The sequence below is a fragment of the Neisseria sp. HMSC065C04 genome, assembly GCF_001815375.1.
In the GTDB taxonomy this organism is placed as follows: Bacteria; Pseudomonadota; Gammaproteobacteria; order Burkholderiales; family Neisseriaceae; genus Neisseria; species Neisseria flavescens_D.
On sequence record NZ_KV820422.1, the window covers coordinates 63,184 to 118,171 of the forward strand.

Below are 54,988 nucleotides of genomic sequence, written 5' to 3' on the forward strand. Positions count from 1 at the left end.
CGCAGCTTCATTTGATGGAAGAAATCAAAAAAGTGAAGCGCGTGTTGCAAAAAGCCATGCCTGATGCGCCACATGAAATCATCGTCGTGCTTGATGCCAATATCGGCCAAAACGCCGTCAACCAAGTGAAAGCCTTTGACGAAGCGCTGGGTCTGACCGGCCTGATCGTCACCAAGCTCGACGGTACGGCCAAAGGCGGTATCCTTGCTGCCCTTGCCTCTGACCGTCCAGTTCCCGTCCGCTATATCGGCGTGGGCGAAGGCATCGATGATTTGCGTCCGTTTAATGCCAAAGCGTTCGTGGATGCCCTATTGGATTAAACAGACAGGCTAAGGCTTGTAAACGTAGTTTGCGGGGGATTTCTGAACCGTATTTTGAAAGGCTTCGCATTCGGTTGGTACAAAAGCCAAACAGGCTGTTAAAAAGGCCGTCTGAAACCTAAAATCAGGTTTCAGACGGCCTTTATTTATTTGCAGATTTAGTTTTTCCGTGCGGTAACAAACTCTGCCAGTTGGCGCAGGCGCAGGGCTTTGCTGCCGAATGGCTCGATCAGGGAAACGGCTTCTGCAATCAGCGTTTCTGCGTAAGTACGCGCGGCCTGCAGGCCCATCAGTTTGACGTAGGTCGGTTTGTCGTTGTCCGAGTCTTTGCCGGCGGTTTTGCCCAATGTGGCGGTATCGGCTTCGCAGTCCAATACATCGTCGATCACTTGGAAAGCCAGGCCCAATTTGGCGGCGTAGTGGTCTAAGGTTTGGATTTGCGCCGGTGTTAAGTCCGGGCAGGAAAGTGCGCCTAAGGCGACTGCCGCGCGGATGAGTGCGCCGGTTTTGAGGCTGTGCATCTGTTCCAATTCGGCCTGATTCATGGTTTTGCCGACATTGGCAAGGTCGATGGCTTGTCCGCCCGCCATGCCGAGGCTGCCCGATGCTTGGGCCAGCGTGGACAACATGGCAAGCTGGCGTTCGGCAGACAGGCCTGTCGGACGGCTCAATACATCAAAGGCTTGGGTTTGCAGCGCATCGCCGACCAAAAGGGCGGTTGCTTCATCGTATTGCACATGGCAGGTCGGTTTGCCGCGACGCAGACTGTCGTTGTCCATCGCCGGCATATCGTCGTGAACCAGCGAATAGACGTGCACCATTTCAATGGCCGCCATCGCCTGCTCGACGGCATTTTGGTTTGCTTCGCCCAATTCGGACGCGGCAAGTACCAAGAGCGGGCGCAGCCGTTTGCCGCCGCCGAGGGTAACGTAACGCATGGCTTCGTGCAGCGTATGTGGCACTTGGCTTTCAGACGGCAAGAAATGCGCCAGCAGCAATTCGGTTTGCGCTTGGGCTTTTTGCTGCCATGTTTTGAGTTCATTCGCCGGGTTCAAGGTTCAACTCCTTCAGTTCGCCGGCATCCAAGACTTGCAGTTTCTGCTCGACTTCCGCCAATTTGGTTTGGCAGTATCTGACCAATTCGTTGCCTTCCTGATAGGCGGCCAGGGCATCTTCCAGCGGCATTTCGCTGCTTTGCATGGCCTGGGTCAGGGTTTCGAGGCGGGATAAGGCTTCTTCAAAGGATTGGGGGGCGTTTTTTTTCATGGTTTGAAATGATGAGCAGAAAAGGGGAATTGTAGCATTTTTAGATGATGAAGGCCGTCTGAACAGGGGTGAAAACGAAATCAAAGATTTCTGTTTCTTTGTTCAGACGGCCTTTTTTCAAACGGAATAACGTTATCAGCCCGGTAAAACGGCTTTTTGATAGTTGAGCGCGATAAACTGCTTCTCGGCATCCAATTCAGTGATTTTGAACAATGCCTGCGATTTAGGCAGCGCGTCAAACGGAATACCGGTCGCGCGCGTTACCAGCGGCAGGCCTTCAATGCGGACGAGGTCTTCTTTGAGGATGGTAGCCGTCAGCTCGCTCATTCCTTGCTGTTGCAGGTAGACGAGGCTCCAGTAGGCTTCCATTTGGCGTTGGAAGTCGGCGTAGGCTGTATAGGCGGCATCGAAGTCGCGCAGCGCGGCGAAAAGCTCGGCATCGCTGTTTTGGTACAGCGGCTCGGCAGTGTCGTCGATCAGGCTGATCAGCTGCTTTTGGTTGATGTAGTCGGCGGCGCGGCGCAGCGGCGAGGTGAACCAGCCGTAATGCTGCACGCCCATGCCGATGTGCGGTTCGGATTTGGTGCTCATGCGCACTTTGCCTGCCGGTTGGACGCGGAAAAGACCGGGCAGCTCGTTTTCGTCCAGCATTTGTGCCCAAGTGCTGTTGGCGAGTATCATCATCTCGCTGACCAGCGTATCGATGGGCGAACCGCGTTCGCGGCAGACGACGGATACGTTGCCTTCCTCATCCAATTCGATGCTGTAATCGTATTGCGGCGCACGGTCGGGTTCGTATTTGCCGCGCGCTTTTTGCAGGGCGATGGCGAATTGATAGAACCAAATCAGGTCTTGATGGTGGGCAAACATCATTTCGCCGGCTTCGTCCAAGCCGGTTTCGGCGTTGAAATGCGGCTCGATGGTTTGAATGCGCAGGTTTTCGGCGATGTTGACCGCTTCGATTTTGCAGGTTGGCGCGTCGACGTTGAACTCGCTGTCCACATCAAAATAAATGCTGACGGCAGGGCGGTACGCGCCCGCATCAAGGCTGAACGCGGCAATCCAGTTTTCGGGCAGCATGGTGATTTTGCCGCCGGGGAAATAAACCGTGCTCAAGCGTTCCATGATGTTTTTTTCCATTTTGTCGCCTTGTTTAATGGCAAGCGACGGCGCAGCGATGTGGATACCGACGCGTTTCATGCCATTGCCCAAGTCGGTCAGGCTCAAGGCGTCATCGACTTCGGTGGTCGATTCGTCGTCAATGGAAAAGGCGGTAACATCGGCCTTGGTCAGGTCGGGCATTTCGGGAAGCGGAAGGTCGGGGAAACCTGTTCCTTTGGGGAAATATTTGATTTCAAACCCGTCTTGCAGGTATTGGGGAATGGACGTAATGCCGCCCGTTTTTTTCGCCAGTTCGTAGGCCGAGGTTTTCAGCTCGTCGGCGGCTTTGGTAAAGGCTTTGTAGATCAGCGATTGCTTGTCGGGCGCGTGCAGGATGGTTTTCAAATCCGCCGCGATTTCAGACGGCATCTCGCCGCGTTTCAAGGCTTCTGCCCAAGCGTCGATTTGCGCGTCTTGCTGTTTTTTGCGTTCGATGGCGGCAAGCGCTTGTTTCAAAGTTTCTTCGGGCGCGGCTTTGAACACGCCTTTGGCTTTTTTGTAGAAATACATCGGCGCGGTGTAAAGCGCAATCAAAGTCGCCGCCAGCTCGGTTTTGGTCGGCGCGTGGCCGTAATATTCTTCGGCGATGGCTTCGGCGGTAAACTCCTCTTCGCCGCATACTTCCCACAATAAATCGGTGTCGATATCCGCCGCCTGTGCCTGCGCGTTCTCCAAAAATGCCGCCATATCGCCGTCAAACTCAGCAAAGACATTGTTTGCCTTCACTTTGGTGCGTTTGCCGTGTTGGGTATCGACTTGGTAGGTGGCGTCGTTTTTTTGGACGATGGAGGCAACTTTGAATTGGCCGGACTCTTCGTAAAAGATATTCATTTTTTAGGATTTTATGATTTGTAGGAAACGCGTGATTTTAGCAGATTTGCACAAGAAAGGCCGTCTGAAAAACATACTTTCAGACGGCCTGTTCAAACGGCGGATGATTAATACTGATATGCCGCCAGTTTGCGTTTGATTTCAGGCAGGGCGGCGCGTGCGGCCTGTTCGCCCAATTGGATGGCGCGTTGTTTTTGGTCGAAGCCGCCAACCGAACCCAGCTCCAAAACCTGCGGTTTGATGACCACATTGGCTTGGCCCAATTCTTGGTGTAAGGCGGTTTGACTCATCACGTTGAAGGTTTGGTCAAGATAGGAGAACATACCTTGGCTGACATTTTTGGCCGGACGGGCGGAAATATCGACGGCAATGATGAAGTTTGCACCCAGTTTTTTCGCCGCGCTGACCGGTACGGGCTGTGACAGGCCGCCGTCTACATATTTGCGGCTGCCGATAACAACAGGTTGGAACACGTTCGGAATCGAAGCAGAAGCGCGGACGGCCTGTCCGGCATTGCCTACGTTGAACACCACCGGTTTGCCGCTTTCAAAATCGGTTGCAACGGCGGCAAATTTGATGGGGAACTGCTGCATCGGGCGGTTGCCGACTTTGCGGTTGATGTAGTTTTGCAGTTTTTCGCCTTTGATGAAGCCGCTGGTGGACAAGGTCAAATCCACCAAATCGGTTTTACCCAAAATTTCCGCTTCCAATTCGAGGCGGTCGGGCGACATTCCCGAAGCGTACATACTGCCGACAATCGAGCCTGCGGATGTGCCGGTAACGATTTTGATCGGAATATTGTTTTCTTTCAAAACTTTAATAATCCCGATATGGGCAAATCCTTTGGATGCGCCGCCGCCCAAAGCCAGCGCAACCGTGGCTTTCGGTTTGGGTACAGTATGCGAAACCGTATTTTGACCCTGCGTAGAAGGTTTGGATTGCGGCGCGTTGCCGCTCGGGCAGGCGGCCAATACCAAGACGGACGAAGCGGCTAAAAACGTTTTGAATGTGGAAAAAAGTTTATTCATGTTCAGACAGCCTTTAATATGTCGAAAGGGTTATTTTACTCTGAAATTAAGTCGAAAGGCCGTCTGAAATTAGGATTCAGACGGCCTTTTAAATCCGGCTTAAGCCAATTCGAGCTGTTTTTCCAAACTTTCGACCAGTTGGTCGTCCAAATTCAAAGCTTGGGACAAACGGCTCAGGAACACGATTTCCTTGCGCGACAAGTCTGCGCAGACCAATCGGGCCGCCAGATAAGTTTCGGCTGCCAAAGCCTCGTCATTGCCAACCGAAGCAGCAATTTGCTCGATGGAGGCCGGTTGCGCATATTCCGCCTGCAGCCATGCCGCCGTTTCCGCATCGCTGCCACTTTCACGCTCAATGGCCGCGCGTTCCGCATCGTCAATCAGGCCGTCCGAAGCCGCCGCCGCAATCATCGTTTGCAAAATCACACGGCTGTGGTTTTCACCAATCAGGCCGGTAGGTTGGAACGCACTTTGCGGCAATTCGTCCTGCTGGCGGTTTTGTTTCCAGTTTTGATAGCCTTTATAAGCCAGAAAACCCAAAGCGGCGACCGAGCCAGCCTTGACCAGCTTCTTTGCGTTTTTCTTTTTCAACAGCATCGATGCCAAAGCACCCGTCAACGCGCCGCCGCCGAAAGAATTGAGCGGGCTGTCCGCCACCGCTTTGCCGCCTTTTTGAGCCGCATCCAAAACCTGATTGAGCAACTGACTGAAATCCATAAAAAAATCTCCTGAAAACCAATACATTGCAAATATAGAGTAGAAACACCCAAAAACCAAGCCAAAGAAAGTTAAAAGGTGCAAACAAGTTTTCAGACGGCCATAGCCGACTTTCGGTACAATCACACCATTCCAAACAATAAATCCCATCATGACCGATACCGCCCAAATCATTACCAGCTATGGCCGCCGCTATATTGTCCGTACCCCTGACGGCCAAACATATGACGCCACCACCCGCAAAAAACGCGTCGATTTCGCCTGCGGCGACCAAGTCCGCATCAGCCCCATCAACGGCGAACAAGTCGTGATTGAAGACTACCTCCCGCGCGAAAGCCTGCTCTACCGCCAAGACGCGTGGAAAACCAAACTGATTGCCGCCAACGTTACCCAACTGCTCATCGTAACCGCCGCCAGCCCCTCACCCAGCGAAGCCCTGTTGCAACGCGCCCTCCTCGCAGCCGAAGCGGCCGGCATTAACGCTGTCATCGTCCTCAATAAAGCCGACCTCCCCGAAGCCGCCCAATGGCGCGAGAAACTCAAATTCTACGAAACCCTCGGCTACCCCGTGGTCGAAACCAATGCATTGGAAAACGCCGACATCCTGCGTCCCATTTTAGAAGGGCAAACCAACATCCTGCTCGGACAAAGCGGCATGGGCAAGTCCACCCTGACCAACGCCCTACTCGGCAACCAAGCCGCCCGAACCGGCGACATTTCCACCGCGCTCGACTCCGGCAAACACACCACCACCCACGCCCAACTGTACGATTTAAACACAGAAACCCGACTCATCGATTCCCCGGCCTGCAAGAATTCGGCCTGCACCATCTCCAAGCCGCCGATTTATTACAATACTTCCCCGACCTGCGCCACCTTATCGGCCAATGCCGTTTCCACAACTGCACCCACCGCGCCGAACCCGGCTGCGCCGTCAAAGCCGCTGCCGAATCAGGCGCAGCCAAACCCGAGCGCATCGAATTTCTGCAACGCATTACCGATGAATTGTTGAGATAAAGTTTTAACGGAAATAAGTGTTTGGATAAATAAAAAGGCCGTCTGAAAATTTCAGACGGCCTTTTGTTGAAGTATAACCAAATTTACCTTTCAACCGGCACTGCTGCCTTAGCGGGAAAGAGAAGGTGCTTTTCGTGGCGGATTGATCATGAGAAGCACGGCTTCTTCAATTTGTTTGTCCTCCCGATCATGGAGTTCTACCGGAAACTTCAGACGCAACACTGTAATAATAGCGCCAACCGATAAGCCTGCATCATTAAGCAACTCAATTTCTTTAAGTACCGGTGCGGAAAGGTTTAACATGGTTTCTCCTTATGGTTTGGCTAAGGCTTAGCCCACTTTATCCCCGGGTTGCGCGCCTGCATCAACGTTGAGGAGCTTCAGTTTCCCGTCTGCCGTGGCGGCACTCAAAATCATGCCTTCGGATACGCCGAATTTTGCCATTTTGCGCGGGGCGAAGTTGGCGACGGCAATGACCATGCGGCCGTTCAATTCGGCAGGGTTGGGATAAGATGCGGCGATGCCGGAGAAGATGATGCGTTTTTCAAAACCGAAATCGAGGTCGAATTTCAGGAGTTTGGTGCTGCCTTCGACGGCTTCGCAGTTCAATACTTTGGCGACGCGCATGTCGATTTTCATGAAGTCGTCGAAGCTCGCTTGTTCGGCGACTTTTTCGTATTTGCTGTCTTCAACAGGCGCGGCTGCGGCGGCAATGCTTTGTTTGTTGGCTTCGATTAAATCGTCCACTTGTTTTTGCTCCACTCGTTGCATTAAATGTTCGTATTTGTTGATGGCGTGTTCGCCCAAGGTTTCGCGTGTATTTGCCCAAGTGATGGCTTCCAAATTCAGGAATTTGGCGGCGTTTTCGGCCACTTTCGGCAATACGGGGGCGAGGTAGGCGGTCAACATGGTAAAGGCGTTGATGAGCTCGCTGCACACTTCGTGCAGGCGTTCGTCTTGGCCTTCTTGTTTCGCCAGTTCCCAAGGTTTGTTGGCATCAACGTATTCGTTGACAATGTCCGCCAAGGCCATGATGTCGCGCAGGGCTTTGGCGTATTCGCGGCTTTCGTAGCATTCGGCAATGGTTTCGCTTTGCGCAGTCAGTTTTGCCAGTAATTCGCTGTCGGCAACGTCTTTCAGACGGCCTTCAAAGCGTTTGGCAATGAAACCTGATGCACGGGCGGCGATGTTGACGTATTTGCCGACAAGGTCGCTGTTGACGCGGCTGATAAAGTCTTGCAGGTTCAAATCGATGTCTTCGATTTTGCTGTTGAGCTTGGCGGCGATGTAGTAGCGCATCCACTCGGGGTTCAGGCCTTGTTCCAGATAGGATTTGGCGGTGATGAAGGTGCCGCGCGATTTGGACATTTTTTGTCCGTCCACGGTCAAAAAGCCGTGTGCGTACACGCCGGTCGGGGCGCGGTGGCCGGAGAAATGCAGCATGGCAGGCCAGAACAGGGCGTGGAAATAGAGGATGTCTTTGCCGATGAAGTGGTACATCTCGGCTTGGCTGTCGGCTTTGAAGTATTCGTCAAAATCGATGCCGATGCGGTCGCACAGGTTTTTAAATGACGCCATGTAGCCGACGGGCGCGTCCAGCCAAACGTAGAAGTATTTGCCCGGCGCGTCGGGGATTTCAAAACCGAAATACGGCGCGTCGCGGGAAATGTCCCAGTCGGACAGGGTGGTTTCTTCGCTTTCGCCCAGCCATTCTTTCATTTTGTTGAGGGCTTCGGGCTGAAGATGGGGCTTGCCGTCGTGCGGGTTGTTGCCGGAAGTCCATGCTTTGAGGAAGTCGGCGCATTCACCCAGTTTGAAGAAGAAGTGTTCGGATTTGCGCAATTCGGGTTTGGCACCGGAAACGGCGGAATACGGGTTGATCAGTTCGGTCGGGGAATAGGTCGTGCCGCAAACTTCGCAGTTGTCGCCGTATTGGTCTTGAGCGTGGCATTTGGGGCATTCGCCTTTGACGAAGCGGTCGGGCAGGAACATTTGTTTTTCAGGGTCGAAAAGCTGCTCGATGACGCGGCTTTCGATTTTGCCGTTGGCTTTCAGCGCGCGGTAAATGTCTTGGGAAAACTGTTTGTTTTCAGGGGAATGGGTGCTGTAATAATTGTCGTAGCCGATGAAAAAACCGGTGAAGTCGGCGAGGTGCTCTTCGCGCACTTTGGCAATCATGTCTTCAGGCGCAATGCCTTGTTTTTGCGCGGCAAGCATCACGGGCGTGCCGTGAGTGTCGTCGGCGCAGCAGTAGTAGCATTCGTGGCCGCGCAGTTTTTGGAAGCGCACCCAAACATCGGTTTGGATGTGTTCGACCATGTGGCCGAGGTGGATGCTGCCGTTGGCATAGGGCAGCGCGGAAGTGACAAGGATTTTGCGTGTCATGGTTTGTGCTTTTAAAAACAATGGATAAAGATGTTGGGAATTATACCGCAAAACAATACGCAAAGGCCGTCTGAAACCCGATTGCCGGTGTTTCAGACGGCCTTTTATTTATCGGCTGCGTATGGGATTAACCGCGTACGCGTTCGATTTTTGCGCCTACGCCGCCGAGTTTTTTCTCGATGTATTCATAGCCGCGGTCGAGGTGGTAGATGCGTTCGACGATGGTTTCGCCTTCTGCGACCAAGCCTGCCATGACGAGGCTGGCGGAGGCGCGCAGGTCGGTTGCCATCACGACGGCACCGGAGAGTTTTTCCACGCCTTTGATGTAGGCGGTGTTGCCTTCGGTGGTGATGTCTGCGCCCATGCGGTTGAGTTCGGGAACGTGCATGAAGCGGTTTTCAAAAATGGTTTCCACCACGCGGCTGCTGCCTTCGGCAATGGCGTTCATGGCCATAAACTGCGCCTGCATATCGGTTGGGAAACCTGGGTGGACGACGGTGCGGATGTCCACGGCTTTGGGGCGTTGCTGCATGTCGATGGAAATCCAGTTGTCGCCTGCTTCGATGATGGCGCCTGCTTCGGTCAGTTTGTTTAGCACGACTTCCATGGTTTTTGGGGCGGCATTGCGCAGGACGACTTTGCCGCCGGTCATGGCGACGGCGCAGAGGAAGGTACCGGCTTCAATACGGTCGGGAACGACGCTGTGTTCGCAGCCGTGCAGTTCTTTTACGCCTTCGATGGTCATGGTTGCTGTACCGATGCCGCTGATTTTTGCACCCATTTTGACGAGGCATTCGGCCAAATCGACGACTTCGGGCTCGATGGCGCAGTTTTCGAGGATGGTGGTGCCTTCGGCAAGCGTGGCCGCCATCAGCAGGTTTTCGGTACCGCCTACGGTCACGACGTCCATGGTGACGCGCGTGCCTTTCAGACGGCCTTTGGCTTTGACGTAACCGTGTTCGATGGTGATTTCCGCCCCCATGGTTTCGAGACCTTTGAGGTGTTGGTCAACCGGGCGCGAACCGATGGCGCAGCCGCCGGGCAGGCTGACTTGGGCTTCGCCGAAGCGGGCGAGGGTCGGGCCCAAAACCAAGATGGATGCGCGCATGGTTTTCACCAGCTCATAAGGTGCGCAGGTGTTGTTGACTGTGCCGCCGTTGATTTCAAATTCGGAAATGTTGTCGGTCAAAACACGTGCGCCCATGCCTTGCAGCAGTTTTTGAGTGGTTTTGACGTCGGCGAGCATGGGTACGTTTTTCAGGCGTAAAGTGCCGGAAGTCAGCAGACCAGCACACATCAGCGGCAGGGCGGCGTTTTTCGCGCCGGATACGGTGATTTCGCCGTTGAGGGGGCCGTTGGCAGAGATTTTGAGTTTGTCCACAGGATGTCTTTCGTTATTTGTCTGCACGGTTTATGCCGCACAAATGAAATGAGATGGGTAATAAACCATCAATTATAAGGGATTATGCCCTTGCTGTTAGATTTGGCAGTATTAAATTTTCACAAGGTTTGTTTACGTTGCGAAAGGATAAGATTTCAGGCCGTCTGAATGGTTCAGACGGCCTGTTTGCCAAGGCTTATTTTTTGGCTTTGAAGCCTAAAAGGTGTTGCGTGGTGGCCAGCCATGCGCCGAATACGCCCAGCGCGATGACGAAGCCGAATACCAGCGACACTTCGCTAAATGTGAAGAAACGCCAGCCGATGTTCAGACCGTAGGGTTTGAAAATCGCGTCCACCAGCGGCCGTACTTCGGCCAAAAGCCAAGCCGACAAGCCCAGGCTGACGGCGGCGGAGAAAATACTCTGCCACATTGCCTGATAAAGGAAAGGACGGCGGATGAAGGAAGCGGGCGCACCCAAAAGCTTGGTGATTTCCAGCTCTTCCTTACGGCTGAGGATTTGCAGGCGGATGGTGTTGTGTGCCACTAAGACAAAGGCCATGCCCAATGTCAGCGAGAGGAACCACAAAATCTTGCGGATAAATTCGTTAATACGATAAAGGGTTTGTACCCATTCCGTATCCATGGTTGCCGATTCGACGCGCGGCAGCTTGGTAATGTCTTTATAGATGGCCTGCATCTGATCCGGAGAAGTGGCAGGATCGGGCGTAACGATAAAGACATCGGGCAACGGGTTGCCATCGAGCATGGAAATGAGGTTTTGGTCGAGATTGGTTTGCAATTCTTCCAAACCTTCCTGCTTGCTGATAAAGCGGACTTTATCGATACGGCTGTCGCGTTGGAGCAGGTTTTTCACCGTATCGGCATCAGAACTTGCCGCATCGGTGTCCATATAAACCGTAATCTGTGGCGATTCGTTAAGTTTGCCCAACACGCTTTGTCCGCTTTGGATACCCAAATACATAAACAGCGGCAAGGTCATGGCAACGGCAAGCATGAACAGGGTCAGCAACGTGCCGATGGGTTGGCGCAGAAGTTCTTTGAGTGCGGCGCGCGCCGATTCGACGTGTAACGAGATGTAGTGAATCATACTCATGCGAGGCGTCCTTTCTGCAGGCGCAAGACGCGGTGGCCGTAATCCGCCATCAGCGTTTCATCGTGCGCCGCAACAATCACGGTCGTGCCTGCTTCATGGAAGGTTTTAAACAATTCCATAATATCCAGCGCGTAGGCGCGGTCGAGACTGGCGGATGGCTCGTCGGCAATCAGCAGGCTGGGTTGGTGAACCACTGCGCGCGCGATGCACAAACGCTGCTGTTCGCCGCCGGACAAAGTGATGGGCATATCGTTTTCGCGGCCTTTCAAGCCGACTTTCTCAATCGCAATACGCGCACGCTCTTCCGCTTTGCGCGGCTGGTAGCCGCCAATCCGCAAAGGCAGGATAACGTTTTGCAAGACATTGCGGTCGTAGAGGATTTTGTGGTCTTGGAAGACAATGCCGATATGTTGGCGCATAAAGCCGATCTGATTGTCGCTCAAGGTGCCGAGGTCTTGGTTGTTGAACCAAACCTTGCCTTTGGTAGGCTTGGTAATGCCTGAAATCAGCTTCAAAATGGTGGATTTGCCCGAGCCCGAATGGCCGGCGATAAAAATCATCTCACCTTTGTTAATCTGGAAACTGACATTTTTCAGGGCTTCGAAACCGCCGGGATAGGTTTTGGAAACTTGTTCGAAACGGATCATGGGTTTTCCTGAAAATAGGGTTTCAGACGGCCGGTATCATCGATAGGGCAACATGCCGTCTGAAAAAATGGGGATATTCACAGATTATAAATATTTCGGCTGCTTTTTGATAGTGAAACCCCGGTTCTGCCGGCGGATACACTGCCGGTTTGCAACACAAAGCAATATGGTTTGAAATAAAGGCCGTCTGAACGATTGGGTTTCAGACGGCCTCGGTATCAGCGCAGGTTAAGTACCCTATCCGCTGTTTTATTTACATTTGGTTTTGGCCAAATTCACGGCGGCGGTCAGGCTTTTTTCGTTGACTTCGCCGGTGATGGTTTGTTTGTAGCCGCATTTCGGCGCTTCGACGACAGTGAAAGGCAATACGCCGACGTTGTTGCCGTGGGCTTTCATGAAGTTGCGGCTGTTGGCGCCGGTGTAACGCCAAATCGGATAGCTGACCGGCGTTTGTTTCAGGAATTTGCCGATATTGTCGGTCGTATCCAGTGCGATGCCGACCATATCGACGCTGCCTTTTTTCTGCGCTTTGTACCATGCGGACATGGCAGGCATTTCTTTACGGCAGGGGCCGCACCAGGTTGCCCAAAGGTTGACCACGCGCACGGGGGCTTTGAGCGATTCCAGGCTTTGCGGTTTGTTGTCCTGCCAACCTGCCGTTTCGTCGGCGGCAAAGGCTGGCGCAGCGGTAAAAACGGCGGCGGACAAGAGAAGGGCGGTTAAGGCTTTCATGGTTGTATCCTTGAGGTTGCCAATCGAAATTGGGTTTATTGTAAAACGGTTTGGTGGGTATGCCTACCGATTCATATCAAGAGATCAGGTAAAAAGTTTGAGTAAAAATCAGTTGCAGACGATAATAACCGCCATCATTGAATGATTTTGCAATAATACGGAGAATTTCATGCCGTCTGAATTCACACTTTATCACAATCCGCGTTGCAGCAAATCGCGTGCCGCGCTGGCTTTGCTCGAAGAAAAAGGCGTTGCCGCCGACGTGGTCAAATATCTGGATACCGCGCCCGATTTGGCGACTTTGCAGGATATGTTTGCCAAACTCGGCATCGAATCGGTGCGCGGCATGATGCGCACGAAAGACGATTTGTACAAAGAATTGGGTTTGGACAATCCCGATTTGGACAATGCTGCCCTGCTTCAGGCAATCGCCGAACACCCCGCCCTGCTCGAGCGTCCCGTTTTGGTAACGCCTACGCGCGCAGCCATCGGCCGTCCGTTGGAAAACATTGCCGCCCTACTCGGCTGATAGGGTTGGATAAGGCCGTCTGAAGATGATTTCCCTGCTTAAAAGCCGCAATGGCTTGCGATACTACCTGTTTCGCGGCCTTGCTTTGAGCGTTTTGCTGGTGTGCGGTATTTTTTTGAGCGGCACATGGCAGATTTACCGGACAGGTTCGCACACCTTGCCGAAGGACGCTCATGCCGATGCGGCGGTGGTGTTGGGTGCGGCGGCGTGGGACAAACGCCCGTCGCCGGTATTCCGTGAGCGCATCAACCACGCCATCACGCTCTACCAAAGCCATCGGGTCGGCAAAATCATTTTCACCGGCGGCACGCCCAAAAAAGGATTCATGACCGAAGCCGAAGTGGGGCGCCGATACGCGCTCAAGCAGGGCATACCGGCGCACAATATCCTGTTTGAAAACACATCGCGCAACACTTACGAAAACCTGCGCAATATCGTCCCCATCATGCACGCCAACGGAGTCGGCAGCATTATCGTTGTCAGCGACCCGTATCATTTGGCGCGCGCCGAAGAAATGGCCGCCGATTTGGGCTTGTCGGACGCGCAGTTCTCCGCCACCCCGACCACGCGCTTTGACGAGCGCAACAAGAAAGCCAAGTTTCTGATGCAGGAGAGCTATTCTTTGTTTCTCTACCGTATCGGCAAATGGAGCGATGCGGTTTGGAATTGGATAGGTGGTTGAGCTTTCGGTAATCCATGTAAAAGGCCGTCTGAAGCCTTTTAGGTTTCAGACGGCCTAAATGTATTCTTACTTATTGATATTGATTTGCAGCTACACTGCCAAATAAGACTACAGCCAGTACCAGATAAATTACCATTACGATGGCAAACAGAATCAAGGCAGCCTTGAAATAATTAGCTTTATTCGGATTGGTGTTTGAACCGAATGCCCATACAAGCATCATAACTATATTGACCAGCGGAATCATCATAATCAAGTTTGTTATCAACCATTCTTTGACGCTTACAATTGGAGCCTGTTGATGGCCGATTTGGTTTTGTTCAGTCATATCTTGTCCAATACATTAAATAAAAAGAATAATAATTATACATAATAAAGCCTTATTAGTATAGCATACATATTCAGACGGCCTGAGCCTATGATTTTTGCAGCCGCTATTTCAATTGGATGTAAAACGTACCGTCCGGCACGACGGGCAGGTATTTGCGGTAGAAGTCCAGATAGGTCTTGTTTGGGTCTATGTCGGCAAACTGCTGCGGATACAGGGTTTTGGCGATAAATTGCGCGCTGGCCAAATCGGCGAGCGAGCGGGAGGCGGTGTGGTAGATGCCGTAAACGCGTTTGTTTTTGACGGCAGGAATGTCTGCCCAGCCTTTGCGTTTGACAAATCCGGCCAGTCGGCGTTGCGCATCGGCCTGGCTGATGCCTATGCCCATCGCCATAATGTCAGGCTTGTCTTTATGGCCGTTTTCCGTCCCCGAAATGACGATGACGTCGGGTTTGGCCGTCAGGAATTTTTCAGGGTTTATCGGTCCCCAGTTTTTAACGTAAGGCGCGGCGATATTGTTGCCGCCTGCTGTGTCGGCAATCGCGCCCCACATATCTTTGCCGAAGGTGTAGCTGTATTCGGACGGGCCTTTGTCGCCGAACTCGATATAGATTTTCGGTTTGGACTGCTTGGCGCGTGCGACGCGTTTTCGTATGTCGGCAATGCCTCGGGCGTATTCGGCGGCAATTTTTTGGGCGCGCGCCTGCGTACCGTTGAGTTCGCCGAAAATTTCCGCACTGCGCGTGTGCCGCGCGACGGTTTCGGCGTTGAAATCGACCACGACGACGGGTATGCCTGCCGCTTCAATGCGCGGCAGGTGGGTGGCGACGACCTTATACTGCCAGTCGGCCAGAATCAATACGTCCGGCTTGAGCGCGAGCGTTTTCTCCAGTGAAAACGTGCCGGTGTTGATGTTGCCGATGTCCGCAATGTTTTGCAGCGTAGGCAGCTTCTGTTTGAACATCGCCCAGCTGCCGGGATTGAATTTCTCCCAAAACTCACGCGAAATGCCGATGACGTTTTTAAATTTGTCCACGCCCGTTACCGCGATATAGTCGGGGTAGTAAAACGCCAAAACCGCGCGTTTTACAGGGACATCGACTTTGACTTCGCGTCCCAATACGTCTTTGATAGTTTTGATTTCGGCTTGGGCAAAAAGGGGCAGGAGGGCGAGGGCGGTAAATAAAGCGCGTTTGTTCATGAGTGGATACTTTAAAAGAAATAATTATCATTTGTCTTGTTTTTAGGAGAAAAGTTCCCAGACGGTCCTTCTGCGCCGACATTATTTTCAGACGGCCTTACATTGTTTAAACCACGCCGAAAAAGTAAAATACCTGTTTTCAAAGACTTTGGAGCCATCATGACCGTCAAAACCCGTTTCGCCCCCAGCCCAACCGGCTACCTGCACATCGGCGGCGTACGCACCGCCTTGTTTTCATGGGCGTTTGCCCGCCATCATAAAGGCGAGTTCCTATTGCGTATCGAAGACACCGACTTGGCGCGCTCTACTGCCGAATCCGTCAACATCATCCTCGACGGCATGAAATGGGTCGGCCTGGACTACGACAACGCCGACAATGTCGTTTACCAAACCCGCCGTTTTGACCGCTACAAAGAAGTCATTGCCGAACTTTTAGAAAAAGGCCATGCCTACTACTGCTATTGCAGCAAAGAAGAGCTGGAAGCCATGCGCGAGAAAGCCGAAAAAGAAGGCACGGCGACGTACGACCGCCGCTGGCGTCCGGAAGAAGGCAAAACCCTGCCAGAAATCCCTGCTGACGTGCAACCCGTTGTCCGTTTCAAAACGCCTTTGGACGGCGTGACCAAATGGACGGACTTGGTCAAAGGCGAAATCTCCATTCCCAACGAAGCACTTGACGACCTGATTATCGCCCGCGCCGACGGCACACCGACCTACAACTTCTGCGTTGTCGTGGATGACTACGACATGGGCGTTACCCACGTTATCCGCGGCGACGACCATGTGAACAATACCCCGAAACAAATCAACATCTTAAAAGCCATTGGCGCCACCCTACCCGAATACGGCCACCTGCCCATGATTCTTAACGAACAAGGCAAAAAAATCTCCAAACGCAGCGGCGATACCGTTGCCATTACCGATTTCGGCGCAATGGGCATCCTGCCCGAAGCCATGCTCAACTATTTGGCACGCTTGGGCTGGGCGCACGGCGACGACGAATTCTTCACAATGGAACAATTCATCGAATGGTTTGATTTGAAAGACGTTTCCCCGTCTCCAAGCCGTATGGACTTGAAAAAACTCTACTGGATCAACGGCGAACACATCAAAATCACGCCTAACGACAAACTGGCCGAACTCGTTAAACCCCGCCTCGCCCTGCGCGATATCCACGAAACCAGCAAGCCCGCTTTGGAAGACGTGTTGGCATTGGTCAAAGACCGCGCCCAAGACCTGAACACCCTCGCCGACGAGTGCCTCTACTTCTACGTCAAACAAACGCCTGCCGAAGCGGATGTGCAGAAACACTGGGACGACGAAGCCGCCGCCCGTATGCTGCGCTTTGCCGAACGCCTCGAAGGGCTGGAAGACTGGAACGCCGAAGCCATCCACGACCTCTTCAAACCTTTCTGCGACGAAGAAGGCATCAAAATGGGCAAACTCGGTATGCCTTTGCGCCTTGCTGTCTGCGGTACGGCAAAAACCCCAAGTGTTGATGCCGTATTGGCATTAATCGGCAAAGAAGAAGTGTTGAAACGGATTCGTTCGTAAGGCATGAATGATAAAAGGCCGTCTGAAAACTAGGGATGCCAAGTTTTCAGGCGGCCTTTTATCATAAAACCAGAAAATAATGGAATAAGGCGGAGAATATGAGAAAATAATAGCCGTCTGCCTGCCACAACAGTTGATTGAATTAACTTTTATTGGCAGCCTGAATGTCCGGATTGGATAAAATAAGCCATTAAGAACAAAGACCAATAAGCCTATTATGTAAACTTGGCTGCTGAAAAATCGGCTTTGCGCTTTAGTTTACAAATCAAATAACTTTAAAGGAAAACCCATGAAAAAAACCTTACTTGCCCTGATGATGTTATCCGCCGCCGCCGCATATGCCGGTGAGGCGGAAGACCGTTTGCTGTCCGTTCAATCGGTTTACCGTGCCGCTTTGCATGAGCAAAACAGCAATGACAGCAAAATTATTTCCCTGCAAAGCGATTTGGAAAGCGCGCAGCGTCGTTTACAGGCTGCGCAATCCGATATTGACCGTTTGAAAGGCGAAATTCAGACGGCCTTGGCTCAGAAAGAGCAGCAAAATGCCAAGCTGCAACAAGCCGGCCAGATGTTGGACGCGGCGTGGAATGCCGTTTACGGCGCAGGCGGCAGCAAGGCGAATCAATAATTTAGACATTGTATTATTTACGTTTTACGCTTCTTTTATCATATTTATAAGGAAACCTCATGTCCCTACCTCCCTGCCCGAAATGCCACTCCGAATACACTTACGAAGACGGCGCTCAATACGTTTGCCCTGAGTGCGCCCATGAGTGGAACGAGGCCGATGCTGCGGCTGCAAGCGATGATGTATTGGAAGTCAAAGATGCCAACGGCGCGGTCTTGCAAGATGGCGATACGGTTGTCTTGATTAAAGATTTGAAAGTCAAAGGCAGCTCTATGGTCATCAAGCAAGGTACCAAAGTCAAAGGTATCCGCCTGCAAGAGGGCGACCACAATATCGGTTGCAAAATCGATGGCAGCGCGATGAACTTGAAATCTGAGTTCGTCAAAAAAGCCTAAAGATTTTATCTTTGAAAGGCCGTCTGAAATCCAAAGATTAGGATTCAGACGGCCTTTATGCTTTTCATTCAAAATAAAACAAATCTTCATTTAAAATTAAATAAATTTAATAGGGTTGAATTCCAGGCCGTCTGAAAAAGCGGCGGCAAAATGTTCCGCACATACGCGGGTGCAAAACCGTTAAAATAACGCTTTCCCCTAATTCTACGGAACCATTATGCCTCAGCCGACCGCCAAACAGATTTTGCACGAAGTATTCGGTTATCCCGAATTTCGTGGCAAGCAGGAGGCTATCGTCAATGCTTTGGCCGGCGGCGAGAGTTTGATGGTGCTGATGCCGACAGGCGGGGGCAAGTCTTTGTGTTACCAGATTCCGGCGCTGATGCGCGAAGGCGTGGCGGTTGTCGTATCGCCGCTGATTGCGCTGATGAACGACCAAGTGGCTAGCCTGCATGTGGCCGGGATTGAAGCGGCGGCAGTCAACAGTAGCACATCGGCAGATGAGGCGCGCGAGATTGCCGACAAGCTTGCCCAAGGCCGTCTGAAACTGCTTTATGTCGCGCCGGAACGCTTGGTTACCGACCGCTTTTTACGTTTTCTCGACCAACAAACCGTCAGCCTGTTTGCCATTGATGAGGCGCATTGCGTCAGCCAATGGGGACACGATTTCCGCCCCGAATATCAGCAGCTCGGCATACTTGCCGAACGCTATCCGAACGTCCCGCGCATCGCCCTGACCGCTACCGCCGATGCGGCCACGCGCGCCGACATCAAGCATTATCTGCACTTGGACAATGCGCCTGAATTTATTTCCAGCTTTGACCGTCCGAATATTTATTATCAGGTTATCGAAAAAAATAATGGCAAAAAACAATTGCTGGATTTCATCCGCAAGCAGATGCATGGGCAAAGCGGCATTGTGTATTGCTTAAGCCGCAAAAAAGTCGAGGATGTGGCTAAGTTTTTGTGTGAAAACGGCTTGGAGGCGATTCCGTATCATGCCGGTTTGAGCATGGACGTGCGCGAGGAAAACCAACGCCGCTTTACGCATGAAGACAATATTATTGTGGTGGCGACCGTGGCGTTCGGCATGGGCATAGACAAACCCGACGTGCGCTTTGTCGCCCATCTCGATATGCCCCAAAGTGTCGAACATTTCTATCAGGAATCGGGGCGCGCCGGCCGGGACGGGCTGCCTGCCGTGAGCTGGCTGTGTTACGGCTTGAACGATTGGGTGTTGCTGCGCGAACGGATTGCAGAAGGCAACAGCGACGAAGTGCAAAAGCAAATCGAAATGCAAAAACTCGATGCCATGCTTTCCGTCTGTGAAACCGCCGCCTGCCGCCGCGTGTTGCTGCTCAAACATTTCGGCGAAGAATCCGAACCCTGCGGCCATTGCGACAACTGCCTGCATCCGCCCGTGCGGTTTGACGGCACGGTGTTGGTGCAAAAATTACTCAGCTGCGTGTACCGTGCCGGACAACGTTTTGCCGCCGGTTACATCACCAACCTTTTGCGCGGCAAAAGCGACGATTGGATACAGCGCAACGGCCATGACAAATTATCCACATTCGGCATCGGCAGCGAACAGACCGACAAAGAATGGCGCAGCGTTATCCGCCAGTGCATCAGCCTGGGCTATCTCACTGTTAACGTCGAGCAGCATCAAGCCCTGCAGCTGACCGAAGCGGCAAAAAAAGTCCTCAAGGGCGAAACCGAAGTTATGCTGCGCCCCCTGCGCCACGAAAAAACGGCTACCCAAAAGCCAAAAGACGATTGGTTGCGTACCGAGCGCGAAGAGCGTTTGTGGCAGGCATTGCGCCAATGGCGGCAACAACGCGCCCGGGCAGAGGAAGTGCCGGCCTATGTGGTTTGCGGCGACAAAACCCTGCGCGATATTGTCGAAAAAATGCCCCGAAGTTTGGAAGACTTGCATCAAATCTACGGCTTGGGCGAGGCGAAAATCAATAAATTCGGTTTGGAGATACTCGACGTTTGCGAAACGGCTGAAGCCGGTACGGTTTCCACAGACAGTGCACAAGTTATTCACAGCTTGGGCGAGCGCGAACAGGCCTTAAAACAGGCTTTGGAAACTTGGCGCGAGCAGCAGGCAAGTGCCGATCAAGTGACGCTGGGAACGGTATTCTCCAACGAGAGCATGGACGATTTGCTGACCAATACGCCTGCCGAACCCATCGACCTTTTGGGCGTGTATAAACTCGGCGAAAAACGCATCGAACAATACGGCGAGGGCATTTTAAACATCTGCCGCCCGTTTTCAGACGGCTTGAGCGAAGAGGACAAACGCAAACGCCGCTTGATGCGCCGCCTGCTTCAGTGGAACATCGACACTGCCCGTCATGAAGGCCTCGAAGCCTATCAGATATGCAGCAAAGTTACCCTGCGCGCCATTGCCGCCCGACGGCCGCAAGATTTGGCGGAGCTGGCGGAAATCCACGGCATGAATGAGGAAAAAACCGACAAATACGGCGCGGAAATTGTCGAATTGTGCAAACAAGCGGATTAATGGATTGCGATTATCATCAAAGGCCGTCTGAAACCCAATCAAGCATGGTGTTTCAGACGGCCTTTTTGAATTTTTAATCTTTATAAAACAATGAATAAGAAAATATCTTCATTTATTTTGTCAGTTTTTTAAAGCTGCCGCGTCTAAACAGGCATACAAAGATGGAATGGTGCCGATGGATTTTTCGTCCCATCCAATTCGACACACATCGATTAGGAAAATAAATGAACACCTCATCCAACCCCTCTTGGCAGGCCGCTTTCGGTTTGTTGGCACTCAGGCTTTTTGCCGCGTATGAATTTCTTGAATCCGGCTTGGAAAAATGGAACGGGGAAAACTGGTTTGCAGAAATAAACAGTCAATTTCCCTTTCCGTTCAATTGGTTGTCGGATACGGTCAACTGGAATTTGGCGATGTGGGCGGAACTGGTTTTGCCTGCGCTGCTCATCGTCGGCTTGGCAACACGGCTGTCCGCGCTGGGATTGATGGTTGTGACGGCTGTCGCATGGTCTGCGGTACATGCCGGCTTAGGGTACAATGTGTGCGACAACGGTTATAAAATGGCACTGATTTATTTGGTTGTTTTATTTCCTGTCCTATTGCAGGGCGCAGGCCGTCTGTCTTTGGATGCACTGCTGAAGAAACGCTGTTGCCGCATCAAGTATTTTCTTTAAGGATTATCTTTAAGGATTAATGGTCGCGGGCCGACTTTAAATGCCCGATATTATCCCTTGATTTGTTTTAAAACCCATATTTTAAAAAGGAAGTTGAAATGAAAAAAAATGTAGCTGCTGCTCTGGCCGGTGCACTGTCCCTGTCTTTGGCTGCCGGTGTTGTTGCCGCTGATAAAGCTGCCAGTGATGTGGCCGTTGAGAAAACTGTTAAAGCTGCCGAAGGTACTTGCGGCGCGGCTGCCAAAGCCGGTGAAGGTTCTTGCGGCGCAGCCATGAAAAAAGCACACGCCAAAAAAGGCAAAGCATCTAAAGCCAAAGCTGCCAAAGTAGTAGAAGGCAAATGCGGCGAAGGTAAATGCGGTTCTAAATAATCTTGCAACATACCTTTAACAAAGTCGCATTTTACAAACGAAAATGCGACTTTGTCGTTCATACGGCACCATAACAGGACATTACCATGATTCAACACGCAGGCTTGGGCTACCGCCGCGACTTGGCGGAAGACTTCCTCTCGCTTTCAGACGACAGCCCGATACGCTTTATCGAAGCCGCCCCCGAAAACTGGCTGAAAATGGGCGGCAGGGCGCGCAAACAGTTTGACCGCGTGGCGGAACGGCTGCCGCTGGCGTTGCACGGATTATCCATGTCGCTGGGCGGACAAGCCCCGCTGGATACCGCCTTGATAGACGGAATCAAAGAAATGATGCGCCGTTATGACTGCACGTTTTTCTCCGACCATTTGAGCTATTGCCACGACGGCGGTCATCTTTACGATTTGTTGCCGCTGCCTTTCACTGAAGAAATGGTGCAACATACCGCGCGGCGTATCCGCGAAGTGCAAGACCGGTTGGGCTGCCGTATTGCCGTGGAAAACACCTCCTACTATCTGCATTCCCCGCTTGCCGAGATGAACGAAGTCGAGTTCCTCAATGCCGTTGCACGCGAGGCCGACTGCGGTATTCATTTGGATGTGAACAATATTTACGTCAACGCCGTCAATCACGGCCTGTTGTCGCCCGAAGCCTTTTTAGAAAATGTGGATGCAGGGCGCGTGTGCTATATCCATATTGCCGGACATGACGTGGAAACACCGGAATTGTTGATTGATACGCATGGCGCGGCGGTATTGCCGACCGTTTGGGATTTGCTCGAACTGGCCTATGCCAAGCTGCCGACGATTCCGCCTACTCTGTTGGAACGCGATTTCAATTTTCCGCCTTTTGCCGAACTCGAAGCCGAAGTCGCCAAAATCGCCGACTATCAAACGCGTGCCGGAAAGGAATACCGCCGTGCAGCCTGAAACCTCCGCTCAATATCAACACCGCTTTGCCCAAGCCATACGCGAAGGTAAAGCCGCCGACGGACTGCCGCAAGAACGCCTGAACGTCTATATCCGCCTGATACGCAACAATATTCACAGCTTTATCGACCGCTGCTATACCGAAACGCTGCAATACTTTGACAGCGAAGAATGGGGTCGTCTGAAAGAAGGTTTCGTCTGCGACGCGCGCGCCCAAACGCCCTATTTTCAAGAAATCCCCGGCGAGTTCCTCCGATATTGCCAAAGCCTGCCGCTTTCAGACGACCTCTTGGCATTGATGGACTTTGAACATACCCAGCTGCTCGCCGAAACCGCGCAAACCGACAGCGAAGCCTCGCCTGCCGATTCAGACGATTTGGCCTACACCCTTTCTCCCGCCGCCTTTGTGCGCCGTTATCAGTATGACGTGACGGACGAATTGCAGGAGGCGGAAACCGCCGTTTTGGTGTGGCGCGATAAGGAAGACGACGTGATGTACCAAACGCTTGATGGATTCGACGCCTTATTGCTGGAAACGCTGGCAGAGACGCCCACTTCCCTAAACGGCCTGCAAACCATGCTGGCAGAGTTCATGCCGTCTGAAAACGCTTGGCAGGACGCATTAAGGCAGAAATGGACGGATTGGCTGGAACAGGGCATTTTGGTTGCGGCATAAATCAAGGCCGTCTGAAACGGGCGCAGTCGGTTTCGGTAAAACAAAAATACTACTGAAATCGTTTATAGATTCAATCGCATGCTCTTGCCGTATCAGCGTAAAATCAGAAGCATATTGATCATTCATTTCATACTGATACATTATGGCCCTACCCGAACTGACCAATGCCGAGCTTGCCGAATCCCGCAAACTGCTGCTGCGCTTTGCCCATATCCAGCTGCCCGACCGCCCCGATTTAGCGGAAGACCTCGTACAGGAAACCATGCTTTCCGCCTACCGCGCGGCCGAGGGTTTTAAAGGCGGCGCCCAGGTGAGCAGCTGGCTGTTTGCAATCTTAAAAAACAAAATTACCGACTGCCTGCGCCAAATCGGGCGGCAACGCCAAGTTTTCGTCACGTGCGACGAGGAAGCCTTGGATGAAGCCTTTGAAGGACATTTTGCCGCCGACGGACATTGGACGGACGAAGGTCAGCCTCAGGGTTGGGACTCGCCCGAAGCCAGTTTGAACAATAAAGAGTTCTACCAGGTTTTGCAGACCTGCCTCTACCATCTGCCGGAAAACACCGCCCGTGTGTTCACCATGAAAGAGATTCTCGGCTTTTCAAGCGATGAAATCCGCGAACAATGCGGCATCAGCCATGCCAACTACCACACCATCATGCACCGCGCGCGCGAAACCTTGCGCCAGTGTCTGCAAATCAAATGGTTCTCCCATGCCTGACAGGAAAACGCCATGAAAAAATGCCGCAAAATAACCGATCTGATTTCCAAACAGCAAGACCAAGTGCGTCTCAGTCTTTTTAACCGCATTGCCCTTGCCGTGCACCTGTCGCTCTGTCCCCGTTGCCGCGAATATAAGAAACAGCTCGCATTAATTAGCAACGCCATGCATAAGATGTTTCGATGATTCAAAAAAAGGCCGTCTGAAACCTAACCCTGTCCGTTTCAGACGGCCCTTTTGTATCTGCTTTATGTATCGCTAATCTTGAATAAGCCATGGTTTGCAGTTCACTTTTTTAGCAGCATTTGTTTTCAAACTTGCGCCGTTGGCCTTTGTTTTTGGAGGCATGGCTTAAGATTTTGATAAGGTAGAACAAGATAAAGGCCGTCTGAAAGATAAATTTCAGACGGCCTTTTTAACGGCTCTTATTATTGCTCTTCCGGCTCCGGTTTGTCTTTGCCGAACAAGTTGTCAAAGCGGATGGTGTATTTCAACTCGCCACCGGAGGAGCGTGTGCCGATGCGGGCAACGGCTTGGATGGCGCGGGTCAGTTGGTACACGAGTTTGACGGATTGTTCGGCGCTGGAGATGCCGTATTCGTAACCTGCGTAGAGGTTGTTGGTGAGCTGTTTGCCGACGGTCAGGACTTGTTCGGCAGGGTTGAGTTCGCCGGTTTGGGCATTGCGGCTGCGTTTGCTGGTAAAGCCCAAATCATCGACAAGGCCGATGCGGTCGTTGACTTGGCCGGCAAGCAGCGCGCTGGCGGCCGCAGAGAGCGTGGCATTGTCGCCGTCGCTGCCGCTGCTGGCACGGTTGAGGATGAGCCAGGAGAGTTTGTCTTTTTCACTCATGGCTTCCTTGGCAACCAGGGTTACGCGCGGATTGTTGAGGCTGCCGAGGACTTCGACGCCAGCGCCGACTGGGGAGAGACGGCGTTCGGCACGGATGTTGAGGTTTGGATTGGTCAGCGGGCCGACAAAGGAAACCGATCCTTTGGTGATGTCGAGGTCTTGGCCGTAGGCTTTGTAGCGGCCTTTGACAACGCGCACGGTACCGACGCCTTGGACGGCTTCGCCCGGACGGGACGTGATGGCCAGTTTGCCGCCGATGGTAACGTCTGCGCCGTAGCCGACAAAACGGACATTGTCGTTGATGTTCAGGGTAAGGTTCATGTTGATGGGCGTGGTGGCCGTTGCTTCTTTTGGGGTTTCTCCCAATACGACCACGTCGTCATCGAGGGTCGGCATGGAGGATTTTTGCGAACCGAACCTGCCGTAGTCGGTATTGAGCGTGCCGTTGAGCGATACGCCTTTTTCCGGATTGTAGAGGACTTTGGCCGCGCCGGAGAGCTGCAGTTGGCGGTTTGGACGCGAGAGGGTGCGGTATTTGTCGAAGACGATGTCCACGTCGACATCGGGGTTGGCGTTGGCAAGGTTGACCGCGCCTTTGAGCTCAATCGTGCCGCCACGGTGGAATTTGAGGCTGTCGATGACCCATTTTTGACCCTGCAGGCGCGAACGCAATACGCCGTTGTCGAGAATCAGGCCTTGGGTTTGATGGCGGTAATAGAGGTTGTCGCCGTTAATCAGGCCGCTCAGTTGCGGATCGTTCAGACGGCCTGCCAAGTTGACGGCGGCGTTCAGACGGCCTTTGAGGGTTTGGCCGACGGGCAGGAAGTTACGGAAGACTTCGAGGTTGGCAACGTTCAGGTTGAGTTTGCCGCTCAGAGGGGCGGTATCGAAGCTGGTGCCCTGACCGATGTTGACGGTACCGTCGGCCCGGCCGTAATTGGTTTGGAGGTCGAGGTTGCTGTTGACGGTAGGCGAACCGAGTCGGCCGCCGATGGTGGCGGTCGCGTTCAGACGGCCTGCAATGCCTTGGGCTGTCGCCGGCATAAAGGATTTGAGCGAGCCTAAATCGGGAACGCTAATATTGACTTTGCCGCTGACAGGGGCGTTGCTGATGTTGTTGCCGAACTGCTGGGCGATGCCGAGCGTGCCGTCAACTTTGCCGAAGCGGGTGTTGCCTTCCAGCGTGCTGTCGATGCGGCCGTTTTGGAAACGGGTGCGCAGGGCGAGTGCGGAAAGTCCCAAAGGTTGTTTGTTTTTCGGATCTTTGCTCGGCAGGATGATGTCGCCGCTTTGACGGTTGATGTTGAGGAAGCCGCGCGCGTTTTGACTGTACGCCAAATCCCAGTCGCCGCCCAAGACGAGGTTGTGTTCGATGGGCGGGGTGTAGAAGTTGTGCAATTCGGTAATGTGCAGATTTTGCGCGCTGCCTTTGCTGGTAATGCCGGCTTTTTTGTCCCAAACGAAATTTTGCAGGTTGAGGCTGCCGCCCATGGCCGCCCAGCGTGCGCTGCTGAGGGAAACGCGTTCGCTGCCGGCCTCGAGGTTGAGGCGGTTTTGCAGTTTGAGGTTGAACGCGCCGCTAATGTCGAGCGTGTCGACCGTGCCTTTCCATTGGGTTTGGTCTTTGTTGAGGCCGCCGGTGGCGTCGAGGTCGAGCTTATAGCGTTTGTTGTCCACAGCCATGCTGCTGTTGCCGCGGATGTGGTGGTGCGAACCTGTGCCGCTGATGAGCAGGTTGACGTTGTCGATCATGGCCGCGCCGCCGGAGACGGCGATGTGTTCGCCTTTAATATCGGCACTCAACGGACGGTTGGTATCTGGCGAACCTTTAAGCTTGAAGTCGAGGGTGCGGATGTTGACGGTATCGGCGACTTTGAAGTTGCGCGCTTCGCCGTTCAAATCGGCTTCAAGGGTTTTGAGGCCGTCTGAAAAGCTGCCGGAGATATAGCCGCGCGCGTTGAGCAGGCCGCCCAAGCCGAAGCCGAAACGCGACAAATCGGGGGCGGTAATGTTGAGGTTGAGGCGGTCGCCTTTTTTGCCGAAGCTGCCGTTGGTTTTGATGACGTTGCTGCCGAGGGTCAGGTCGGTCAGGGCGCGTGAGAGGTGTTCGTTTTCATAGGCGACGTCGGCTTTGCCACTGAGCGGAACGCCGTTGAGCGTACTCGGTGCAAACTGCATTTTGCCGGCGAATTTTTCTTGCGCCAGTATGCCGGTCAAGTTGATGTTGCCGTTGACGCTGCCTTGCGGAAGTTGCGGATCGATGCGAGCAGGGTTGAAGGCTTTGCTGACGATGTCCAGTTGCAGTTTGCGGTCTTTGAAGAGTTCGAGCGAGCCTTTGGCGTTGAGTTCACCGCCGTTTTGCGGAACCAGGCGGACTTTGTCGAGCTTGAGCGTGCGCTGGCCGAGCTGTTTGTCGGTTTGGAAAAACAGCATGCCGTCTGTGCGCGCAAATCCGCTGTCGAGATTCCAGTTGACGACGGGGGAGGAGGTTTCGCCTTTGACGTCGATGCTGCCGTTCAGACGGCCTGCGATGTTTTGACGGATAAAGTCGTCCGCGCCGGTATTGTTGATGCCCAGTGCGAGTTTGAGCTGGTCTTGGGCGGTGTCGATAGTGCCGGATACGTCGATGCTGCCGTCTTTGAGCAGGCCGACGCCAATGTCTTCGATTTTGACCGTGCCTTTGTCGTCGACAATGAATTCGCCGAGGATGCGTTTGACGGGGATATGGTTTTCATCGGCAAAACCGGCTTGGTCGTTTTCCAAGTCTATCGAGCCTTCCAGCGCAACGCCGTCTGTAAAGGACGGAATAGTGGTGGCGTCGAAATTCAGACGTGCTTTGGGCAGGCTGGGCAGGAAGGCCTGCGGATTGATGTTGGAACCTTTAACCAGGATTTCGCCGACGGTTTCGTTGAGGCTGTCGGCGAATGGGTGGATGGTGGATTTGGCAGACAAATGAACGTTGTCGCCGTCGAGCAGCAGGTCGGTGTACACGTCTTGCAGGCTGCCCCACAGGCGCACCGTGCCGTGTATGGTTTCGCCCTCAAGCTGGCCTTTGGTGTAGATGGCTGTATTGAGGACGTAGGGTTTGTTCAAACCGAGCACCACCGCGCCTGTCGAGCTGCTCCAAGGCGTGTCGGCGGTTTTGATGTGGAGGCGGTGTTCTTTTTTGTCGTAATGATAGGCCGCGTGCAGATGGTCGAGATAGACGGTCTGCTTGTCAAAACGCTTGCCTACGCTGATTTTGCCGGTTTCCAAACGGTCGAGATAGGCGGTAACGGGCAGGTCTATGCTGTCGGGCAGGCCTTTTGAAGGCTCTTCTTCTTTAGGCGGCGTGCGTTTGGTCACGATGGCGATGTCGCCGGCCACGACTTCGGTAATGTGCAAGGACGGACGGGTCAGTTCGGACGGTTTCCAATCAAAGCGGAAGCTGCTGATTTTGACATCCGCACCTTCTGTTTCAATCAACCATTTGTCGCCTTCAAAACCTTCAATCAGCGTGCCCTTCAGCGTATCCGAAGAGATTTTGACGCCGAACCATGACGGGATTTTGTACAAACCGAAACGCAAACCCGATTCCGTACCGACCAGCCAGCCGATTGCGCCGGTGGAAACGGTCAATACGCCCAAGGTGGACAGGACAAAGCCGCGCAACAGGCGTTTTTTGCGCTTTGGTGGGGCGGGCTGTTGTTCAGACGGCGTGGAAGTGTTTGCAGTATCGGTCATGATATTTTTCTGTTTGTCTGTTGTTCAGACGGCCTGGAATGGCTGAGGCCGTCTGAAAGAATGGATGGTGTATGTTTGTTAAAACCTTGTGCCTAAGCTGATGTGCCAGCGGATTTTTTTGTCGTGGTGGCCGTAGGCAATGTCGAAGGAGAACGGCGCAACCGGGCTGAACCAGCGCACGCCCAAGCCGGTACCGTGTTTTAAGGTCATGTGTTTGAAGTTGCTTGCCGCATCGCCGACATCGTGGAAGATGGCGCCGGAGAAGCTCTTGGTAACCGGGAATTGATATTCGAGGCTGCCGACCACCAAGGCGCGTTGCGGCAGGACGGAGCCGTTGGGGCCGGCCAAGCCGATGCTGTCGAGTTCGTAACCGCGTACAGAAGTCGCGCCGCCGGTGCGGAACATCAGGCTGGACGGCACTTCTTCGCCTTCGCGGGCATAAACATAGCCTGCCTGTCCGCGTACGATGAACGTACCGAGTTTTTTGTTTTCAGGCGTGAAGAAATAGCCTGCCCGTGCCGTGGCGCGTGCCATTTGGGTGGAGGAGAGGAGTTTGCCCAAAGTTGTACCGATTTTGCCGTCGAGGTAATAGCCGTTTTGAGGGTGCAGCTCGGTTTCGATGCTTTGTCGTTTCCATGAGGCGGTCAGCATGGTGGCATGGCTTCGGCCCAAATCGTAGCTGGTGTCGGGGACTTTGCGGTCTTCGGTAATGAATTCAAGGCCGAAGCGTGCATCAATATTGTTGCGGTCGCGGACATACCAAATGCCGCTGGACAGGGCGCGTTTTTCAAGGTTTTGCGTGGTCGAGCGGTTGTAGGAAACGTTGCTTGTCCAGTAGTTGCCGCGGTTGTTGCGCGGCTGGCTGATACCGGCGGCCAGCGTGGTTTCGTATTTGTCCATGTCCCAAACTACCGAGCCGATGTAGCCTTTGTTAAAGAGGTTGTAATAGTCGTAGGCGATGCGGCCGCCGATTCCGTATTCGGAGTCGTAGCGGATACCGGTTTCCAGTTTGTGGCGTTTGACTTCGGTCACGTTGATTTTGACGGGAACGCGGTCGCCTTGCAGTTGGTCGAAGTCGGCCTGTACGGACGCGCCGGAATAGTGGCCGTTTTGTTCGAGTGCCTGTTGCAGGTCGAGGATTTTGTCTAAGTCGTAAGGCGAACCGGGTTGGAAGCGCGCCATGCCGGAAACCACGCTTTCAGGGTAGCGGCGCGTGCCGGTGATTTGGAACTCACCAAAGTAAATCGGGCGGTTGCTTTCCACGATGACGTTTAAGTCGGCCTTTTGCGTATTGGGATTGATGGTGGCCTGGGTGGTGGTAAGTTTCGCCAAAGGGTATTTTTTACGCGTTACCGCGCTGAGGACGGAGGTTTTACTCGCATTCCAGCCGTCTTGGTCGAAGTTTTCGCCAATGGGCTGCTGCCAGTTTTCCATCGCATTTTGGTAGTACTCGGCCAGATTTTCATCATTCAATACGTCGCCGAGGATGGCCACGCTGACGTTGTCGATTTTGGTGCGCGGGCCGGGGGTAACGTTGACGGTGTAGCTCTCGCCGTGGTCTTGAATACTGACGTTGCTGTTGAAATAGCCTTTGGTTCGGAGCATGGTTTTGACGTTGTCGGGCGCCTCTTCGGCAAGGAAGCCGACCTGCTCTTTGTCCAGCTCTTCGTCCTGCTGCTGGGTAATCAGCGGCAGGTATTCCTCAAGCATTTCTTTGACTTCGCTGTCTTGGGTGTCGATTTTGACGGGGAATTTGGGCTTGAGTTTGCCTGTTTGGTCGTCTTTGGGCTGTTTGGGCATTTCGGATTCGGGAACAGCCTCGTAGTCTTCCGCTTTGGGAACGGAAGTATCTACTGCCAACGCGTGTCCGTAGGCGAGCGCCAATGATGCAAATAAAACAGGGTAGGTCAGTTTGGTCATGATGTGTGTTCGACAGCGACAATTCTTCAGTTTGGGGATTTTAACACTATTTCTGCAAGGTTTCAGGCTATGGATATAAACGGAAATTTAGCGCGATAACGTTGCAAAATGCGGCTTAAGGGCGGATTTTGGTTTGTTTCTATCTGATTGTAATATTTATGTTTTTGTGTTTTGACTGATGAAGTTGCCTTTATATTCGGCCTTATGGCGCAGATTTCAGGCTGTCTGAAAGCAAGATACAGAGAAGTAAAGCAACGGTATGGGCATACTTTAAAGTAGGGTTTGACTGTATTTTTGGAATAAAGTGCCAATTGTGTTATAAATATTAAACTTTAATGCCGTTTTTGTGAGGTGTGCATGAAAACCTCGCCGACAAATGATTTTTTATTTTAGAATGTAAGACTTTTTTAACATATCTTTAAATTGAAGGAACGGATATGGCAAGTGGCAATCCGCTTTTGAACGCGCTCAACAGCGTCAGCCTGGTGGTACAAATCGCCATCGGCTTGGTTTTAGGTATTCTTGTGGGCGCAGTTTCGCCGCAAGTCGGTATCAGCGCAGGACTGCTGGGCAGCCTGTTTGTCGGTGCGCTTAAGGCTATTGCGCCGATTTTGGTATTTGTTTTGGTGACTGCCGCCATCGCGCAACACCAAAAAGGCAATCAGGCCCACATAAAACCGATTTTGATTTTGTATATTTTCGGTACGTTCGCAGCGGCTGTGGTGGCGGTTGTCGCCAGCATGGCATTCCCGACCACGCTGATTCTGCGTGCGGCCGGCGATGTGTCCGTTGCGCCGCCTTCCGGCATTGTCGAAGTGTTGAAAACGCTGCTGATGAATTTGGTGGCTAACCCGATTAACGCGCTGGCTAATGCCAACTATATCGGCATTTTGGCTTGGGCCCTGATATTGGGTGCGGCTTTGCGCCATCACGGTTCGGATACGACCCGCCAAGTGGCGGCCGATTTGGCTGATACCGTTTCGACCGTCGTGAAATGGATTATCCGTTTTGCGCCGCTGGGTATTTTCGGCTTGGTGTCTTCTACCATTGCCGAAACCGGTTTTGAAGCGCTTGCCGGCTATATGCAGCTGTTGGCCGTATTGCTCGGCTGTATGCTGTTTATCGCTTTGGTGGTCAATCCGATTATTGTGTGGACGCAAATCCGCAGCAATCCTTTCCCGCTGGTGTTTACCTGCCTGCGCGAAAGCGGCGTGTATGCCTTCTTTACCCGTTCTTCCGCCGCCAACATCCCTGTGAACATGGCATTGGCAAAAAAACTGGGTCTGCACGAAGACACTTACTCTATCTCCATTCCATTGGGTGCAACCATCAATATGGCCGGTGCGGCCATCACCATTACCGTTTTGGCGATGGCTGCGGCGCACACGCAAGGCATTACGGTTGACTTCGCCACCGCCCTGCTGCTGAGCCTGGTGGCTACCGTCAGCGCGTGCGGTGCATCCGGTGTGGCCGGCGGCTCATTGCTGCTGATTCCTTTGGCGTGCAGCCTGTTCGGTATCGATAACGATGTGGCCATGCAGGTGGTTGCTGTCGGCTTCATCATCGGCGTGATTCAAGACTCTGCAGAAACTGCGTTGAACTCTTCCACCGACGTTTTGTTTACTGCCGCTGCCGATTTAGGTCGTCAACGTAAAGAGTAATTTTTAGGGTTAACCTAAATCCAGCAAAGGCCGTCTGAAAAGTTTCAGACGGCCTTTGTTTTGGGCAAAGAAAAGGGATTTTTAGATGGACAAATCAATAGATTGGTTTGATCGGACTGACGGTATCTGCTGTTATCAGTTGGATTTTTCCCGTAAAATACAGCCTTGAATGTATTTGAGTTATCCTTTTCAGACGGCCTGGCCGTCTTATCAAATTTGCAAAAACAATGATTAAAAAAATATTCTCATGGTTCGAGTCCCGCATCGACCCTTATCCCGAAGCCGCCCCGAAAACGCCAGAAAAAGGGTTGTGGCGGTTTATTTGGAGCAACATTGAAGGCGTGCGCAAATGGATTGCCGTGTTGGCCGTGTTTACGGTCGGCGTCGGCATCATGGAAGCCTTGATGTTCCAATTTATGGGCAAGGTAGTCGACTGGCTCGGCGCTTATACGCCGCAAACGCTTTTTGTTGAAAAAGGCCATGCATTAATCGGCATGATGGCCATGGTGGCATTTTTTGCCGTTTGGACCTTTTTCGCTTCCAATGTGCGCCTGCAAACCCTGCAAGGCGTGTTCCCCATGCGCCTGCGCTGGAATTTCCACCGCCTGATGCTGGGTCAAAGCCTGGGCTTTTATCAGGACGAGTTTGCCGGCCGCGTGTCCGCCAAAGTCATGCAAACCGCGCTGGCGCTGCGTGATGTGGTGATGACCGTTGCCGATATGGTTGTGTATGTGTTGGTGTACTTCATCACTTCCGGCGTGATTCTGTCCTCATTCGATGCCTGGCTTATCGTGCCGTTTATCTGCTGGATGATTGGATTCGCGATGATTATGCGTTTCCTGATTCCCAAGCTCGGCAGAACCGCTGCGCGTCAGGCCGATGCGCGCTCGCTGATGACCGGTCGCATTACCGACGCCTACTCCAATATCGCCACCGTCAAACTCTTCTCCCACGGTGCACGCGAGGCCGCTTATGCCAAGCAGTCGATGGAAGAATTTATGGTAACCGTCCATGCCCAAATGCGTTTGGCAACGCTGCTGCACACCTGCAGCTTTATCGTCAACAGCTCGCTGACCGTCGGTACGACCGCCTTGGGCATTTGGCTTTGGTATCACGGCCAAGTCGGCGTAGGCGCGGTAGCCACCGCCACGGCCATGGCATTGCGCGTGAACGGTTTGTCGCAATACATCATGTGGGAATCCGCCCGATTGTTTGAAAACATCGGTACCGTCAACGACGGCATGGCCACCCTGTCCAAACCCCACACCATCCTCGACAAGCCGCAAGCCCTGCCGCTGAAAGTTACCCGAGGCGAAATCAAGTTTGAACACGTCGATTTCTCCTACGAAGCCGGCAAACCGCTCCTCAACGGCTTTAACCTGAATATCAAACCCGGCGAAAAAGTCGGCTTGATCGGCCGCAGCGGCGCAGGCAAATCCACCATCGTCAACCTACTCCTGCGCTTTTACGAACCGCAAAGCGGCACGATTTCGATCGACGGCCAAAACGTGGACAGCGTAACCCAAGAAAGTCTACGCGCCCAAATCGGTTTGGTAACGCAAGACACTTCCCTGCTGCACCGCTCCGTGCGCGACAACATTATCTACGGCCGCCCCGACGCCACAGACGCCGAAATGATTTCCGCCGCCGAACGCGCCGAAGCCGCCGACTTCATCCCCAACCTTTCCGACGCTAAAGGCCGGCGCGGTTATGACGCACACGTCGGCGAACGCGGCGTGAAACTTTCCGGCGGACAGCGCCAACGCATCGCCATCGCCCGCGTCATGCTCAAAGACGCGCCGATTCTGTTGCTTGACGAAGCCACCAGCGCGCTCGACTCCGAAGTCGAAGCCGCCATCCAAGAAAGCCTCGACAAAATGATGGAAGGCAAAACCGTGATTGCCATCGCCCACCGCCTCTCCACCATCGCCGCGATGGACCGCCTCATCGTCTTGGACAAAGGCCGCATCATCGAAGAAGGCAGCCACACCGAGTTGCTCGCGAAACAAGGCCTGTACGCCAAACTTTGGGCGCACCAAAGCGGCGGTTTCTTGAGTGAGCATGTCGAGTGGGAAAACAATTAAACGCTTTGAAAGAAGATAAAAGGCCGTCTGAAAACATTTTCAGACGGCCTTTATTCATGAAGCAAAGGGCAGGTGGGATAACTGCTTTTTCAGTTGAAACCTCAGTTTTTTACAGCCCCAGTGACCAAGCATTTTGGTGTTCGGACAAGTCTTCCAAGCGGTTTTCGTAATGGGCGAAGATTTCTTCGATAATTTCGTCTTCGTCGTCGATGACGCGGATCAGGTTCAAATCCTCTTCCAAAATCAGGTTTCTGCCCAGCAACTGCTCGCGTATCCAGTCCAACAGTCCCGCCCAAAAGGCTTTGCCTACTAAGATAATCGGGCGGTCGGGCGTTTTGCCGGTTTGCACTAAAGTCAGGCTTTCAAACAATTCGTCCAACGTGCCGAAACCGCCGGGCATGACGACATACGCCACGGCGTGTTTGACGAACATGACTTTGCGCGGGAAGAAGTGTTGGAATTTAATCGACAAATCCTGATACGGATTGGCTTTTTGTTCGTGCGGCAACACGATATTCAGCCCCACCGCCGGACTTGCGCCTGCAAACGCACCTTTGTTGGCCGCTTCCATAATGCCCGGCCCGCCGCCGGAAATGACGGAAAATCCGGCATCCGACAGTTTGCGCGCCAAGCGCAATGTGAATGCGTAGTCGGGATGGTTTTCGGGCGTGCGCGCGCTGCCGTAAATGCTGACGGCCGGCTGAATGGCGCGCAATTCTTCGCCGGCTTCGACAAATTCGGAAATAATCTTTAATACATGATACGACTCGCGCGCCTGAATATCGCGGCGTGTTTCGTCGGGCAGCATGGGTTTGGGCAGTTTTTTGAGCAGGCTCACGGCTTTTCCTTCGTGTTTTTATGTGCCGTATTGTAACCCGAAAGGGGCGGGCCGTCTGAAAGTCGGGTTTTGGCGGCAAGTGTGCCTGCCACATTTTCAAAAGCCCGTTACAATATCTGCTTTTATTCAACTGCTCCGCCATGCTCGATATTATCCACCGCGACAGCCGTACCATCGCCGTCAACAAACCTGCCGGAATGCTGGTGCACCGAAGCTGGTTAGACAAACACGAAACCCGTTTTGCCGTGCAGACCCTGCGCGACCAAATCGGGCAACACGTCTATCCCGTCCACCGCCTCGACCGCCCGACTTCCGGCGTCTTGCTGTTTGCCCTCGATACGGAAGCCGCACGATTATTGACGCAGCAGTTTGAAAACAAAACCATCGAAAAAACCTATTGGGCGATTGTTCGCGGTCATCTGCCTTCAGACGGCCTGATTGATTACGCCCTCAAATATATGCCCGACAAAATCGCCGAAGCGCAGACCGAAGCCACATTGCAGGAAGCGCAAACCGCCTACCGCTGTCTGGCGCAAACCGAGTTGCCGTTCCAATCCGCCCTGCGTTACCCGACCTCGCGTTATTCGTGGGCAGAACTTACGCCGCACACCGGACGCAAACACCAACTCCGCCGCCATATGAAACACATTTTCCACCCCATCGTCGGCGACACCAACTACGGCGATTTGCGCCAAAACCATGCCGTTGCCGAACATATCGGCACGCAACGCCTGATGTTGCACGCGCGAAGCCTCAGTTTTCAAAGCATAGAAGACGGCAGCCGGATTGCCGTACAAGCGCCGATAGACAACGACTGGCGGCTTTGGATGGAAAAATTTAAAACCGAGGCCGTCTGAAAAGCCAAGCCGCACATTTTCAGACGACCCAGTCATGGAAAAAAACAGGCAAATCCCTTACAATACGCCCCTAAAATTTTGAAAGAACACAAGAATCATGGAAGCCGAAGTAATCAACCAGCTTAACAACACCCTAAACGACCTGGAGAAGCGCAGCGAAGACATCCGCGTCTATATGGACTACCAAGGCAAAAAAGACCGCCTTGAAGAAGTCGTCGGCCTCTCCGAAGACCCGGAACTCTGGAACGACCCCAAACGCGCCCAAGAAATCGGCAAAGAGCGCAAAATCCTCGAAGGCATCGTGGTAACCCTCGACAACATCGCCACAGGTATCGAAGACAACCGCATGCTGATCGAAATGGCCGTCGAAGAAAACGACGAAGAAGGTTTCGCCGCCGTGCAGGAAGACGTGGCCGGTTTGGAAAAACAAATGGCCGACCTCGAATTCAAACGGATGTTCAACCAGCCTGCCGACCCGAACAACTGCTTTATCGACATCACCGCAGGCGCGGGCGGTACCGAAGCGGAAGACTGGGCGGGTATGCTGTTCCGTATGTACAGCCGCTACGCCGAGCGCAAAGGCTTCAAAATCGAAATCCTTGAAGAAGACGACGGCGAAATCGCAGGCATCAACCGCGCCACCATCCGCGTGGAAGGCGAATACGCCTACGGCTTGCTGCGTACCGAAACCGGCGTTCACCGCCTGGTGCGCTACTCGCCGTTTGACTCCAACAACAAACGCCATACGTCTTTTTCATCCGTGTTTGTTTACCCCGAAATCGACGACTCCATCGAAATCGAAATCAACCCCGCCGATTTGCGTATCGACACTTACCGCGCATCCGGTGCCGGCGGTCAGCACATTAACAAAACCGACTCCGCCGTGCGTATTACCCACGAGCCGACCGGTATTGTGGTGCAATGTCAAAACGACCGTTCGCAACACGCCAACAAAGCCGCCGCGATGGAAATGTTGAAATCCAAACTGTACGAATTGGAAATGCGCAAACGTAACGAAGAGAAACAGGCGTTGGAAGAAGGCAAGTCCGATGTGGGTTGGGGCAGCCAAATCCGCTCATACGTTTTGGATTCCTCGCGCATTAAAGACTTGCGCACGGGCTACGAAGTCGGCAACACCAAAGCCGTATTGGACGGCGACCTGGACGGCTTCATCGAAGCCAGCCTGAAACAAGGTGTGTAAACCGTAAGAGATAAACAGGCCGTCTGAAAGTTTTCAGACGGCATTTTTCAGTTTGAAAGAAACATTATTTTGCAAATATTAAAACATGTTTTGCAAATGCAAAGATTGGCGGTAATATATAGTTTCTATAAAAATGACTGGTAGGTATAACAGGCCGTCTGAAGCCTGAGCCTGTCTAATATATAGGAGAACTCATAATGTCCGGTCAAAAGCCGTCTTCTGCCGAGAAAACCTTCTTCGGCCATCCTTTGCAATTATCCACCCTATTCCATATTGAGCTGTGGGAACGTTTTTCCTTCTACGGTATGCAGGGCATCCTGCTGATTTATCTGTATTACGCCGCGAATCAAGGCGGTTTGGGTATGGATAAGGCTTTGGCCGGCGGTATCGTTGGCGCATACGGCGGCAGCGTTTACCTGTCCACTATTCTCGGCGCATGGTTGGCCGACCGCATTTGGGGCGCGGAACGTACCCTGTTTATTGCCGGTATCGTCGTGATGACCGGCCATATTTTATTGGCGATTGTGCCGGGTTTGATGGGATTGCTGTTGGGCTTGGTGTTTATCGCACTGGGCAGCGGCGGCGTGAAATCGTCTGCCGGTTCGATGGTCGGCTCTTTGTATGAACGGGACGACCTGCGCGAATTGCGTGATGCCGGTTTCTCCATTTTCTATATTTCCATCAATATCGGCGGTTTCTTAGGCCCTTTGTTGACCGGTATTTTGCAAGACAGAATGGGATTCCATTACGGTTTCGGCGCGGCGGCCGTCGGTATGGCATTTGGCCTGCTGTGGTATTCGCGCGGCCGTAAAAACCTGCCGCATACGCCGGCTCCGAATCCGTTGCGCCCTGAAAAGATACAGACTGCAATAGCTGTCGGTGTGTTGCTGGTTTTGGTGTTGGGCAGCGTGATTGCTTCCGGCGCGCTTAATCTTGAGAATTTTTCACGCTGGCTCTTGGGCGTGGTCATTATCACTGTTATCGCTTATTTTGCACGCCTGCTGGGCAGCAGCCAGGTTGAGGCGGCCAATAAACGTTACATCATGGCCTATATTCCGTTGTTTTTGACCATTTGTATGTTCTGGGCGGTTTGGTTTCAGGTGTACACCGTTGCAACGGTTTATTTCGACGAAACGGTTGACCGTACTTTCTTCGGCTTTACCGTGCCTGTTTCATGGAAAGATTCGATACAGGCCATGTGGGTGGTTCTCTTTTCCGGCGTGATGGCGGCGGTGTGGACGAAAATGGGCAAACGCCAACCTAAAACGCCGTTGAAATTTGCGCTGGCCATGTTGATAACCGGTGTCTCTTATTTGTGTTTCATTCCGTATATTTCATCCGAGACCCCGATGCCGATTATCGTGTTTATGCTGGTGTTGCTGGCGATTACGATAGGTGAGTTGATGCTGTCGCCGATTTCGCTGTCGTTTTCCACTAAAATCGCACCGAGCATGTTTAAAACACAAATGGTTGCGTTGAATTTCTTAGCATTGTCCATCGGCTTTACCTTGGGCGGAGTGTTGTTTAAAGACTACTACAATGCTCAGTCGCCATTGGATTTCTACTGGATGCTGGCCACCATCGGCGCAGTAACCTGCGGTATCCTGCTGGTACTTACCCCGGTATTGAACCGCATGCTCAAAGGTGTCGATTGATTTTTCTATTTAAAATAATGTGATGTACGCAGGCCGTCTGAAAAGAATCAGTTTTCAGACGGCCTGATGCTTTTATTGAGGTTTGGGAAAGGACGGTTTTCCAGATTTTTGAAGTAAATCGGACAGGCGGAAAATCCGAATTAAATGATACATGATTAAAACGAAATTAAAATTTGGAAATATTAAATAAGAATAAGAATTGTTCTCATAACTTTATTGAATTTATTAGGGTTTTTTTGCTGATTTGCTGATATTTACCTTTAAATGGCTTTTGAAATTCGATAAAATGGTAATCTATTTTTAAGATTTGTCTGTCAACCAGTTAGGTACGACCATGTTGGCCAGTTACTTTCCCGTCCTCGTATTCATCCTCGTCGGCCTTGCGGCCGGCGTACTGTTTATTCTGCTCGGCACAATTTTAGGCCCGAAACGTCACTATGCCGAAAAAGACGCGGCTTACGAATGCGGTTTTGAAGCCTTTGAAAACGCAAGGATGAAGTTCGACGTGCGCTATTACCTCGTCGCCATCCTCTTTATCCTGTTTGATTTGGAGGTCGCGTTCATGTTGCCGTGGGCAGTCGTGTTCAAAGATTTGGGCGCGTACGGCTTCTGGTCTATGCTGGTGTTTATCGTCGTTCTGACGGTAGGCTTTATTTACGAATGGAAAAAAGGTGCGCTGGAATGGGAATAGAAGGCGTTTTGAAAAAAGGTTTCATCACCACCAGCGCGGATACGGTGCTGAACTATATGCGTACCGGTTCGCTGTGGCCGGTTACTTTCGGCTTGGCCTGCTGCGCCGTGGAAATGATGCATGCGGGTATGGCGCGTTATGACCTTGACCGTTTCGGCATCATTTTCCGTCCGTCCCCCCGTCAGGCCGACCTGATGATTGTGGCAGGTACGCTGACCAACAAAATGGCGCCCGCCCTGCGCCGCGTATACGACCAGCTCGCCGAGCCGCGCTGGGTATTGTCTATGGGCTCGTGTGCCAACGGTGGCGGCTATTACCACTATTCTTATTCCGTTGTGCGCGGTGCCGACCGCGTCGTGCCAGTAGACGTTTATGTGCCGGGTTGTCCGCCGACTGCGGAAGCCCTGATTTACGGCCTGATTCAGCTCCAACAAAAAATCAAGCGCACTTCCACCATCGCGCGTGACGAGTAAGGAGAGGACGATATGGCAAGCATTCAAAACTTATACGAGACCGTCGTCGGCGTGCTTGGCGATCAGGCAAGCAAAGTCATTTCAGCTTTGGGCGAGATTACCGTCGAGTGTCTGCCCGAGCACTATATTTCAGTCATGACCGCATTGCGCGACCATGAAGAGTTGCATTTCGAGCTTCTGGTCGACTTGTGCGGTGTCGATTACAGCACTTACAAAAACGAAGTATGGCAGGGCAAGCGCTTTGCCGTCGTCAGTCAGCTGCTTTCCGTTAAAAACAATCAACGCATCCGCGTACGAGTCTGGGTTTCAGACGACGACTTCCCCATAGTCGAATCCGTAGTCGATATTTACAACAGCGCGGATTGGTACGAACGCGAAGCCTTCGATATGTACGGCATCATGTTCAACAACCATCCGGACCTGCGCCGCATCCTGACCGATTACGGTTTCGTTGGACATCCGTTCCGCAAAGACTTCCCGATTTCCGGCTATGTGGAAATGCGTTACGACGAAGAGCAAAAACGCGTGATTTACCAACCTGTTACCATTGAGCCGCGCGAGATCACGCCGCGTATCGTCCGTGAGGAGAACTACGGTGGCCAATAAATTAAGAAACTACACCATCAACTTCGGCCCGCAACACCCTGCGGCGCACGGCGTATTGCGTATGATTTTGGAGTTGGAGGGCGAAACCATCGTCCGCGCCGACCCACATATCGGCCTCCTGCACCGCGGTACTGAAAAACTGGCTGAAACCAAAACCTATCTGCAAGCCCTGCCCTATATGGACCGCTTGGACTACGTTTCCATGATGGTCAACGAGCAGGCGTATTGCTTGGCAGTAGAAAAACTTGCCGGTATCGATGTGCCTATCCGCGCCCAATACATCCGCGTGATGTTCGCCGAAGTAACGCGCATCCTCAATCACTTGATGGGCATCGGTTCGCATGCCTTCGACATCGGCGCGATGACCGCCATCCTTTACGCCTTCCGCGACCGCGAAGAGCTGATGGACTTGTACGAAGCCGTTTCCGGCGCGCGTATGCACGCCGCCTACTTCCGTCCCGGCGGCGTTTACCGCGACCTGCCCGATTTCATGCCTAAATACGAGAGCAGCAAATTCCGTAATGCCAAAGTATTGAAGCAGCTCAACGAATCCCGCGAAGGTACCATGCTCGACTTTATCGATGCCTTCTGCGAACGTTTCCCGAAAAACATCGACACACTCGAAACCCTCCTGACCGACAACCGTATTTGGAAACAGCGTACTGTCGGCATCGGCGTTGTCACTCCTGAGCGTGCCATGCAAAAAGGCTTTACCGGCGTGATGTTGCGCGGTTCAGGCGTGGAATGGGACGTGCGTAAGACACAGCCTTACGAAGTGTACGACAAAATGGATTTCGACATTCCCGTCGGCGTCAACGGCGACTGCTACGACCGCTACCTCTGCCGTATGGAAGAAATGCGTCAATCCGTGCGCATCATCAAACAATGTTCCGAGTGGTTGCGTGTCAATCCGGGTCCGGTCATTACCACAAACCACAAATTCGCTCCGCCCAAACGTACCGAAATGAAAACAGGTATGGAAGACCTGATTCACCATTTCAAACTCTTTACCGAGGGTATGCACGTTCCCGAGGGCGAGACCTACACCGCTGTCGAACACCCGAAAGGTGAGTTCGGCGTTTACATCATTTCAGACGGCGCAAACAAACCCTACCGCCTGAAAATCCGCGCACCCGGCTTCGCCCATCTGCAAGGCATGGACGAAATGGCAAAAGGCCACATGCTCGCCGACGTCGTTGCCATCATCGGTACGCAGGACATCGTATTCGGGGAGGTTGACCGATAATGTTATCCGCAGAATCTTTAAAACAAATTGATATTGAGTTGGCAAAATATCCTGCCGACCAACGCCGATCCGCCATTATGGGTGCATTGCGTATTGCCCAGACCGAAAAAGGCTGGCTCGCTCCCGAGACCATCGCCTTTGTCGCAGACTATATCGGCATCTCGCCTGCACAAGCCTACGAAGTCGCTACTTTCTACAATATGTACGACCTTGAGCCTGTCGGCAAATACAAACTGACCGTTTGTACCAACCTGCCCTGCGCCCTGCGCGGCGGTATGGCTACCGGCGAATACCTCAAACAAAAACTCGGTATCGGCTACGGCGAAACCACACCCGACGGCAAATTTACCCTTGTCGAAGGCGAATGCATGGGTGCATGTGGCGACGCTCCGGTTATGCTGGTCAACAACCACAGCATGTGCAGCTTTATGACCGAAGAAGCGATTGACAAGAAACTTGCCGAACTGAAATAAAAGGCCGTCTGAAAACAACGGCTGCAACCGATACGAAAACGAACAGGCACACCAAAAATGGCTATTTACCAATCAGGCGTGATTTTTGACCAAGTGGATACCGCCAATCCCGATTGCTGGACATTGGACGAATACGTCAAACGTGGCGGCTATACCGCCCTGCGTAAAATCCTGTCCGAAAACATCTCGCAAACCGATGTGATTGACGAAGTCAAAACCTCCGGCTTGCGCGGTCGTGGCGGTGCGGGCTTCCCGACCGGTTTGAAATGGAGCTTTATGCCCCGTTCCTTCCCGGGCAAAAAATATGTGGTTTGCAACACCGACGAAGGCGAGCCGGGTACATTTAAAGACCGCGACATCATCATGTTCAATCCGCATGCCCTGATTGAAGGCATGATTATTGCCGGTTACGCGATGGGTGCGAAAGCCGGCTACAACTACATCCACGGCGAAATTTTTGAAGGCTACCAACGTTTTGAAGCCGCTTTGGAGCAGGCGCGTGCCGCAGGCTTTTTGGGTAAAAATATTTTGGGTTCGGATTTTGAATTTGAACTCTTCGCCCACCACGGCTACGGCGCATATATTTGCGGTGAAGAAACCGCATTGCTCGAATCGTTGGAAGGCAAAAAAGGCCAGCCGCGCTTTAAGCCGCCATTCCCTGCTTCGTTCGGCCTGTACGGCAAACCGACTACCATCAACAATACCGAAACGTTCTCCTCCGTCCCCTTCATTATCCGTGACGGCGGACAGGCATTTGCCGATAAAGGTATTCCGAATGCAGGCGGTACCAAATTGTTCTGTATTTCCGGTCATGTCGAGCGTCCGGGCAACTATGAAGTGCCATTGGGTACACCGTTTGCCGAAGTCCTGAAAATGGCGGGCGGTATGCGCGGCGGTAAAAAACTCAAGGCCGTTATTCCCGGCGGTTCGTCCGCGCCAGTTTTGCCTGCCGATATCATGATGCAGACCAATATGGACTATGACTCGATTTCCAAAGCTGGCTCGATGCTGGGTTCCGGCGCGATTATCGTGATGGACGAAGATGTGTGCATGGTGAAAGCCCTTGAGCGTCTGAGCTACTTCTACTACGACGAGTCTTGCGGTCAATGTACGCCTTGTCGTGAAGGTACGGGCTGGCTCTACCGCATCGTCCACCGCATCGTAGAAGGCAAAGGCCGCATGGAAGACTTGGATCTGCTGGATTCTATAGGTAACCAAATGGCAGGCCGCACCATCTGCGCCCTTGCCGATGCCGCCGTCTTCCCTGTCCGCAGCTTTACCAAGCATTTCCGTGATGAGTTTGTGCATTACATCGAACACGGCGGACCGATGAAACCGAATAAGTGGTGCTAAGTTTTCAGACGGCCTCTATTTGAATAATGTAATCTGCTCGAAGAGATTCGAGTGAGGTCTTTGTATTTTTTCATTATGAATTGCCATGTGCAATCCTGTTTAAAAGGGATCGTAGTGAATGCACCAATTTGATTAAATTTTGAACTGAAAGATAGTTAATATGAAGATAAGAGAGATCTTAGGTGTTTCAATGGCGGTTTTATTATTGGCCGGTTGTGCATCATCTGCTGCCCCAAACTATATTAATGGTCGTTATTATATGGCCGGAGACTCAGCTTGTGCGCGAGTGCGTGTAAATCAATATGGCAATCTGGATTGTTATAATTCAAAAGGCGAATATACAGAATCAAGAAGCCCTATTTCTGAGATGCAAGCAAAAGCTTGGTATGACTATAGAAATAGCCCAAGTGTATCGAATGGAGGTGGCTACAATCCCCCTCGTCACACGTTCTGTAATAACTATGCAGGAATGGTAATGTGTAATTCTTTCTAATGTAATTTATACGAATATTATACAAATATTTAGTAAAGAATTATTTATTAAATACCCGTAACTAGGAACGAACCATGTTACAAATCGAAATCGACGGAAAACAGGTATCTGTGGAGCAGGGCGCGACGGTGATTGAAGCCGCGCACAAGCTCGGTACTTATATCCCGCATTTCTGTTACCACAAAAAACTTTCCATCGCCGCCAACTGCCGTATGTGTTTGGTGGACGTGGAAAAAGCCCCCAAACCCCTGCCCGCCTGTGCCACGCCGGTTACAGACGGCATGATTGTGCGTACGCATTCGGCAAAAGCCCGAGAGGCGCAAGAAGGCGTGATGGAGTTTCTGCTCATCAACCATCCGCTTGATTGTCCGACCTGCGACCAAGGCGGCGAATGCCAGTTGCAGGATTTGGCGATGGGCTACGGCAAAAATACCAGCCGTTATACCGAAGAAAAACGTTCTGTCATCGGCAAAGACATGGGTCCTTTGGTTTCCGCCGAGGAAATGAGCCGTTGTATCCACTGTACCCGTTGCGTCCGTTTCACTGAAGAAATCGCCGGCGTGCAAGAAATCGCCATGGCCAACCGCGGTGAACACTCCGAGATCATGCCTTTTATCGGCAAAGCAGTGGAAACCGAATTGTCAGGCAACGTCATCGATTTGTGTCCTGTCGGCGCATTGACCAGCAAACCGTTCCGCTTCAACGCGCGTACTTGGGAATTGAACCGCCGCAAATCCGTTTCCGCCCATGATGCTTTGGGCAGCAACCTGATTGTGCAAACCAAAGACCATACCGTCCGCCGTGTGTTGCCGCTGGAAAACGAAGCCATCAACGAATGCTGGCTGTCCGACCGCGACCGTTTCGCCTACGAAGGCCTGTATCACGAAAGCCGTCTGAAAAACCCGAAAATCAAACAGGGCGGCGAGTGGATGGACGTGGATTGGAAAACCGCGTTGGAATATGTCCGCAGCGCGATTGAATGTATCGCCAAAGACGGCAACCAAAACCAAGTCGGTGTTTGGGCCAATCCGATGAATACGGTTGAAGAGCTGTATCTGGCCAAAAAACTCGCCGACGGTTTGGGTGTTAAAAACTTTGCCATTCGTTTGCGCCAACAAGACAAACGTCTTTCAGACGGCCTTAAAGGTGCGCAATGGTTGGGACAAAGCATTGAGTCTTTGGCTGACAACGATGCCGTATTGGTAGTCGGTGCGAACTTGCGCAAAGAACAGCCGCTTCTGACCGCCCGCCTGCGCCGCGCCGCCAAAGACCGCATGGCTTTGAGCGTATTGGCCAGCAGTAAAGAAGAATTGTTTATGCCGCTTCTGTCTCAAGAAGCCGCACATCCCGACGAATGGGCAGGCCGTCTGAAAAACCTGTCTGCGAATGCGGAACACGCCGTTACCGCCAGCCTGAAAAACGCTGAAAAAGCAGCGGTGATTTTGGGCGCGGAAGTGCAAAACCATCCTGATTACGCCGCGATTTACGCCGCCGCGCAAGAGCTGGCAGACGCGACCAGCGCAGTGCTGGGCATCTTGCCGCAAGCCGCCAACAGCGTTGGTGCGGATGTCTTAAATGTAAACTCCGGCGAGAGCGTTGTCGAAATGGCAAATGCGCCGAAACAGGCAGTCTTGCTGCTCAATGTCGAGCCTGAAATCGATACGGCGGACGGCGCAAAAGCCGTGGCCGCGTTGAAACAGGCTAAAAGCGTGATGGCGTTTACGCCGTTTGTCAGCGAAACGCTGCTGGACCTGTGCGACGTATTGTTGCCGATTGCGCCGTTTACTGAAACATCAGGCAGCTTCATCAATATGGAAGGCCGTATGCAATCTTTCCACGGCGTGGTACAAGGCTTCGGCGATTCGCGTCCGATGTGGAAAGTGTTGCGCGTATTGGGCAATCTGTTTGACCTGAAAGGTTTTGAATACCACGATACCGCTGCGATTCTGAAAGATGCGCTGGATGTAGAAAGCCTGCCGTCTAAACTGGATAACCGCAGTACATGGACAGGGGAGAGCGTTCAGACGGCCTCAAACCGCCTTGTCCGTGTCGGCGGCGTCGGTATTTATCACACTGATTCTATCGTACGCCGTTCCGCACCGTTGCAAGAAACCAGCCATGCCGCCGTGCCTGCCGCGCGTGTAAATCCGAACACATTGGCACGCTTGGGCCTGCAAGACGGACAAACCGCTGTCGCCAAACAAAACGGCGCAAGCGTATCGGTTGCCGTCAAGGCCGATGCCGGTTTGCCTGAAAACGTGGTGCATCTGCCGCTGCATACCGAAAATGCCGCGCTGGGTGCGTTGATGGACACTATTGAACTGGCGGGAGCTTGATCATGCAAGAATGGTTCCAAAACCTCTTTGCCGCAACGCTCGGTCTGGGCGATTTGGGTATCACCGTAGGCTTGGTGGTATCCGTCATCGTCAAAATCGTGATTATCCTGATTCCGCTGATTCTGACCGTTGCCTACCTGACATATTTCGAACGTAAAGTCATCGGCTTTATGCAGCTTCGCGTCGGTCCGAACGTAACCGGTCCGTGGGGTCTGATTCAGCCGTTTGCCGACGTGTTCAAACTCTTGTTTAAAGAGGTAACCCGTCCGAAGCTGTCAAACAAAGCCCTATTCTATATCGGCCCGATTATGTCGCTTGCCCCGTCTTTTGCAGCATGGGCAGTGATTCCGTTCAACGAAGAATGGGTGCTGACCAACATCAATATCGGCCTTTTGTACATCCTGATGATTACCTCGCTGTCGGTTTACGGCGTGATCATCGCGGGCTGGGCTTCCAACTCTAAATATTCGTTCTTGGGCGCAATGCGTGCTTCCGCACAAAGCATTTCCTACGAGATTGCCATGAGTGCCGCACTGGTGTGCGTTGTGATGGTATCGGGCAGCATGAACTTCTCCGACATCGTTGCCGCACAGGCCAAAGGTATTGCCGGCGGTTCGGTATTCTCTTGGAACTGGCTGCCGCTCTTCCCCATCTTCATTGTCTATCTGATTTCCGCCGTTGCCGAAACCAACCGCGCGCCGTTTGACGTGGCAGAGGGTGAGTCTGAAATCGTTGCCGGTCACCACGTTGAATATTCCGGCTTCGCATTCGCACTGTTCTTCCTTGCTGAATACATTTTCATGATTCTGATTGCCGCGCTGACATCGCTGATGTTCCTCGGCGGTTGGCTGTCCCCCTTCCCGCAAAGCTGGGGCTTTATCGGTACGCCTTCCGCATTCTGGATGTTCGTGAAAATGGCGGCGGTGCTGTACTGGTATCTGTGGATCCGTGCAACCTTCCCGCGCTACCGTTACGACCAAATCATGCGCCTAGGCTGGAAAGTGCTGATTCCGATCGGCTTCGCCTACATCGTGATTTTGGGCGTGTGGATGATTTCACCGCTGAATTTGTGGAAATAGGGCAGGGAGGCCGTCTGAAAGTTTTCAGGTAGCCTATAACCCAAATTTTTAACCGTTTCAAACCGAGAGAACCTAATGAAAGCTCAATGCCTGTGTGGCGCAGTATCACTGGAAACCGCCGAAAACCGCGAACTCCACGCCTGCCATTGTGGAAAATGCCGCGTATGGGGCGGCGGCGCGTCTTTTACTTTGGCCGCCCAGTCGCCTGAAATTACAGGCAGCGAACACATTGCGCATTATCAGTCGTCCGAATGGGCGCAACGCTGTTTTTGCAAACACTGCGGCACACATCTGTTTGTGAAAGTTGGCAACGATTATTACATCAACGCCGGGCTGTTTGCCGACAACGCGGGCTTTGAAACCACTTCGCAAATCTTTATCGATTGCAAAGCTCCGTATTACGACTTGGCCAACGATACCCCGAAGCTGACCGAAGCAGAGTTTTTAGAAATGGTGGGCGCGGCAGGTTAAAAAACCGCTTTCAGACGGCCTGTAAACAGAACAATCCGAAAAGAGCATCCGAAAATGGCTAATTTAGTAAAAACCTTCCTGCTGGGCGAATTGGTGAAAGGCATGGGCGTAACGCTCAAAAACTTCTTCGCCCGCAAAGACACGATTTACTTCCCTGAAGAAAAAACGCCGCAATCCGTGCGTTTCCGTGGCCTGCACGCGCAACGCCGTTATCCGAACGGCGAAGAGCGCTGTATTGCGTGTAAATTGTGTGAGGCAGTTTGTCCGGCAATGGCGATTAACATCGAATCGGAAGAACGCGAAGACGGCACCCGCCGCACCAAGCGTTACGACATCGACCTGACCAAGTGCATCTTCTGCGGTTTCTGCGAAGAGGCCTGCCCGACCGATGCGATTGTGGAAACCCATATTTTTGAATACCACGGCGAGAAAAAAGGCGACTTACACATGACCAAGCCGATTCTTTTGGCCATTGGCGATAAATACGAAGCTGAAATCGCCAAACGCAAAGCCGCTGACGCGCCGTATCGTTAAGGAGCAGACGAATGACTTTTTCCGCGATTCTGTTCTATATTCTTGCCGCCATCGTTTTGTACGGTGCGGTTCGTACCGTCACCGCTAAAAACCCTGTTCACGCCGCTTTGCATCTGGTGCTGACCTTCTGCGTGAGCGCGATGCTTTGGATGCTGATGCAGGCTGAGTTTTTGGGCGTGACGCTGGTGGTGGTTTACGTCGGCGCCGTGATGGTGTTGTTCCTGTTCGTCGTGATGATGTTGAACATCGACATTGAGGAAATGCGTGCCGGTTTCTGGCGTCATGCGCCTGTTGCCGGCGTGGTCGGCACATTGTTGGCGGTTGCCCTGATCCTGATTTTGGTCAACCCGAAAACTGACCTGGCCGCATTTGGCCTGATGAAAGACATTCCGGCCGATTACAACAATATCCGCGATTTGGGCAGCCGTATTTATACCGACTACCTGTTGCCGTTTGAGTTGGCGGCGGTATTGCTGCTGTTGGGCATGGTGGCCGCGATTGCGCTGGTTCACCGTAAAACCACCAATCCGAAACGTATGGATCCAGCCGACCAAGTTAAAGTACGCGCCGATCAAGGCCGTATGCGTCTGGTGAAAATGGAAGCGGTTAAACCGCAAGTCGAATCTGCCGAAGAAAGCGAAGTTTCAGACGGCCTTAAGCCGGAAGGGGAGGGTAAAGCATGATTACTTTGACGCATTATCTGGTATTGGGTGCGCTCCTGTTCGGTATCAGCGCAATGGGTATCTTTATGAACCGCAAAAACGTGCTGGTATTGCTGATGTCCATCGAGCTGATGCTTTTGGCGGTGAACTTCAACTTTATCGCCTTCTCGCAATATTTGGGCGATACTGCCGGACAAATTTTCGTATTCTTCGTACTGACCGTTGCCGCTGCCGAATCTGCCATCGGTTTAGCGATTATGGTGCTGGTGTACCGCAACCGACAAACAATCAACGTTGCCGATTTGGATGAGTTGAAAGGGTAATCATGAACGATATGACTTTATATTTGATAATTGCCCTTGTACCTTTGGCAGGCTCGCTGATTGCGGGTTTGTTCGGCAACAAAATCGGACGTGCCGGCGCGCATACGGTTACGATACTCGGCGTGGCGGTGTCTGCCGTGCTGTCGGCTTATGTGCTGTGGGGATTCCTCAATGGCAGCCGTACCAAGTTTGACGAGAACGTTTATACCTGGCTGACAATGGGCGGCTTAGATTTCTCCGTCGGCTTTTTGGTCGATACGATGACGGCGATGATGATGGTCGTGGTTACCGGCGTGTCGTTGATGGTGCATATCTATACCATCGGCTATATGCACGACGAAAAAGTCGGCTACCAACGCTTCTTCAGTTATATCTCTTTGTTTACATTCAGCATGTTGATGCTGATTATGAGCAACAACTTCATCCAACTCTTCTTCGGCTGGGAAGCTGTGGGCTTGGTATCGTATCTCTTGATCGGTTTCTATTTCAAACGTCCAAGCGCAACATTTGCCAACCTGAAAGCCTTTTTGATCAACCGTGTCGGCGACTTCGGCTTTTTGCTCGGTATCGGCTTGGTGCTTGCCTATTTCGGCGGCAGCCTGCGCTATCAAGATGTATTCGCTTATCTGCCTAATGTTCAGACGGCCACTATCCAACTGTTCCCCGGTGTGGAATGGTCTTTGATTACTGTAACCTGTTTACTCCTGTTTGTCGGTGCGATGGGTAAATCTGCACAATTCCCGCTGCATGTCTGGCTGCCTGATTCGATGGAAGGCCCGACACCGATTTCTGCATTGATTCACGCCGCAACCATGGTTACCGCCGGTCTGTTCATGGTATCGCGTATGTCGCCGATTTATGAGATGAGCAGCACTGCGCTATCTGTCATCATGGTAATCGGTGCGATTACTGCTCTGTTTATGGGTTTTTTGGGCGTGATTCAAAACGACATCAAACGTGTGGTTGCGTATTCCACCCTGTCGCAACTGGGCTACATGACCGTGGCTCTGGGCGCGTCTGCCTATTCCGTAGCAATGTTCCATGTGATGACCCACGCTTTCTTTAAAGCCTTGTTGTTCTTGGCCGCAGGTAGCGCGATTATCGGTATGCACCATGACCAAGACATGCGCCACATGGGTAACCTGAAAAAATACATGCCGATTACTTGGCTGACCATGCTGATCGGTAACTTGTCGCTGATCGGTACGCCGTTCTTCTCCGGCTTCTATTCCAAAGATTCGATTATCGAAGCAGCGAAATACAGCACCCTGCCGGGTAGCGGATTTGCTTATTTCGCCGTCCTCGCCAGTGTGTTCGTTACCGCGTTTTACGCGTTCCGCCAATACTTTATGGTGTTCCACGGCGAAGAAAAATGGCGCAGCCTGCCCGAACACCATTCAGACGACCATGGCGAAGAACATCACGGCTTGGGCAAAAACGACAATCCGCACGAAAGCCCGCTGGTCGTTACCCTGCCTTTGATTTTGCTTGCCATTCCGTCCGTCATCATCGGCTACATCGCCATCGAACCCATGCTCTACGGCGATTTCTTCAAAGACGTGATTTTTGTTAATGCCGACGCGCATCCGACCATGCACATCATGAAGGAAGAGTTCCACGGCGCATTGGCAATGGTGTCTCACAGCCTGCATTCGCCTGTACTCTACCTCGCTATTGCAGGTGTATTGAGCGCATGGCTCCTGTACGTCAAACTGCCGCACCTGCCTGCGAAAATTGCACAGACATTCCGTCCGATTTACGTTTTGTTTGAAAACAAATACTACCTCGACGCCCTGTATTTCAACGTCTTCGCTAAAGGCACGCGCGCATTGGGTACTTTCTTCTGGAAAGTCGGCGATACCGCCATTATCGACAACGGTATCGTCAACGGCTCTGCCAAACTGGTCGGCGCGATTGCCGCGCAGGTACGCAAAGTCCAAACTGGCTTTATCTACACCTACGCCGCCGCTATGGTATTCGGCGTATTGGTACTGCTCGGCATGACCTTCTGGGGATTGTTCCGATAAGAATAAGGTTTCAGACGGCCTTAAACCTTCAGACCGTCTGAAACGAAGAAATATCCACATAAACACATTTTTATTTTAACCACAGGTTAACCACTATGTTTCCCAACTACCTACTCAGCTTGGCAATATGGATACCCATCGCCGCAGGTGTGCTGGTTTTGGCGACCGGTAAAGACAGCCGTGCGCCGCTGGCGCGTGTGCTTGCCTTCATGGGTGCGCTTGCCGGTTTCTTGGTAACGCTGCCCCTGTTTACCGGTTTCGACCGTTTGAGCGGCGGCTATCAGTTTACCGAGTTCCACGAGTGGATTCCGCTTCTGAAAATCAACTATGCATTGGGCGTGGACGGTATTTCAGTGCTCTTTATCATCTTGAATGCGTTTATTACGCTGTTGGTGGTATTGGCCGGTTGGGAAGTCATTCAGAAACGTCCGGCGCAGTATATGGCGGCATTCCTGATGATGTCGGGTTTGATTAACGGTGCGTTTGCCGCGCAGGATGCGATTCTGTTTTATGTGTTCTTCGAGGGTATGCTGATTCCGCTGTACCTGATTATCGGTGTATGGGGCGGCCCGCGCCGCGTCTATGCGTCGGTCAAGCTGTTCCTCTATACGCTGATGGGTTCACTCTTGATGCTGGTTGCCATGGTTTACCTGTACTATCAAACAGGCAGCTTCTCTATTGTCGATTTCCAAAACATTAAACAGATTCCGCTGGGTGTACAACAGCTTTTGTTTGTGGCGTTCTTCCTGTCATTTGCCGTAAAAGTGCCGATGTTCCCTGTGCACACTTGGTTGCCGGATGCCCACGTTGAAGCGCCGACCGGCGGTTCGATGGTATTGGCGGCAATTACGCTGAAACTGGGTGCATATGGTTTCTTGCGCTTTATCCTGCCGATTATGCCGGACGCGGCTCGCTATTTTGCCCCCGTGATCATCGTATTGAGCCTGATTGCCGTGATTTATATCGGTATGGTGGCTTTGGTGCAAACCGATATGAAAAAACTGGTGGCGTATTCTTCCATCAGCCATATGGGTTTTGTCACTTTGGGCATGTTCCTGTTTGTGAACGGCCAACTGAATGATTGGGCATTGAAAGGCGCAATCATTCAAATGATTTCCCACGGTTTTGTGTCCGCCGCGATGTTTATGTGTATCGGTGTGATGTACGACCGCCTGCATACCCGCAATATTGCCGATTATGGCGGCGTGGTCAATGTGATGCCTAAGTTTGCGGCGTTTATGATGTTGTTCGGTATGGCTAATGCCGGTCTGCCTGCGACTTCCGGCTTCGTGGGCGAGTTTATGGTGATTATGGGTGCGGTTAAAGTGAATTTTTGGGTAGGCGCGTTGGCCGCCATGACCTTGATTTACGGTGCATCTTATACTCTGTGGATGTACAAACGCGTTATTTTTGGTGCGATCCACAATCCGCACGTTGCCGAAATGAAAGACATCAATTGCCGCGAATTTGCGATTTTGGCGATTTTGGCGGTTGCTGTTTTGGGCATGGGTCTGTATCCGCAAGCGTTTATAGAAGTAGTGCATCAAGCGGCAAACGATTTGATTGCCCATGTGGCACAAAGCAAGATTTGAGGTGTGTAAATGAACTGGTCTGATTTGAATTTAATGCCCGCCATGCCCGAAATCGTGCTGCTTGCGCTATTGGGTGTCGTATTGCTGGCAGACTTGTGGATTTGCGATAAAAACCGCTATCTGACCCATCTGATGAGTTTGGGAACGGTCATTGTCGTGGCTGTCACCCAATTGGCAGTATGGGAACAGGGCAGTCTGCTTACGTTTAATGGAATGTATATTGCAGACGGCATGTCCCGTTTGGCAAAATTGGTGTTGTATGCGCTGACATTCAGTCTGTTTATTTACAGTAAACCGTACAATCAAGACCGCCAAATCTTTAAAGGCGAGTTTTACACCCTCTCGCTGTTTGCTCTGTTGGGTATGAGCGTCATGGTCAGCTCGGCACATTTCCTGACTGCGTATATTGGTTTGGAATTGTTGTCTTTATCACTGTACGCCATGATTGCCCTGCGTCGCGATTCCGGTCGATCTGCCGAGGCTGCGCTGAAATACTTTGTATTGGGCGCATTGGCCTCCGGTCTGTTGCTCTATGGTATTTCCATGGTGTACGGCGCCACCGGTTCTCTTGATTTTGCTTCCGTCTTGGCCTCTGCGGCCAATGGGCAGGCTAATCAATGGCTGCTGAAATTAGGTGTGGTATTTATTGTGGTTGCCATTGCATTTAAATTGGGTGCGGTTCCATTCCATATGTGGGTACCCGATGTGTACGATGGCGCGCCGACCTCTGTTACCGCCTTTGTGGGTACGGCTCCGAAAATTGCCGCCGTTGTCTTCGCATTCCGTATCCTGATTACAGGTATGGATACCATACATTCAGACTGGGCGCCGATGTTGGCCATTCTTGCAGTTGCTTCTTTGGTGGTCGGTAACCTTGCAGCCATCATGCAAACCAATATCAAACGTATGCTTGCCTATTCCACCGTATCGCACATGGGCTTTATCCTGTTGGCGTTTATGGCAGGAGCGGTCGGCTTTACCGCAGGTTTGTATTACGCCATTACCTATGCTTTGATGGCGGCAGTCAGCTTCGGTGTTTTGATGGTATTGTCCACCAAAGACATTGAGTGTGAAGACATCAAAGACCTCGCAGGCCTCAACCAACGCCATGCATGGTTTGCCTTCCTGATGCTGCTGTCCATGTTCTCTATGGCAGGCATTCCTCCGCTGATGGGCTTTTACGCCAAATTCGGCGTGATTATGGCGCTCTTGAAACAAGGCCATGTTTGGTTGTCCGTATTTGCCGTCATCATGTCGCTGATTGGCGCGTTCTACTACCTGCGCGTGGTCAAAGTCATCTACTTCGATGCGCCTGATCATGACCAGCCGGTCGGCAGTAACTATGCCGCTAAATTTGTTCTGACGGTCAATGCCTTCTTGCTGCTCCTGTGGGGTATCATGCCGCAAACCGTTATCGACTGGTGTGCCAAAGCATTGGAAAATACCCTGTAAGCTTTAAACAAAACCAACGGCGGCTGTTCCAAAGTCGCCGTTTTTGTTAGGATTCGCATCTGGGTGAAATATACCCAAAGTTCAGACGGCCTCAAGCCTTCTGACAAACATTGGGCGGGTATCATCAAGAGATTGAATATTCCACGGATAATGATGGGCAAGAATGCCCATTTAACATGTTAAAATCACACGTAGGCCGTCTGAAAACAGAAAGACCACCATGACCGCATCCATGTACATTCTTTTGCTGTTGGCACTTATCTTTGCCAACGCACCCTTTATTACCACTAAATTCTTCGGCATCATCGCCCTGAAACGCAAACACATCGGCCATCACTTGATCGAATTGCTGGCGGGCTTCCTTCTTACCGCGATCCTCGCCTATATCCTCGAATCACGCGCCGGTGCCGTGCATGCCCAAGATTGGGAGTTTTACGCGACCGTGGTTTGCCTCTACCTGATTTTTGCCTTCCCATGCTTTGTATGGCGTTATTTTTGGAATGAGCGAAATAGAGAGTAGGAATCGGATTTGAATAAGGAAAAGGCCGTCTGAAAGATTTTCAGACGGCCTTT

At 52.3% G+C, this 54,988-nt stretch carries 51 protein-coding genes and 1 pseudogene (1 of these 52 cut by a window edge); 36 read left to right on the plus strand and 16 right to left on the minus strand.

Features of this window, described 5'->3' with window-relative positions:
• Positions 1-320 carry the 3' end of a signal recognition particle-docking protein FtsY gene (gene ftsY / locus HMPREF3022_RS09255; RefSeq protein ID WP_049333059.1) on the plus strand. The gene continues 1,093 nt to the left of window position 1, outside the view, so 320 of the gene's 1,413 nt are visible here — the last part of the coding sequence; its start codon lies off the left edge, out of view; it ends in the stop codon at positions 318-320.
• 158 nt (positions 321-478) lie between these two features.
• On the opposite strand, the gene HMPREF3022_RS09260 is transcribed toward ftsY, so the two are convergent.
• The 5 genes from HMPREF3022_RS09260 to HMPREF3022_RS09280 form a co-directional block, all read right to left on the minus strand.
• Entirely contained in the window at positions 479-1,375 is an 897-nt protein-coding gene (locus tag HMPREF3022_RS09260) for a polyprenyl synthetase family protein (RefSeq protein ID WP_049333057.1), read from the minus strand.
• The gene (locus tag HMPREF3022_RS09265) at positions 1,359-1,586 is read right to left on the minus strand and encodes an exodeoxyribonuclease VII small subunit (RefSeq protein WP_003681131.1); all 228 of its coding nucleotides are present in this window, start codon (positions 1,584-1,586) and stop codon (positions 1,359-1,361) included. The genes HMPREF3022_RS09260 and HMPREF3022_RS09265 overlap by 17 nt, the downstream gene beginning before the upstream one ends.
• A gap of 135 nt (positions 1,587-1,721) precedes the next feature.
• Positions 1,722-3,578 (minus strand): ribonuclease catalytic domain-containing protein, encoded by a 1,857-nt coding sequence (locus HMPREF3022_RS09270; RefSeq protein ID WP_049333055.1) that lies wholly within the window; start codon positions 3,576-3,578, stop codon positions 1,722-1,724.
• 107 nt (positions 3,579-3,685) lie between these two features.
• A complete protein-coding gene (locus HMPREF3022_RS09275; protein WP_070765525.1) occupies positions 3,686-4,606 on the minus strand; it encodes a patatin-like phospholipase family protein in 921 nt (306 codons plus the stop codon).
• Positions 4,607-4,705: 99 nt separating this feature from the next.
• On the minus strand, positions 4,706-5,323 hold the full coding sequence (locus tag HMPREF3022_RS09280) for a tellurite resistance TerB family protein (RefSeq protein ID WP_049333052.1): 618 nt from the start codon (positions 5,321-5,323) through the stop codon (positions 4,706-4,708).
• Positions 5,324-5,474: 151 nt separating this feature from the next.
• On the opposite strand from HMPREF3022_RS09280, the pseudogene rsgA reads away from it, so the two are divergent.
• Positions 5,475-6,340, plus strand: a pseudogene (rsgA, locus tag HMPREF3022_RS09285) (ribosome small subunit-dependent GTPase A).
• Between the two features lie 108 nt (positions 6,341-6,448).
• Here rsgA and HMPREF3022_RS09290 read toward each other — a convergent pair.
• The 6 genes from HMPREF3022_RS09290 to HMPREF3022_RS09315 form a co-directional block, all read right to left on the minus strand.
• Entirely contained in the window at positions 6,449-6,643 is a 195-nt protein-coding gene (locus HMPREF3022_RS09290) for a hypothetical protein (RefSeq protein WP_003747785.1), read from the minus strand.
• 27 nt (positions 6,644-6,670) lie between these two features.
• Positions 6,671-8,725 carry a methionine--tRNA ligase gene (gene metG, locus HMPREF3022_RS09295; RefSeq protein ID WP_070765526.1) on the minus strand — a complete coding sequence of 685 codons (2,055 nt, stop codon included), beginning with the start codon at positions 8,723-8,725 and terminating at the stop codon, positions 6,671-6,673.
• Positions 8,726-8,852: 127 nt separating this feature from the next.
• A complete protein-coding gene (murA, locus tag HMPREF3022_RS09300; RefSeq protein WP_003747808.1) occupies positions 8,853-10,106 on the minus strand; it encodes a UDP-N-acetylglucosamine 1-carboxyvinyltransferase in 1,254 nt (417 codons plus the stop codon).
• 196 nt (positions 10,107-10,302) lie between these two features.
• Positions 10,303-11,220, minus strand: a complete 918-nt coding sequence (gene ftsX / locus HMPREF3022_RS09305; RefSeq protein WP_070765527.1) for a permease-like cell division protein FtsX — start codon at positions 11,218-11,220, stop codon at positions 10,303-10,305.
• Positions 11,217-11,867: a cell division ATP-binding protein FtsE gene (gene ftsE, locus HMPREF3022_RS09310; RefSeq protein ID WP_004519169.1), complete on the minus strand. Its 651-nt coding sequence runs from the start codon at positions 11,865-11,867 to the stop codon at positions 11,217-11,219. The genes ftsX and ftsE overlap by 4 nt, the downstream gene beginning before the upstream one ends.
• Positions 11,868-12,116: 249 nt before the next feature.
• Complete coding sequence (locus tag HMPREF3022_RS09315; protein ID WP_003747814.1) at positions 12,117-12,599, minus strand: TlpA disulfide reductase family protein; 483 nt, start codon at positions 12,597-12,599, stop codon at positions 12,117-12,119.
• 169 nt (positions 12,600-12,768) lie between these two features.
• On the opposite strand from HMPREF3022_RS09315, the gene arsC reads away from it, so the two are divergent.
• Both arsC and HMPREF3022_RS09325 read left to right on the plus strand, forming a co-directional pair.
• Entirely contained in the window at positions 12,769-13,128 is a 360-nt protein-coding gene (arsC, locus tag HMPREF3022_RS09320) for an arsenate reductase (glutaredoxin) (protein WP_004519164.1), read from the plus strand.
• A 25-nt stretch (positions 13,129-13,153) separates the two neighbouring features.
• On the plus strand, positions 13,154-13,810 hold the full coding sequence (locus tag HMPREF3022_RS09325; protein WP_049323693.1) for a YdcF family protein: 657 nt from the start codon (positions 13,154-13,156) through the stop codon (positions 13,808-13,810).
• Between the two features lie 70 nt (positions 13,811-13,880).
• Here the strand turns inward: HMPREF3022_RS09325 and HMPREF3022_RS09330 are convergent, their stop codons facing one another.
• The gene (locus HMPREF3022_RS09330) at positions 13,881-14,138 is read right to left on the minus strand and encodes a hypothetical protein (RefSeq protein ID WP_049333040.1); all 258 of its coding nucleotides are present in this window, start codon (positions 14,136-14,138) and stop codon (positions 13,881-13,883) included.
• 106 nt (positions 14,139-14,244) lie between these two features.
• Complete coding sequence (locus tag HMPREF3022_RS09335) at positions 14,245-15,339, minus strand: ABC transporter substrate-binding protein (RefSeq protein ID WP_070765528.1); 1,095 nt, start codon at positions 15,337-15,339, stop codon at positions 14,245-14,247.
• Positions 15,340-15,498: 159 nt separating this feature from the next.
• Here HMPREF3022_RS09335 and gltX point away from each other — a divergent pair, with 159 nt between their 5' ends.
• The 10 genes from gltX (at position 15,499) to HMPREF3022_RS11635 (ending at position 24,000) form a co-directional block, all read left to right on the plus strand.
• Positions 15,499-16,893 (plus strand): glutamate--tRNA ligase, encoded by a 1,395-nt coding sequence (gene gltX / locus HMPREF3022_RS09340; protein ID WP_070765529.1) that lies wholly within the window; start codon positions 15,499-15,501, stop codon positions 16,891-16,893.
• Positions 16,894-17,182: 289 nt separating this feature from the next.
• The gene (locus tag HMPREF3022_RS09345) at positions 17,183-17,521 is read left to right on the plus strand and encodes a hypothetical protein (RefSeq protein WP_063076510.1); all 339 of its coding nucleotides are present in this window, start codon (positions 17,183-17,185) and stop codon (positions 17,519-17,521) included.
• A gap of 59 nt (positions 17,522-17,580) precedes the next feature.
• Entirely contained in the window at positions 17,581-17,916 is a 336-nt protein-coding gene (locus tag HMPREF3022_RS09350; protein WP_003747824.1) for a zinc ribbon domain-containing protein YjdM, read from the plus strand.
• Between the two features lie 217 nt (positions 17,917-18,133).
• On the plus strand, positions 18,134-20,443 hold the full coding sequence (gene recQ, locus HMPREF3022_RS09355) for a DNA helicase RecQ (RefSeq protein ID WP_070765530.1): 2,310 nt from the start codon (positions 18,134-18,136) through the stop codon (positions 20,441-20,443).
• A 224-nt stretch (positions 20,444-20,667) separates the two neighbouring features.
• Positions 20,668-21,117: an HvfX family Cu-binding RiPP maturation protein gene (locus HMPREF3022_RS09360; RefSeq protein WP_070765531.1), complete on the plus strand. Its 450-nt coding sequence runs from the start codon at positions 20,668-20,670 to the stop codon at positions 21,115-21,117.
• 98 nt (positions 21,118-21,215) lie between these two features.
• Complete coding sequence (locus HMPREF3022_RS09365; protein ID WP_049333024.1) at positions 21,216-21,488, plus strand: hypothetical protein; 273 nt, start codon at positions 21,216-21,218, stop codon at positions 21,486-21,488.
• An 86-nt stretch (positions 21,489-21,574) separates the two neighbouring features.
• Positions 21,575-22,417 carry an HvfB family MNIO-type RiPP peptide maturase gene (locus tag HMPREF3022_RS09370; RefSeq protein WP_049323685.1) on the plus strand — a complete coding sequence of 281 codons (843 nt, stop codon included), beginning with the start codon at positions 21,575-21,577 and terminating at the stop codon, positions 22,415-22,417.
• The gene (locus HMPREF3022_RS09375) at positions 22,407-23,093 is read left to right on the plus strand and encodes an HvfC family RiPP maturation protein (protein WP_070765532.1); all 687 of its coding nucleotides are present in this window, start codon (positions 22,407-22,409) and stop codon (positions 23,091-23,093) included. Before HMPREF3022_RS09370 ends, HMPREF3022_RS09375 begins: the two co-directional genes overlap by 11 nt.
• A 142-nt stretch (positions 23,094-23,235) precedes the next feature.
• A complete protein-coding gene (locus HMPREF3022_RS09380; protein ID WP_070765533.1) occupies positions 23,236-23,814 on the plus strand; it encodes a sigma-70 family RNA polymerase sigma factor in 579 nt (192 codons plus the stop codon).
• Between the two features lie 12 nt (positions 23,815-23,826).
• On the plus strand, positions 23,827-24,000 hold the full coding sequence (locus tag HMPREF3022_RS11635) for an anti-sigma factor family protein (protein WP_003747841.1): 174 nt from the start codon (positions 23,827-23,829) through the stop codon (positions 23,998-24,000).
• A 242-nt stretch (positions 24,001-24,242) separates the two neighbouring features.
• On the opposite strand, the gene HMPREF3022_RS09385 is transcribed toward HMPREF3022_RS11635, so the two are convergent.
• Positions 24,243-28,388: a translocation/assembly module TamB domain-containing protein gene (locus HMPREF3022_RS09385; RefSeq protein WP_070765534.1), complete on the minus strand. Its 4,146-nt coding sequence runs from the start codon at positions 28,386-28,388 to the stop codon at positions 24,243-24,245.
• A gap of 78 nt (positions 28,389-28,466) precedes the next feature.
• Positions 28,467-30,308 (minus strand): autotransporter assembly complex protein TamA, encoded by a 1,842-nt coding sequence (locus tag HMPREF3022_RS09390; protein WP_070765535.1) that lies wholly within the window; start codon positions 30,306-30,308, stop codon positions 28,467-28,469.
• Positions 30,309-30,745: 437 nt separating this feature from the next.
• On the opposite strand from HMPREF3022_RS09390, the gene sstT reads away from it, so the two are divergent.
• Both sstT and HMPREF3022_RS09400 read left to right on the plus strand, forming a co-directional pair.
• Positions 30,746-31,969 carry a serine/threonine transporter SstT gene (gene sstT / locus HMPREF3022_RS09395; protein WP_070765536.1) on the plus strand — a complete coding sequence of 408 codons (1,224 nt, stop codon included), beginning with the start codon at positions 30,746-30,748 and terminating at the stop codon, positions 31,967-31,969.
• Between the two features lie 227 nt (positions 31,970-32,196).
• Positions 32,197-34,053: an ABC transporter ATP-binding protein gene (locus HMPREF3022_RS09400; RefSeq protein WP_049349253.1), complete on the plus strand. Its 1,857-nt coding sequence runs from the start codon at positions 32,197-32,199 to the stop codon at positions 34,051-34,053.
• A 109-nt stretch (positions 34,054-34,162) separates the two neighbouring features.
• On the opposite strand, the gene HMPREF3022_RS09405 is transcribed toward HMPREF3022_RS09400, so the two are convergent.
• On the minus strand, positions 34,163-34,891 hold the full coding sequence (locus HMPREF3022_RS09405) for an LOG family protein (protein ID WP_003747857.1): 729 nt from the start codon (positions 34,889-34,891) through the stop codon (positions 34,163-34,165).
• A gap of 140 nt (positions 34,892-35,031) precedes the next feature.
• Between HMPREF3022_RS09405 and truC the strand changes: the two genes are divergently transcribed.
• From truC to HMPREF3022_RS09500, 20 genes are all read left to right on the plus strand, one after another.
• Positions 35,032-35,748, plus strand: coding sequence for a tRNA pseudouridine(65) synthase TruC (gene truC / locus HMPREF3022_RS09410; protein WP_049333004.1), 717 nt, complete (start codon positions 35,032-35,034; stop codon positions 35,746-35,748).
• Between the two features lie 97 nt (positions 35,749-35,845).
• Positions 35,846-36,949 carry a peptide chain release factor 2 gene (gene prfB / locus HMPREF3022_RS09415; protein ID WP_003681666.1) on the plus strand — a complete coding sequence of 368 codons (1,104 nt, stop codon included), beginning with the start codon at positions 35,846-35,848 and terminating at the stop codon, positions 36,947-36,949.
• A 197-nt stretch (positions 36,950-37,146) separates the two neighbouring features.
• Complete coding sequence (locus HMPREF3022_RS09420) at positions 37,147-38,604, plus strand: oligopeptide:H+ symporter (protein WP_049333001.1); 1,458 nt, start codon at positions 37,147-37,149, stop codon at positions 38,602-38,604.
• A 334-nt stretch (positions 38,605-38,938) separates the two neighbouring features.
• On the plus strand, positions 38,939-39,295 hold the full coding sequence (locus HMPREF3022_RS09425) for an NADH-quinone oxidoreductase subunit A (RefSeq protein ID WP_003686600.1): 357 nt from the start codon (positions 38,939-38,941) through the stop codon (positions 39,293-39,295).
• The gene (locus tag HMPREF3022_RS09430; RefSeq protein ID WP_002215610.1) at positions 39,286-39,768 is read left to right on the plus strand and encodes a NuoB/complex I 20 kDa subunit family protein; all 483 of its coding nucleotides are present in this window, start codon (positions 39,286-39,288) and stop codon (positions 39,766-39,768) included. Before HMPREF3022_RS09425 ends, HMPREF3022_RS09430 begins: the two co-directional genes overlap by 10 nt.
• 12 nt (positions 39,769-39,780) lie before the next feature.
• Positions 39,781-40,374 carry an NADH-quinone oxidoreductase subunit C gene (locus tag HMPREF3022_RS09435; protein ID WP_049332999.1) on the plus strand — a complete coding sequence of 198 codons (594 nt, stop codon included), beginning with the start codon at positions 39,781-39,783 and terminating at the stop codon, positions 40,372-40,374.
• Positions 40,364-41,620, plus strand: a complete 1,257-nt coding sequence (nuoD, locus tag HMPREF3022_RS09440) for an NADH dehydrogenase (quinone) subunit D (protein ID WP_049332998.1) — start codon at positions 40,364-40,366, stop codon at positions 41,618-41,620. Before HMPREF3022_RS09435 ends, nuoD begins: the two co-directional genes overlap by 11 nt.
• Positions 41,620-42,093 carry an NADH-quinone oxidoreductase subunit NuoE gene (nuoE, locus tag HMPREF3022_RS09445; protein ID WP_049332996.1) on the plus strand — a complete coding sequence of 158 codons (474 nt, stop codon included), beginning with the start codon at positions 41,620-41,622 and terminating at the stop codon, positions 42,091-42,093. Before nuoD ends, nuoE begins: the two co-directional genes overlap by 1 nt.
• A 57-nt stretch (positions 42,094-42,150) precedes the next feature.
• Positions 42,151-43,446, plus strand: coding sequence for an NADH-quinone oxidoreductase subunit NuoF (nuoF, locus tag HMPREF3022_RS09450; RefSeq protein ID WP_049332994.1), 1,296 nt, complete (start codon positions 42,151-42,153; stop codon positions 43,444-43,446).
• 160 nt (positions 43,447-43,606) lie between these two features.
• Positions 43,607-43,939, plus strand: a complete 333-nt coding sequence (locus HMPREF3022_RS11640; RefSeq protein WP_152901634.1) for a hypothetical protein — start codon at positions 43,607-43,609, stop codon at positions 43,937-43,939.
• A gap of 74 nt (positions 43,940-44,013) precedes the next feature.
• On the plus strand, positions 44,014-46,275 hold the full coding sequence (nuoG, locus tag HMPREF3022_RS09455) for an NADH-quinone oxidoreductase subunit NuoG (protein WP_049332991.1): 2,262 nt from the start codon (positions 44,014-44,016) through the stop codon (positions 46,273-46,275).
• Positions 46,276-46,277: 2 nt separating this feature from the next.
• The gene (nuoH, locus tag HMPREF3022_RS09460) at positions 46,278-47,354 is read left to right on the plus strand and encodes an NADH-quinone oxidoreductase subunit NuoH (protein ID WP_002216340.1); all 1,077 of its coding nucleotides are present in this window, start codon (positions 46,278-46,280) and stop codon (positions 47,352-47,354) included.
• 75 nt (positions 47,355-47,429) lie between these two features.
• Positions 47,430-47,825 carry a GFA family protein gene (locus tag HMPREF3022_RS09465; RefSeq protein ID WP_003686531.1) on the plus strand — a complete coding sequence of 132 codons (396 nt, stop codon included), beginning with the start codon at positions 47,430-47,432 and terminating at the stop codon, positions 47,823-47,825.
• Positions 47,826-47,879: 54 nt separating this feature from the next.
• Positions 47,880-48,359, plus strand: coding sequence for an NADH-quinone oxidoreductase subunit NuoI (nuoI, locus tag HMPREF3022_RS09470; protein WP_002216341.1), 480 nt, complete (start codon positions 47,880-47,882; stop codon positions 48,357-48,359).
• Positions 48,360-48,370: 11 nt separating this feature from the next.
• Positions 48,371-49,042, plus strand: a complete 672-nt coding sequence (locus HMPREF3022_RS09475) for an NADH-quinone oxidoreductase subunit J (protein ID WP_003750564.1) — start codon at positions 48,371-48,373, stop codon at positions 49,040-49,042.
• Complete coding sequence (gene nuoK / locus HMPREF3022_RS09480) at positions 49,039-49,344, plus strand: NADH-quinone oxidoreductase subunit NuoK (RefSeq protein WP_004519135.1); 306 nt, start codon at positions 49,039-49,041, stop codon at positions 49,342-49,344. Before HMPREF3022_RS09475 ends, nuoK begins: the two co-directional genes overlap by 4 nt.
• Before the next feature lie 2 nt (positions 49,345-49,346).
• The gene (gene nuoL, locus HMPREF3022_RS09485; protein ID WP_070765537.1) at positions 49,347-51,371 is read left to right on the plus strand and encodes an NADH-quinone oxidoreductase subunit L; all 2,025 of its coding nucleotides are present in this window, start codon (positions 49,347-49,349) and stop codon (positions 51,369-51,371) included.
• A gap of 95 nt (positions 51,372-51,466) precedes the next feature.
• Positions 51,467-52,963, plus strand: a complete 1,497-nt coding sequence (locus HMPREF3022_RS09490) for an NADH-quinone oxidoreductase subunit M (protein WP_070765538.1) — start codon at positions 51,467-51,469, stop codon at positions 52,961-52,963.
• Between the two features lie 9 nt (positions 52,964-52,972).
• A complete protein-coding gene (gene nuoN, locus HMPREF3022_RS09495) occupies positions 52,973-54,415 on the plus strand; it encodes an NADH-quinone oxidoreductase subunit NuoN (protein WP_070765539.1) in 1,443 nt (480 codons plus the stop codon).
• A gap of 220 nt (positions 54,416-54,635) precedes the next feature.
• A complete protein-coding gene (locus HMPREF3022_RS09500) occupies positions 54,636-54,935 on the plus strand; it encodes a DUF2818 family protein (RefSeq protein ID WP_003686671.1) in 300 nt (99 codons plus the stop codon).
• The last annotated feature ends 53 nt before the right edge of the window (positions 54,936-54,988 follow it).

Bases quoted from the DNA above. Each gene is read 5' to 3' on its own strand.
- HMPREF3022_RS09265 (WP_003681131.1), bottom strand. From the start codon at position 1,586: ATGAAAAAAAACGCCCCCCAATCCTTTGAAGAAGCCTTATCCCGCCTC.
- HMPREF3022_RS09270 (WP_049333055.1), bottom strand. From the start codon at position 3,578: ATGAATATCTTTTACGAAGAGTCCGGCCAATTCAAAGTTGCCTCCATC.
- HMPREF3022_RS09275 (WP_070765525.1), bottom strand. From the start codon at position 4,606: ATGAATAAACTTTTTTCCACATTCAAAACGTTTTTAGCCGCTTCGTCC.
- HMPREF3022_RS09280 (WP_049333052.1), bottom strand. From the start codon at position 5,323: ATGGATTTCAGTCAGTTGCTCAATCAGGTTTTGGATGCGGCTCAAAAA.
- HMPREF3022_RS09290 (WP_003747785.1), bottom strand. From the start codon at position 6,643: ATGTTAAACCTTTCCGCACCGGTACTTAAAGAAATTGAGTTGCTTAAT.
- metG (WP_070765526.1), bottom strand. From the start codon at position 8,725: ATGACACGCAAAATCCTTGTCACTTCCGCGCTGCCCTATGCCAACGGC.
- ftsX (WP_070765527.1), bottom strand. From the start codon at position 11,220: ATGAGTATGATTCACTACATCTCGTTACACGTCGAATCGGCGCGCGCC.
- ftsE (WP_004519169.1), bottom strand. From the start codon at position 11,867: ATGATCCGTTTCGAACAAGTTTCCAAAACCTATCCCGGCGGTTTCGAA.
- HMPREF3022_RS09315 (WP_003747814.1), bottom strand. From the start codon at position 12,599: ATGAAAGCCTTAACCGCCCTTCTCTTGTCCGCCGCCGTTTTTACCGCT.
- arsC (WP_004519164.1), top strand. From the start codon at position 12,769: ATGCCGTCTGAATTCACACTTTATCACAATCCGCGTTGCAGCAAATCG.
- HMPREF3022_RS09325 (WP_049323693.1), top strand. From the start codon at position 13,154: ATGATTTCCCTGCTTAAAAGCCGCAATGGCTTGCGATACTACCTGTTT.
- HMPREF3022_RS09330 (WP_049333040.1), bottom strand. From the start codon at position 14,138: ATGACTGAACAAAACCAAATCGGCCATCAACAGGCTCCAATTGTAAGC.
- HMPREF3022_RS09335 (WP_070765528.1), bottom strand. From the start codon at position 15,339: ATGAACAAACGCGCTTTATTTACCGCCCTCGCCCTCCTGCCCCTTTTT.
- gltX (WP_070765529.1), top strand. From the start codon at position 15,499: ATGACCGTCAAAACCCGTTTCGCCCCCAGCCCAACCGGCTACCTGCAC.
- HMPREF3022_RS09345 (WP_063076510.1), top strand. From the start codon at position 17,183: ATGAAAAAAACCTTACTTGCCCTGATGATGTTATCCGCCGCCGCCGCA.
- HMPREF3022_RS09350 (WP_003747824.1), top strand. From the start codon at position 17,581: ATGTCCCTACCTCCCTGCCCGAAATGCCACTCCGAATACACTTACGAA.
- recQ (WP_070765530.1), top strand. From the start codon at position 18,134: ATGCCTCAGCCGACCGCCAAACAGATTTTGCACGAAGTATTCGGTTAT.
- HMPREF3022_RS09360 (WP_070765531.1), top strand. From the start codon at position 20,668: ATGAACACCTCATCCAACCCCTCTTGGCAGGCCGCTTTCGGTTTGTTG.
- HMPREF3022_RS09365 (WP_049333024.1), top strand. From the start codon at position 21,216: ATGAAAAAAAATGTAGCTGCTGCTCTGGCCGGTGCACTGTCCCTGTCT.
- HMPREF3022_RS09370 (WP_049323685.1), top strand. From the start codon at position 21,575: ATGATTCAACACGCAGGCTTGGGCTACCGCCGCGACTTGGCGGAAGAC.
- HMPREF3022_RS09380 (WP_070765533.1), top strand. From the start codon at position 23,236: ATGGCCCTACCCGAACTGACCAATGCCGAGCTTGCCGAATCCCGCAAA.
- HMPREF3022_RS11635 (WP_003747841.1), top strand. From the start codon at position 23,827: ATGAAAAAATGCCGCAAAATAACCGATCTGATTTCCAAACAGCAAGAC.
- HMPREF3022_RS09385 (WP_070765534.1), bottom strand. From the start codon at position 28,388: ATGACCGATACTGCAAACACTTCCACGCCGTCTGAACAACAGCCCGCC.
- HMPREF3022_RS09390 (WP_070765535.1), bottom strand. From the start codon at position 30,308: ATGACCAAACTGACCTACCCTGTTTTATTTGCATCATTGGCGCTCGCC.
- sstT (WP_070765536.1), top strand. From the start codon at position 30,746: ATGGCAAGTGGCAATCCGCTTTTGAACGCGCTCAACAGCGTCAGCCTG.
- HMPREF3022_RS09400 (WP_049349253.1), top strand. From the start codon at position 32,197: ATGATTAAAAAAATATTCTCATGGTTCGAGTCCCGCATCGACCCTTAT.
- truC (WP_049333004.1), top strand. From the start codon at position 35,032: ATGCTCGATATTATCCACCGCGACAGCCGTACCATCGCCGTCAACAAA.
- prfB (WP_003681666.1), top strand. From the start codon at position 35,846: ATGGAAGCCGAAGTAATCAACCAGCTTAACAACACCCTAAACGACCTG.
- HMPREF3022_RS09420 (WP_049333001.1), top strand. From the start codon at position 37,147: ATGTCCGGTCAAAAGCCGTCTTCTGCCGAGAAAACCTTCTTCGGCCAT.
- HMPREF3022_RS09425 (WP_003686600.1), top strand. From the start codon at position 38,939: ATGTTGGCCAGTTACTTTCCCGTCCTCGTATTCATCCTCGTCGGCCTT.
- HMPREF3022_RS09430 (WP_002215610.1), top strand. From the start codon at position 39,286: ATGGGAATAGAAGGCGTTTTGAAAAAAGGTTTCATCACCACCAGCGCG.
- HMPREF3022_RS09435 (WP_049332999.1), top strand. From the start codon at position 39,781: ATGGCAAGCATTCAAAACTTATACGAGACCGTCGTCGGCGTGCTTGGC.
- nuoE (WP_049332996.1), top strand. From the start codon at position 41,620: ATGTTATCCGCAGAATCTTTAAAACAAATTGATATTGAGTTGGCAAAA.
- nuoF (WP_049332994.1), top strand. From the start codon at position 42,151: ATGGCTATTTACCAATCAGGCGTGATTTTTGACCAAGTGGATACCGCC.
- HMPREF3022_RS11640 (WP_152901634.1), top strand. From the start codon at position 43,607: ATGAAGATAAGAGAGATCTTAGGTGTTTCAATGGCGGTTTTATTATTG.
- nuoG (WP_049332991.1), top strand. From the start codon at position 44,014: ATGTTACAAATCGAAATCGACGGAAAACAGGTATCTGTGGAGCAGGGC.
- nuoH (WP_002216340.1), top strand. From the start codon at position 46,278: ATGCAAGAATGGTTCCAAAACCTCTTTGCCGCAACGCTCGGTCTGGGC.
- HMPREF3022_RS09465 (WP_003686531.1), top strand. From the start codon at position 47,430: ATGAAAGCTCAATGCCTGTGTGGCGCAGTATCACTGGAAACCGCCGAA.
- nuoI (WP_002216341.1), top strand. From the start codon at position 47,880: ATGGCTAATTTAGTAAAAACCTTCCTGCTGGGCGAATTGGTGAAAGGC.
- HMPREF3022_RS09475 (WP_003750564.1), top strand. From the start codon at position 48,371: ATGACTTTTTCCGCGATTCTGTTCTATATTCTTGCCGCCATCGTTTTG.
- nuoK (WP_004519135.1), top strand. From the start codon at position 49,039: ATGATTACTTTGACGCATTATCTGGTATTGGGTGCGCTCCTGTTCGGT.
- nuoL (WP_070765537.1), top strand. From the start codon at position 49,347: ATGAACGATATGACTTTATATTTGATAATTGCCCTTGTACCTTTGGCA.
- HMPREF3022_RS09490 (WP_070765538.1), top strand. From the start codon at position 51,467: ATGTTTCCCAACTACCTACTCAGCTTGGCAATATGGATACCCATCGCC.
- nuoN (WP_070765539.1), top strand. From the start codon at position 52,973: ATGAACTGGTCTGATTTGAATTTAATGCCCGCCATGCCCGAAATCGTG.
- HMPREF3022_RS09500 (WP_003686671.1), top strand. From the start codon at position 54,636: ATGACCGCATCCATGTACATTCTTTTGCTGTTGGCACTTATCTTTGCC.